Source organism: Sphingobacterium sp. FBM7-1, from assembly GCF_020687765.1.
Classification (GTDB): Bacteria; Bacteroidota; Bacteroidia; order Sphingobacteriales; family Sphingobacteriaceae; genus Sphingobacterium.
On record NZ_JAJEWJ010000004.1, the window covers coordinates 230,687 to 288,301 of the forward strand.

Annotated in this window: 54 protein-coding genes and 3 tRNA genes (1 of these 57 running past the window's edge); 11 read left to right on the forward strand and 46 right to left on the reverse strand. The window is 42.4% G+C overall.

Features of this window, described 5'->3' with window-relative positions:
- Positions 1–339 carry the 3' portion of an EVE domain-containing protein gene (locus LKO28_RS09550; protein WP_227694574.1) on the forward strand. The gene continues 69 nt to the left of window position 1, outside the view, so 339 of the gene's 408 nt are visible here — the last part of the coding sequence; its start codon lies off the left edge, out of view; the stop codon is at positions 337–339.
- A gap of 28 nt (positions 340–367) precedes the next feature.
- Here LKO28_RS09550 and LKO28_RS09555 read toward each other — a convergent pair whose 3' ends face one another.
- The 5 genes from LKO28_RS09555 to LKO28_RS09575 form a co-directional block, all read right to left on the reverse strand.
- Positions 368–892, reverse strand: a complete 525-nt coding sequence (locus LKO28_RS09555; protein WP_227694575.1) for an acyl-CoA thioesterase — start codon at positions 890–892, stop codon at positions 368–370.
- Between the two features lie 17 nt (positions 893–909).
- The gene (locus LKO28_RS09560; RefSeq protein WP_227694576.1) at positions 910–1,560 is read right to left on the reverse strand and encodes a lipoprotein signal peptidase; all 651 of its coding nucleotides are present in this window, start codon (positions 1,558–1,560) and stop codon (positions 910–912) included.
- A gap of 65 nt (positions 1,561–1,625) precedes the next feature.
- A complete protein-coding gene (locus tag LKO28_RS09565) occupies positions 1,626–2,006 on the reverse strand; it encodes a TraR/DksA family transcriptional regulator (RefSeq protein ID WP_227694577.1) in 381 nt (126 codons plus the stop codon).
- 8 nt (positions 2,007–2,014) lie between these two features.
- Positions 2,015–5,431, reverse strand: coding sequence for an isoleucine--tRNA ligase (gene ileS, locus LKO28_RS09570; RefSeq protein ID WP_227694578.1), 3,417 nt, complete (start codon positions 5,429–5,431; stop codon positions 2,015–2,017).
- A gap of 90 nt (positions 5,432–5,521) precedes the next feature.
- Entirely contained in the window at positions 5,522–5,875 is a 354-nt protein-coding gene (locus tag LKO28_RS09575) for a HesB/IscA family protein (RefSeq protein WP_227694579.1), read from the reverse strand.
- 266 nt (positions 5,876–6,141) lie between these two features.
- Here LKO28_RS09575 and glyA point away from each other — a divergent pair, with 266 nt between their 5' ends.
- Both glyA and LKO28_RS09585 read left to right on the forward strand, forming a co-directional pair.
- Positions 6,142–7,413, forward strand: coding sequence for a serine hydroxymethyltransferase (glyA, locus tag LKO28_RS09580; protein WP_227694580.1), 1,272 nt, complete (start codon positions 6,142–6,144; stop codon positions 7,411–7,413).
- A 266-nt stretch (positions 7,414–7,679) separates the two neighbouring features.
- Complete coding sequence (locus tag LKO28_RS09585) at positions 7,680–8,270, forward strand: RNA polymerase sigma factor (protein WP_227694581.1); 591 nt, start codon at positions 7,680–7,682, stop codon at positions 8,268–8,270.
- Here the strand turns inward: LKO28_RS09585 and purE are convergent.
- The 10 genes from purE to LKO28_RS09635 all read right to left on the reverse strand — a co-directional run bounded on the left by purE (position 8,267) and on the right by LKO28_RS09635 (position 17,297).
- A complete protein-coding gene (gene purE / locus LKO28_RS09590) occupies positions 8,267–8,776 on the reverse strand; it encodes a 5-(carboxyamino)imidazole ribonucleotide mutase (protein ID WP_227694582.1) in 510 nt (169 codons plus the stop codon). The genes LKO28_RS09585 and purE overlap by 4 nt on opposite strands.
- Positions 8,777–8,778: 2 nt before the next feature.
- Entirely contained in the window at positions 8,779–9,921 is a 1,143-nt protein-coding gene (locus tag LKO28_RS09595) for a 5-(carboxyamino)imidazole ribonucleotide synthase (RefSeq protein ID WP_227694583.1), read from the reverse strand.
- Between the two features lie 17 nt (positions 9,922–9,938).
- Positions 9,939–10,445: an NADH-quinone oxidoreductase subunit B gene (locus tag LKO28_RS09600; RefSeq protein ID WP_227694584.1), complete on the reverse strand. Its 507-nt coding sequence runs from the start codon at positions 10,443–10,445 to the stop codon at positions 9,939–9,941.
- A gap of 6 nt (positions 10,446–10,451) precedes the next feature.
- Positions 10,452–11,036, reverse strand: a complete 585-nt coding sequence (locus LKO28_RS09605) for an NADH-quinone oxidoreductase subunit A (RefSeq protein WP_227694585.1) — start codon at positions 11,034–11,036, stop codon at positions 10,452–10,454.
- A 23-nt stretch (positions 11,037–11,059) separates the two neighbouring features.
- On the reverse strand, positions 11,060–12,403 hold the full coding sequence (gene ffh, locus LKO28_RS09610) for a signal recognition particle protein (RefSeq protein ID WP_227694586.1): 1,344 nt from the start codon (positions 12,401–12,403) through the stop codon (positions 11,060–11,062).
- 155 nt (positions 12,404–12,558) lie between these two features.
- Positions 12,559–13,245 carry a zinc metallopeptidase gene (locus tag LKO28_RS09615; protein WP_227694587.1) on the reverse strand — a complete coding sequence of 229 codons (687 nt, stop codon included), beginning with the start codon at positions 13,243–13,245 and terminating at the stop codon, positions 12,559–12,561.
- A 331-nt stretch (positions 13,246–13,576) separates the two neighbouring features.
- The gene (locus tag LKO28_RS09620; protein WP_227694588.1) at positions 13,577–14,641 is read right to left on the reverse strand and encodes a hypothetical protein; all 1,065 of its coding nucleotides are present in this window, start codon (positions 14,639–14,641) and stop codon (positions 13,577–13,579) included.
- A 114-nt stretch (positions 14,642–14,755) separates the two neighbouring features.
- Complete coding sequence (locus LKO28_RS09625; protein WP_227694589.1) at positions 14,756–15,592, reverse strand: glycosyltransferase family 2 protein; 837 nt, start codon at positions 15,590–15,592, stop codon at positions 14,756–14,758.
- Positions 15,593–15,606: 14 nt separating this feature from the next.
- Positions 15,607–16,461 (reverse strand): alpha-1,2-fucosyltransferase, encoded by an 855-nt coding sequence (locus tag LKO28_RS09630; protein ID WP_227694590.1) that lies wholly within the window; start codon positions 16,459–16,461, stop codon positions 15,607–15,609.
- A complete protein-coding gene (locus tag LKO28_RS09635; protein WP_227694591.1) occupies positions 16,458–17,297 on the reverse strand; it encodes a family 6 glucosyltransferase in 840 nt (279 codons plus the stop codon). The genes LKO28_RS09630 and LKO28_RS09635 overlap by 4 nt, the downstream gene beginning before the upstream one ends.
- A gap of 223 nt (positions 17,298–17,520) precedes the next feature.
- On the opposite strand from LKO28_RS09635, the gene LKO28_RS09640 reads away from it, so the two are divergent.
- Positions 17,521–18,348 (forward strand): glycosyltransferase family 2 protein, encoded by an 828-nt coding sequence (locus LKO28_RS09640; RefSeq protein WP_227694592.1) that lies wholly within the window; start codon positions 17,521–17,523, stop codon positions 18,346–18,348.
- Positions 18,349–18,394: 46 nt separating this feature from the next.
- Here the strand turns inward: LKO28_RS09640 and LKO28_RS09645 are convergent, their stop codons facing one another.
- The 4 genes from LKO28_RS09645 to LKO28_RS09660 form a co-directional block, all read right to left on the reverse strand.
- Positions 18,395–19,342: a glycosyltransferase gene (locus LKO28_RS09645; RefSeq protein WP_227694593.1), complete on the reverse strand. Its 948-nt coding sequence runs from the start codon at positions 19,340–19,342 to the stop codon at positions 18,395–18,397.
- Between the two features lie 48 nt (positions 19,343–19,390).
- Positions 19,391–20,413 (reverse strand): hypothetical protein, encoded by a 1,023-nt coding sequence (locus LKO28_RS09650; RefSeq protein WP_227694594.1) that lies wholly within the window; start codon positions 20,411–20,413, stop codon positions 19,391–19,393.
- A gap of 6 nt (positions 20,414–20,419) precedes the next feature.
- Positions 20,420–21,511, reverse strand: coding sequence for a glycosyltransferase family 8 protein (locus tag LKO28_RS09655; RefSeq protein WP_227694595.1), 1,092 nt, complete (start codon positions 21,509–21,511; stop codon positions 20,420–20,422).
- 70 nt (positions 21,512–21,581) lie between these two features.
- A complete protein-coding gene (locus tag LKO28_RS09660; protein WP_227694596.1) occupies positions 21,582–22,334 on the reverse strand; it encodes a glycosyltransferase family 2 protein in 753 nt (250 codons plus the stop codon).
- 122 nt (positions 22,335–22,456) lie between these two features.
- Between LKO28_RS09660 and LKO28_RS09665 the strand changes: the two genes are divergently transcribed.
- On the forward strand, positions 22,457–23,221 hold the full coding sequence (locus LKO28_RS09665; protein ID WP_227694597.1) for a glycosyltransferase family 32 protein: 765 nt from the start codon (positions 22,457–22,459) through the stop codon (positions 23,219–23,221).
- Between the two features lie 28 nt (positions 23,222–23,249).
- On the opposite strand, the gene LKO28_RS09670 is transcribed toward LKO28_RS09665, so the two are convergent.
- From LKO28_RS09670 to nuoH, 9 genes are all read right to left on the reverse strand, one after another.
- Entirely contained in the window at positions 23,250–24,287 is a 1,038-nt protein-coding gene (locus LKO28_RS09670; protein ID WP_227694598.1) for a glycosyltransferase family 9 protein, read from the reverse strand.
- A gap of 5 nt (positions 24,288–24,292) precedes the next feature.
- The gene (locus LKO28_RS09675; protein ID WP_227694599.1) at positions 24,293–24,898 is read right to left on the reverse strand and encodes a DUF4254 domain-containing protein; all 606 of its coding nucleotides are present in this window, start codon (positions 24,896–24,898) and stop codon (positions 24,293–24,295) included.
- A gap of 512 nt (positions 24,899–25,410) precedes the next feature.
- Positions 25,411–26,883, reverse strand: a complete 1,473-nt coding sequence (locus LKO28_RS09680) for an NADH-quinone oxidoreductase subunit N (RefSeq protein ID WP_227694600.1) — start codon at positions 26,881–26,883, stop codon at positions 25,411–25,413.
- A 13-nt stretch (positions 26,884–26,896) separates the two neighbouring features.
- Positions 26,897–28,501 carry a NuoM family protein gene (locus LKO28_RS09685; protein ID WP_227694601.1) on the reverse strand — a complete coding sequence of 535 codons (1,605 nt, stop codon included), beginning with the start codon at positions 28,499–28,501 and terminating at the stop codon, positions 26,897–26,899.
- Between the two features lie 3 nt (positions 28,502–28,504).
- The gene (gene nuoL / locus LKO28_RS09690; protein ID WP_227694602.1) at positions 28,505–30,514 is read right to left on the reverse strand and encodes an NADH-quinone oxidoreductase subunit L; all 2,010 of its coding nucleotides are present in this window, start codon (positions 30,512–30,514) and stop codon (positions 28,505–28,507) included.
- A gap of 2 nt (positions 30,515–30,516) precedes the next feature.
- Positions 30,517–30,822, reverse strand: a complete 306-nt coding sequence (gene nuoK, locus LKO28_RS09695) for an NADH-quinone oxidoreductase subunit NuoK (RefSeq protein ID WP_227694603.1) — start codon at positions 30,820–30,822, stop codon at positions 30,517–30,519.
- Positions 30,819–31,367 (reverse strand): NADH-quinone oxidoreductase subunit J, encoded by a 549-nt coding sequence (locus tag LKO28_RS09700; protein WP_227694604.1) that lies wholly within the window; start codon positions 31,365–31,367, stop codon positions 30,819–30,821. The genes nuoK and LKO28_RS09700 overlap by 4 nt, the downstream gene beginning before the upstream one ends.
- Complete coding sequence (locus tag LKO28_RS09705; RefSeq protein WP_411028041.1) at positions 31,364–31,927, reverse strand: NuoI/complex I 23 kDa subunit family protein; 564 nt, start codon at positions 31,925–31,927, stop codon at positions 31,364–31,366. Before LKO28_RS09705 ends, LKO28_RS09700 begins: the two co-directional genes overlap by 4 nt.
- Before the next feature lie 13 nt (positions 31,928–31,940).
- On the reverse strand, positions 31,941–33,014 hold the full coding sequence (gene nuoH, locus LKO28_RS09710) for an NADH-quinone oxidoreductase subunit NuoH (protein WP_227694605.1): 1,074 nt from the start codon (positions 33,012–33,014) through the stop codon (positions 31,941–31,943).
- Between the two features lie 190 nt (positions 33,015–33,204).
- Between nuoH and LKO28_RS09715 the strand changes: the two genes are divergently transcribed.
- The gene (locus LKO28_RS09715; protein WP_227694606.1) at positions 33,205–33,981 is read left to right on the forward strand and encodes an META domain-containing protein; all 777 of its coding nucleotides are present in this window, start codon (positions 33,205–33,207) and stop codon (positions 33,979–33,981) included.
- Positions 33,982–34,037: 56 nt separating this feature from the next.
- On the opposite strand, the gene LKO28_RS09720 is transcribed toward LKO28_RS09715, so the two are convergent.
- The 3 genes from LKO28_RS09720 to LKO28_RS09730 form a co-directional block, all read right to left on the reverse strand.
- A complete protein-coding gene (locus LKO28_RS09720) occupies positions 34,038–35,324 on the reverse strand; it encodes a citrate synthase (RefSeq protein ID WP_227694607.1) in 1,287 nt (428 codons plus the stop codon).
- A 140-nt stretch (positions 35,325–35,464) separates the two neighbouring features.
- Positions 35,465–36,028: an aminoacyl-tRNA hydrolase gene (pth, locus tag LKO28_RS09725; protein WP_227694608.1), complete on the reverse strand. Its 564-nt coding sequence runs from the start codon at positions 36,026–36,028 to the stop codon at positions 35,465–35,467.
- An 89-nt stretch (positions 36,029–36,117) separates the two neighbouring features.
- Entirely contained in the window at positions 36,118–36,714 is a 597-nt protein-coding gene (locus LKO28_RS09730) for a 50S ribosomal protein L25/general stress protein Ctc (RefSeq protein WP_227694609.1), read from the reverse strand.
- Between the two features lie 384 nt (positions 36,715–37,098).
- Between LKO28_RS09730 and LKO28_RS09735 the strand changes: the two genes are divergently transcribed.
- Positions 37,099–38,055, forward strand: coding sequence for a ribose-phosphate pyrophosphokinase (locus LKO28_RS09735; protein WP_227694610.1), 957 nt, complete (start codon positions 37,099–37,101; stop codon positions 38,053–38,055).
- Between the two features lie 113 nt (positions 38,056–38,168).
- On the opposite strand, the gene LKO28_RS09740 is transcribed toward LKO28_RS09735, so the two are convergent.
- Both LKO28_RS09740 and LKO28_RS09745 read right to left on the reverse strand, forming a co-directional pair.
- Positions 38,169–38,241: transfer RNA gene (locus LKO28_RS09740), tRNA-Met, on the reverse strand.
- Positions 38,242–38,292: 51 nt separating this feature from the next.
- A tRNA-Met gene (locus LKO28_RS09745) sits at positions 38,293–38,365 on the reverse strand.
- 341 nt (positions 38,366–38,706) lie between these two features.
- Here LKO28_RS09745 and LKO28_RS09750 point away from each other — a divergent pair.
- Genes LKO28_RS09750 through LKO28_RS09760 form a run of 3 tightly spaced genes read left to right on the forward strand, consistent with a single transcriptional unit; the run spans position 38,707 to position 44,749 of the window.
- Entirely contained in the window at positions 38,707–40,764 is a 2,058-nt protein-coding gene (locus LKO28_RS09750) for a ComEA family DNA-binding protein (RefSeq protein WP_227694611.1), read from the forward strand.
- The gene (locus LKO28_RS09755; RefSeq protein WP_227694612.1) at positions 40,758–42,848 is read left to right on the forward strand and encodes a ComEC/Rec2 family competence protein; all 2,091 of its coding nucleotides are present in this window, start codon (positions 40,758–40,760) and stop codon (positions 42,846–42,848) included. Before LKO28_RS09750 ends, LKO28_RS09755 begins: the two co-directional genes overlap by 7 nt.
- Positions 42,848–44,749 carry an ATP-dependent DNA helicase RecQ gene (locus LKO28_RS09760; protein WP_227694613.1) on the forward strand — a complete coding sequence of 634 codons (1,902 nt, stop codon included), beginning with the start codon at positions 42,848–42,850 and terminating at the stop codon, positions 44,747–44,749. Before LKO28_RS09755 ends, LKO28_RS09760 begins: the two co-directional genes overlap by 1 nt.
- Positions 44,750–44,777: 28 nt before the next feature.
- Here the strand turns inward: LKO28_RS09760 and LKO28_RS09765 are convergent, their stop codons facing one another.
- From LKO28_RS09765 to rplS, 13 genes are all read right to left on the reverse strand, one after another.
- Positions 44,778–45,530, reverse strand: coding sequence for an SGNH/GDSL hydrolase family protein (locus tag LKO28_RS09765; protein WP_227694614.1), 753 nt, complete (start codon positions 45,528–45,530; stop codon positions 44,778–44,780).
- Between the two features lie 34 nt (positions 45,531–45,564).
- On the reverse strand, positions 45,565–46,752 hold the full coding sequence (locus LKO28_RS09770; RefSeq protein WP_227694615.1) for an aspartate aminotransferase family protein: 1,188 nt from the start codon (positions 46,750–46,752) through the stop codon (positions 45,565–45,567).
- A 63-nt stretch (positions 46,753–46,815) separates the two neighbouring features.
- Positions 46,816–47,238: a hypothetical protein gene (locus LKO28_RS09775; protein WP_227694616.1), complete on the reverse strand. Its 423-nt coding sequence runs from the start codon at positions 47,236–47,238 to the stop codon at positions 46,816–46,818.
- 26 nt (positions 47,239–47,264) lie between these two features.
- The gene (locus LKO28_RS09780) at positions 47,265–47,990 is read right to left on the reverse strand and encodes a hypothetical protein (protein WP_227694617.1); all 726 of its coding nucleotides are present in this window, start codon (positions 47,988–47,990) and stop codon (positions 47,265–47,267) included.
- 35 nt (positions 47,991–48,025) lie between these two features.
- A complete protein-coding gene (locus tag LKO28_RS09785) occupies positions 48,026–48,571 on the reverse strand; it encodes an RNA polymerase sigma factor (protein WP_227694618.1) in 546 nt (181 codons plus the stop codon).
- 13 nt (positions 48,572–48,584) lie between these two features.
- Entirely contained in the window at positions 48,585–49,538 is a 954-nt protein-coding gene (locus LKO28_RS09790) for a transketolase family protein (protein WP_227694619.1), read from the reverse strand.
- A 27-nt stretch (positions 49,539–49,565) separates the two neighbouring features.
- Positions 49,566–50,414: a transketolase gene (locus LKO28_RS09795; RefSeq protein ID WP_227694620.1), complete on the reverse strand. Its 849-nt coding sequence runs from the start codon at positions 50,412–50,414 to the stop codon at positions 49,566–49,568.
- A gap of 127 nt (positions 50,415–50,541) precedes the next feature.
- The gene (locus LKO28_RS09800) at positions 50,542–51,096 is read right to left on the reverse strand and encodes a NifU family protein (protein WP_227694621.1); all 555 of its coding nucleotides are present in this window, start codon (positions 51,094–51,096) and stop codon (positions 50,542–50,544) included.
- A gap of 73 nt (positions 51,097–51,169) precedes the next feature.
- Positions 51,170–52,519: an adenylosuccinate lyase gene (gene purB / locus LKO28_RS09805; protein ID WP_227694632.1), complete on the reverse strand. Its 1,350-nt coding sequence runs from the start codon at positions 52,517–52,519 to the stop codon at positions 51,170–51,172.
- Between the two features lie 148 nt (positions 52,520–52,667).
- Positions 52,668–52,886 (reverse strand): hypothetical protein, encoded by a 219-nt coding sequence (locus tag LKO28_RS09810; RefSeq protein ID WP_227694622.1) that lies wholly within the window; start codon positions 52,884–52,886, stop codon positions 52,668–52,670.
- 233 nt (positions 52,887–53,119) lie between these two features.
- Positions 53,120–54,940 carry a membrane protein insertase YidC gene (gene yidC, locus LKO28_RS09815; RefSeq protein WP_227694623.1) on the reverse strand — a complete coding sequence of 607 codons (1,821 nt, stop codon included), beginning with the start codon at positions 54,938–54,940 and terminating at the stop codon, positions 53,120–53,122.
- A gap of 44 nt (positions 54,941–54,984) precedes the next feature.
- Entirely contained in the window at positions 54,985–56,592 is a 1,608-nt protein-coding gene (locus tag LKO28_RS09820; RefSeq protein ID WP_227694624.1) for a CTP synthase, read from the reverse strand.
- 164 nt (positions 56,593–56,756) lie between these two features.
- Positions 56,757–57,104: a 50S ribosomal protein L19 gene (gene rplS, locus LKO28_RS09825; RefSeq protein ID WP_227694625.1), complete on the reverse strand. Its 348-nt coding sequence runs from the start codon at positions 57,102–57,104 to the stop codon at positions 56,757–56,759.
- A 330-nt stretch (positions 57,105–57,434) separates the two neighbouring features.
- Here rplS and LKO28_RS09830 point away from each other — a divergent pair.
- Positions 57,435–57,508 (forward strand) — tRNA-Pro (locus LKO28_RS09830).
- Positions 57,509–57,615: the final 107 nt, after the last annotated feature.

The window sequence follows — 57,615 nt, forward strand, 5'->3', positions numbered from 1 at the left end:
ACGTTTTGGGACGGGGTACGCAATTACCAAGCCCGGAACAATCTGAAAGCCATGAAAAAAGGTGACCTCGTCTTGTTCTACCATAGTAATGAGGGTAAAGAAGTGGTGGGGATAGCGAAGGTGGTTAAGGAATTTTATCAAGACCCTACTACGGATGACGAACGCTGGGTAGTAGTGGATTTAGCTCCGGTCGAAACGCTTAAAAAGCCGGTCACGTTGGAAGAGGTGAAAGCGGATCATCTTTTGCAAGATATTGCGTTAGTACGCCAAGGACGCTTGTCGGTTATGCCTTTAAAAGCGGAAGAATTTGATCGTATCGTAGAACTTGGAAATGGGTAATTTGTCACGCTAGCCGGTGATAAAAAAATCAATAAGATGCGGCGGAATTAATCAACTGCTTCAGGCTAGTCGCATCTTTGATTTTCATCTTTCCTCCGAGGATTAGTCGCAATTCACGACGCTGTAACGCCTCATCAAATAATCGTATTTCTTCTTCTGTTTCTGGAAGTAATTCTGCTACTTTTCTTGGCTTAGTCTGTTCGTCGATCGCCACAAAAGTGTAATAAGCTTCATTGGTTTTTACTCGTGTTCCCTTCGGTAAATTTTGTGCGAAAATCTCCATACGGACTTCCATCGACGAATTAAATGCACGCGTTACTTTTGCCTGTATGGTCACTACCTCACCCAATTTAATCGAGCGTTTGAAAGAAACATTATCGACCGACACCGTCACTACCGGGCTGTTGGAATGTTTTTGTGCAGCCATGGCGGAGCAAATATCCATCCAGTATAACAATCGTCCACCCATCAGATTACCGAAAGTATTCGTATCGTTAGGCAGTACGAGTTCATTCATTTCCGTATAGGATTCTTTTGGGAGTTTTTTGTTCATGGCCGCCGTTTAGAGTTTCAGTCTTCCAATACCTCGCTATGGATACTCTCTTTTTCTATGTGTTCTTCTTTGAAATAACGTTTTTGAAAAATCAGGATAAGGAAAACACCGACTGAAATGGCGGAGTCAGCAATATTAAATACGGGACGGAAAAATAAAAAATGTTCTCCTCCCCAAATAGGTAACCAATCGGGGAAATTACCCTCGATTAAAGGAAAGTAAAGCATATCTACAACTTTTCCGTGAAATAAAGACGAATAGCCTCCGCTCTCCGGAAACAAGACCGCTTTGTCATAAAAAGTACTCTCGCTAAAGATCACTCCATAGAAAGTAGAATCGATTATATTTCCCATGGCGCCGGCAAATATCAGGGCCACATTTAGGATAAAGCCCCGATGATATTTGTTTTTAACCATGTAATGTAATCCGTAACCTATACCGATTACTGCCACGATCCGAAACAATGTGAGAAAGAGTTTTCCGAACTCTCCACCAAATTCCATTCCGTAGGCCATGCCATTGTTTTCAATAAAATGGATGAGAAACTTGTTCCCTATAATATTAAAATCTTGGCCGATCGTCATGTTGAGTTTTACCCAAAACTTAGATACTTGATCGATGAACAAGATAACGGCAATCAGTAAGAGGGGTCGGTTATAGCCTTTCATAAGCATATAAAAATGGAGACACGGCAAATTGCTTTTGCGCATCTCCATTTTCTCTTATATTAATGTTAATACTGTTTGTTTTTTGCTTCGATGCTCAGCGTTGTGTGTGGAACAGCCTTTAAGCGCTCTTTCTGGATCAACTTACCCGTTTCGCGACAGATACCGTATGTTTTGTTTTCAATACGGACCAAAGCCGCTTCTAAATTGTCAATAAACTTTTTCTGACGAGCTGCAAGCTGGTTCGTTTGTTCCTTTTCCAAGGTGGCTGAACCATCTTCCAATGTTTTATATGTTCCTGCTGTATCGTCGGTTCCGTTTGCATTGCTACTGCTCAGTGAAGAAGTCAAAGCGGCGAGTTCTTCTTTGGCAATACGAAGCTTTTCAAGAATAATTTCTTTGAATTCTTGAAGTTCAGCATCATTGTAGCGTGTTTTTTCTGTACTCATTCTAATAGTTAATTTTTTTCAACAATTATTCCTAACTCCTTACCATCGATCTCGATAGTATCTCCCGACTCCAATGATACGGTTTTAAAATCAATAGAGTTTGCCAGAATTTCGGTGCAAATATACGATAAATTATTTTCTACAGCTTCTTGTATCTCAGTATTTTGTGTTATCGTAACGTTAATTCTATCCGTAACCTCAAAGCCCTTATCTTTACGTAGGTTCTGGATACGATTAATAAGTTCTCTGGACAAGCCCTCTTTTTTTAGTTCCGGCGTGATCTGAATGTCTAACGCTACCGTCAATTTTCCGAGGTTTGCAACTTGCCATCCGGCCACATCTTCTGCAATAATCTCTACATCCTCGGGTGTGATACGGTAGGGTGTTCCCTCCAATTGCAAGGATCCTTCTCTTTCCAGCAGGCTAATTTGTTCACTGCTGAGCGTTTGGATGACAGCCACCACCATTTTCATGTCTTTCCCTACTTTGGCACCTAGCGCTTTAAAATTAGGTTTAATTTTCTTTTTAATGATGCCGGTCGTATCCGTAATAAAGGAAACTTCCTTGATATTCGTTTCTGATAAGATTAATTCTTTTACTTTTTCGACTTTTTCTTGAAAAGCTTGATCGAGTACTGGAATAAGGATTTTATTTAAAGGTTGGCGCACATTAATACCCGTTTTCTTTCGCAGTGATAGGGTCAACGAGGAAATGTCCTGTGCCAATGCCATACGCTCTTCTAAATCTTTATCGACAAGTTCTACACGATAGCTTGGGAAATCGGCCAAGTGTACCGATTCGTGCATTTCCTTTTGAGCCCCGGCGTTTAAATCCAGGTATAAATGATCTGCAAAAAATGGAGAGATAGGGGCCATCAGCTTGGCAACACTATCCAAACAAGTATAAAGTGTTTGATAAGCGGAAATTTTATCTTCTGTATAATCCCCTTTCCAGAAACGACGACGACATAAACGTACATACCAATTGCTTAAATGCTCGTCCACAAAGTTTTGGATCGCACGTGCTGCCTTGGTCGGCTCAAAGTCTGCATAATATTCGTCTACCTCTTTGATTAAGCTATTTAGCAAAGAGATAATCCAGCGGTCAATTTCAGGACGCTTTTCCAACATTATATCCGCTTCACTATAACGGAAATTATCGATATTAGCATATAAAGCAAAGAAGGCGTAGGTATTGTATAGGGTGCCGAAAAATTTACGACGTACCTCATCCAATCCCTCTTCATTAAATTTTAGGTTATCCCACGGAGCAGCATTACTGATCATGTACCATCTGGTAGCATCAGCACTGTATTTTTCAATCGTAGCAAAGGGATCAACGCCATTACCCAGGCGCTTAGACATTTTGTTGCCATTTTTGTCAAGCACCAACCCGTTTGATACAACGTTTTTAAAAGCGACTGAACCCCGGATCATGGTCGAGATGGCGTGTAAGGTAAAGAACCAGCCACGAGTTTGGTCTACCCCCTCTGCGATGAAATCTGCCGGGAAAGCATCTTCGTACCCCTCTTTAAAGGGGTTTTCTTCTCCCCGGGCAAGTTTCTCGTGATCAAGCCCCCATTGTGCATAAGGCATGGCGCCGGAGTCAAACCATACATCGATAAGATCAGGTTCGCGAAACATTTTTTGTCCGTTTTCAGAAACTAAAACGATATCGTCAACATAGGGACGATGGAGATCCAATGCATCCGTTTCAAACTTATCCAGGTAGGATTGATTGATCGCTTTTTCTTCTGCAGAGAGTGCATCTGATTGTATCGCTGCCTGTAGTAAGGATTTTAATTCTGGTAGTGAACCGATACAGATTTCTTCATTTTCATCGGCGGAACGCCATATCGGAAGTGGGGTTCCCCAATAACGGGAACGAGAAAGATTCCAGTCAACGAGGTTCTCTAACCAGTTACCAAAACGACCCGAACCAGTAGCTTCCGGTTTCCAGTTAATGGTCTGGTTTAAAGCAACCAATTTATCTTTAACCGCAGTAGTGCGAATAAACCAACTATCTAGGGGGTAGTACAATACGGGTTTGTCCGTTCGCCAGCAATGCGGGTAGGAGTGTTCGTATTTCTTAACATCAAAAGCTTTATTTTCCTCCTTTAGCTTGATAGCGATCAAGACGTCCGTCGGTTTAAAGTCATTTGCTGCGCGCTCCTCATTGCTGTAATATTCTTCTTTTACGAAGCGTCCTGCAAAGTCTGTTATCTCTTCTACGAAACGCCCGGTACGATCAACGGTAGGGGCATCCTTTCCATTTTCGTCGCGGACTAAAATAGCAGGAACGCCATGCTCCTTGCATACACGAAAATCGTCCGCGCCATACGTCGGAGCCGCGTGTACGATACCGGTGCCATCTTCCGTCGTCACAAAATCACCAGGAATGACACGAAAAGCTTTTTCGAGCAGTTCTTCGCTGGTTACATAGGGGAGCAGCTGATGATAGCGTAATCCCACCAAAGCTTCGCCCTTACATTCCGCTACGATTTCCCAAGGAATTACTTTGTCGCCCAATTTATAGTCTTGAAAGGAAGCTTGCTGACCCTCCGCTTTAAAATGTTTTGCAATTAGGTTTTTTGCTAGGATAACAGATACGGGAAGTCCTGTATATTGATTAAAGGTCTTGATTTTGACATAGTCAATGTTTTTTCCCACAACCAAGGCTGCGTTGCCGGGTAAGGTCCAGGGAGTAGTGGTCCAGGCTATAAAAGCAACGTCTTCCTCTTCCGACTCTAGTAGCGTAGTCATCAAGGGGTGTACCTGTGCTTTATCCAGACGGAATTCCGCCACAATAGTGGTGTCTTTGACGTCTTTGTATGTGCCGGGTTGATTCAGCTCATGTGAACTCAGACCAGTTCCCGCTGCCGGTGAATACGGTTGGATGGTATAGCCTTTATATAGCAGGCCCTTTTTGTATAATTCTTTCAGTAAATACCATAACGTTTCGATGTAATCGTTCTGGTAGGTAATGTAAGGATGTTCCAGATCAACCCAATAACCCATTTTCTGGGTAAGGTCGTTCCATACATCCGTATATTTCATCACTTCTTTGCGACAGGCATCGTTATAAGCTTCAACACTGATCTTTTTTCCGATGTCTTCCTTTGTAATGCCTAAGGTTTTTTCGACGGCCAGTTCAATCGGTAACCCGTGCGTATCCCAGCCGCCTTTACGTTTTACCTGAAAGCCTTTTAATGTTTTATAACGGCAGAATATATCTTTTATCGAACGCGCCATTACGTGATGGATACCCGGCATACCATTGGCGGATGGGGGACCCTCATAAAACGTATAGGGTTTATGGGCAGGACGATTTGTTATGCTTTTCTCAAAGATATTATTCGATTCCCACCGTTCTAGTATTTCTCTACCTATCTCAGGCAAGTTTAACTGCTTATATTCCTTGTACATCCGAAATTGCGATTGTTTTTTAAAGGTCGCTAATTTAGTGATTTTAAATGGAAAAAAGTAGTTTGTGCGTATATTGGAGAATAAGAAAAATTATGCCGAAAACGAACTGCCGCAACCGCAGGTACTCGAAGCATTTGGGTTATTGAAAGTGAACCCGCGCGCATCCAAACCGCTTTTGTAATCTACTTCCATGCCGGCTAAGTAGAGCCCGTGGGCTTTATTCATAAAAACCCGGATGCCGGCGATCATGTACTCGTTATCGCCGTCTTTCTTCTGGTCAAAGCCCAAAATGTAACTCATGCCGGAGCAACCACCGCCTTCAACACCAATGCGTAAGCCGAAATCTGCGCCGATTTCCTGTTGGTCGATCAACTTTTTCAGTTCCGAAACTGCTCCTTCAGTTAGGGTTACGGGAGCAGCATTTGTTATAGTTTCTGTACTCATTACGCGTCGTTTAATTTGTTTCGTTGTTACAAATTTACATCTTTCTTTTAAAGAAGCTTTTGAAAGGGAACTATTTTTGACACTAATAAAACATTCCGTATTTTTACAGATACAGAATGTATACTCGCTCCATTAATCTATCCGTTGGAAGGAGGCGAGTACGAAATGAAAATTCATGATGATATGCTGTAGAATTATATTGCATATAATCACGATTTTATTTAGGTTTGCAGCAAATTTTTATCATACTCCTTATCAATAACAGAATGGAAAGAGATCAGGTCATTTTTAACCTCATAGCCGATGAGCTAAAGCGTCAAGAAGAAGGAATTGAATTGATCGCTTCAGAAAACTTTGTAAGTAAACAAGTAATGGAAGCCGCTGGATCAGTCCTAACGAATAAATACGCGGAAGGCTTGCCTGGAAAACGTTACTACGGAGGTTGTGAAGTGGTTGACGAAATCGAAACGATTGCTATCGACCGTGCAAAAAAATTGTTTGGTGCGACGTGGGTAAACGTGCAGCCACACTCAGGAGCACAGGCCAATGCGGCGGTTTTTTTGGCAACAATTCAACCCGGAGATAAGATTTTAGGGCTTGACCTCTCTCATGGAGGCCATTTGACACACGGTTCGCCGGCAAATCTTTCTGGTAAAATCTACCAACCGTTATTTTATGGAGTAAAAGAAGATACAGGACTAATTGACTATGAGCAATTAGAAGAAACAGCATTACGCGAAAAGCCTAAAATGATTATATGTGGTGCTTCCGCTTATTCTCGTGATTGGGATTATGCCCGCATTCGTAAGGTTGCTGATGAAATTGGTGCACTTGTATTGGCGGACATATCACATCCGGCAGGATTAATAGCAAAAGGATTATTGAATGATCCGCTTCCACATTGTCACATCGTAACCACTACGACACACAAAACGTTGCGTGGACCTAGAGGAGGGATGATTATGGTAGGCCAAGATTTTGAGAATACTTGGGGAGCTAAAACGCCAAAGGGAGAAACACGTACAATTACCCAGTTATTGGATTTGGCTGTATTCCCTGGTACACAAGGCGGTCCCTTGGAACATACGATTGCAGCTAAAGCTATTGCCTACGGTGAAGCATTAAGCGATGAATATTTGACGTATGCACAACAAGTACGCAAAAACGCGCAAGCATTGGCACAATTCTTTGTGGACCGGGATTACAAGATTATTTCGGGAGGTACAGATAACCATTTGATGTTGGTTGATCTACGTAATAAAGATATTTCGGGTAAAGAAGCTGAAGCGGTATTAGGCAAAGCTGGAATTACGACGAACAAGAACATGGTTCCCTTTGACACACGGTCGCCATTCGTTACATCGGGTGTTCGTTTCGGAACAGCTGCGATTACAACACGTGGCCTGGGCGAGAACGAAATTATACAAGTTGGTGAGTTAATCGATGAAGCATTGACTAACCGTGCAAACGAAGCCGCTTTAAATGCTATCCACGAAAAAGTGAAAGCGTTAATGGCACAGTTTCCATTGTACAAGTAAACACGATATTCTTTGATTTTATATAAAGGTGAGCATCAGTAGCTCACCTTTTTTTATGCACTCGCTTATAGTAGGAAAACCATTTCGAGCTTTGATTTGTTATATTCAGAAATACGCCAATGTGTGAAGAAATGTTAAAAGATAATCGTTGAATTTGATAATTCGTTATTTTTCATTTGATTTGAAGTATAATCTACAAACGGAAGGACGCCTATAAAACACTTTACTCTTTAAAATAAATTCAAACATAAGTCTGGGGATTTACTATGAAAACGTTAAAAGAAAAGAGTGACCTTGAGTTAATTCAAACCTACGTGGCAGGGGATGAATCGGGGATAGAGGCATTACTGAATAGATATAAATCAAAAATATATACATCCATCTATCTACAGGTGAGAGACGAATATCTAGCGGAAGATATTTTTCAGGAAACCTTCATAAAGGTAATCAAGACATTGAAATCGGGACGTTATAATGAGGAGGGAAAGTTTCTTCCTTGGGTAGTCCGTATTGCACAAAACATGGTTATCGACCATTTCCGAAAAGAAAAAAGAAGCCCTACGGTCATAAGCAGTGAAGGTTATGATATCTTCGAGGTATTGGAGTTTTCAGACGATAATGTGGAATCTAAATTGATGACTAATCAGCGCGATGTGGATCTAAGAAAAATTATCCAGAAATTGCCAGATGATCAAAAAGAGGTATTGATCATGCGTCACTTTTGTGATATGAGCTTTAAGGAAATCGCAGAAATCACCGATGTGAGTATTAATACCGCGCTTGGTAGGATGCGTTATGCCCTTAATAATTTACGAAAGATGATCGAAGAACACAATATGTTATTGAATATGGGTTAAAAACCCATATTCTCAACTTCTTGCGCTGTTTCTTCCACCTTAGCTTTCAGATCTGCTTTAAAAGCTAATAACGATTTAGTGAGTTCATCGGAAGACGTTGCTAAAATCTGTGCGGCTAATATGCCCGCGTTTTTAGCTGCATTTAATGCAACTGTCGCTACCGGAATCCCGTTAGGCATTTGTAATATAGAAAGTACCGAATCCCACCCGTCAATAGAGTTGGAAGATTTCACAGGAACACCAATTACCGGCAAATGGGTGATAGAAGCAACCATACCGGGTAAATGAGCCGCTCCTCCAGCTCCCGCGATAATAACTTTTAATCCACGCGCAGCAGCTGATTTCGCATATTCATACATACGTTCGGGTGTACGGTGTGCCGAGACAATAGTGACTTCGAAGGTTACGCCCAAACTCTTTAATACCTCGATGGCATCCTGCATAATGGGGAGGTCAGACTTGCTCCCCATGATAATGCCTACTTTTGTGTTATTTTCTGGATTCATTCTTACGCTTTTACCTTTAATGTTTCTTGTACCCAACGGGCATTTTTTATAGCCAACTCACGATCATCGTTAACAATACAAACATGCCCCATTTTACGGAAAGGTTTGGTGTATTTTTTGCCGTATAGGTGGACGAAAATACCCTCGATTGCTAAAACTTCTTCTACCCCTTCATATTTAGCCAAACCCTCATATCGTGGTTCGCCTAAAAGGTTGATCATCACCGCATTTGATCTTGTTGTCGTCGCACCTAAGGGCAAATTGAAAATAGCACGCAGGTGCTGGGCGAATTGGGAGGTTATATTACCTTCAATGGTGTGATGCCCGCTATTGTGGGGGCGTGGGGCAAGCTCATTGACTAAAATCTCGCCTTCTTTCGTAAGGAACATTTCAACGGCAAGAAGGCCGACGATCTGTAGATCTTCCGCGATCTTCTTCGCAATTTCATCGGCTTGCGTTTGTACCTCAAAAGGTAAGGTGGACGGAGCTATCAGGAACTCTACCAAATTAGCCTCTGGATTAAATTCCATTTCCACCAATGGGAAGGTCGCGATCTCTCCTTTATCATTTCGTGCTACGATGACAGCAATTTCTTTTTCGAAATCGACCAACGCTTCCACTAAAGAAGGTTCTTCGAAAGCCTGTTCTATTTCCGATGTGCTATTGATTTTCTTTACGCCTTTACCATCATAGCCATCCTTACGGAGTTTCTGTATGTAAGGCAACGGGATCGACGTTTCATATAAGTTTTCCTTTGTTGAGATAAGCTGGAAAGGAGCTGTAGGGATATCATTTTGTTTAAAAAACTGCTTTTGCAGACCTTTATCCTGTATCAAACGAATGATTCGGGACTGTGGATATACCAAAACCCCTTCGTTTTCGAGTTTCTCGAGGGCGTCCACATTTACCTTTTCGATTTCGATCGTGATCATGTCCAAATCTTTACCAAAGTTATAGACTGTTTCGAAATCGCTTAATGAACCGCACTCAAAGCGGTTGCATAATTTACGGCATGGTGCATTTTTATCGGGATCCAATATATGCACGTTTACGTTGTAATTGATGGCTTCTTGAATAAGCATACGGCCTAACTGGCCACCGCCAAGAATACCTAATTGCAACTCGCCATAAAAATCTTTTGCCATAGTGTTAATAAAATATATTAAGCTTGTTCAGAAAAATATTGATCTTGTAATATATGTTCTGTTTCTATTTTCTTTTGAAGTTCTAAAAATGCCCCAATCAGTGCTTCTGGTCGAGGTGGGCATCCTTGAACATAGACGTCTACCGGGATAATTTTGTCTACGCCTTTTACCACATGATAACCGTGTTGCCAATAAGGGCCGCCACAGTTCGAACAGGATCCCATCGATATAACGTATTTGGGATCGGGCATCTGCTCATAAAGTTTCTTTATCCGGTCGGCCATTTTAAAGGTTACCGTGCCGGCAATAATCATCACATCCGACTGTCTGGGAGAAGGGCGAGGGAATACGCCCAAACGATCCAAGTCATAGGTAGAAGCCATAGCGCCCATCATTTCTATCGCACAGCAGGCGATACCGAAACTAACCGGCCACATAGATGACAGTCGTGCCCAATTGAGCAAATCGTCCATCTTTGCAATAATTACACCCCCACTTTGTTCTTGATTTTGTATGGCACCCATGTTTTATCAATTTGGCTTCTTAAACTTTGGACGAAACCCTACACCAGTGCTTTGCGCCACTTTTGTGCTGCTGTCAGAAGCTGCTGGAGAAATCGTTTCTTTATAGTCGCGGATGGGATATGTTTTGCTGTTCAATTGCTCGTAGGCTTTAACGGGAATACCTACGGCCACACGAGGCTGTACATGGGTGGGTTTAATCCAGGAGATATCTCCCCGCTTCCATACATACACCAATCCGACAATCAGGATGCCTAAAAACATAGCCATCTCGATTAACGTAAACCACCCCCAACGCCCATCTGCAGCAATAAATTCTCGGTTGCCAAAAACGGTCGCCCAAGGAAATACGAAAATCAATTCCACATCAAACAGCAAAAAAACCAAAGCAATGACGTAAAACCGCGGGTTTATCTGCACCCACGCGCTACCTGTAGTTTCTTCACCACATTCGTATGTACTTAGTTTTTGTGGATTAGGGTTCTTAGGGGAGAGTACTTTGGCCAAGAAAATGGTTACGCACACCAACAGGATACCTACTATTGCGATCAATAGTATTTTTCCATATTCTGATAGTTGCGCGGGATCATCCATAATACAAAATTACGAAATATTATTTAAAAAGGTTTGCCTGGCATCTTAGGCATATTACGCATCATTTTCGCTGCCATACCCGGATTAGACATTTGTTTCATCACTTTGCGCATATCGGCAAATTGTTTCATCAGTTTGTTAACCTCATTGATATCCGTTCCCGAACCTTTGGCGATACGCGTACGTCTTTTCGTGTCAATTGCATCTGGATTTTCGCGTTCAAATGGCGTCATCGAATCGATAATCGCTTCAATTGGTTTGAAAGCGTCATCATCTATTTCAACGTCTTTTATGGCTTTTCCGACACCTGGAATCATCCCCATCAAGTCCTTCATGTTTCCCATTTTCTTGATTTGTTGAATCTGGGATTTGAAGTCATTGAAGTCGAATTTATTTTTTCGAATTTTCTTTTGTAATTCCGCTGCTTCCTTTTCGTCAAACTGTTGCTGAGCACGCTCTACCAATGAAACAACGTCACCCATGCCCAAGATACGCGAAGCCATACGATCCGGGTGGAAGACATCAAGCGCTTCCATTTTCTCGCCGGTCCCGATAAACTTGATCGGTTTATTTACTACGGATTTAATAGACAACGCTGCCCCCCCTCGGGTATCACCATCTAATTTAGTAAGAACAACTCCCGTAAAATCTAAACGATCATTAAAGGCTTTCGCTGTATTAACGGCATCCTGTCCCGTCATCGAATCGACGACGAATAGAATTTCGTGCGGTTGCGTTGCTTCTTTTACAGCCGTAATTTCCGTCATCAACGCCTCGTCAATCGCCAATCGTCCGGCGGTATCAATGATGACGATGTTGTTTCCGTTACGTTTAGCTTCCGCTACACCCTCTTTTGCAATGGCAATAGGGTCCGTAGATTCGCGGTTAACGTAAACCGGTACTTTTACTTGTTCGCCCAGTACCTGTAATTGATCTATTGCAGCCGGACGGTAAACGTCGCCTGCAACCAATAGCGGTTTTTTACCTTTTTTATCGCGAAGGTAATTTGCCAGCTTGCCGGAGAACGTGGTTTTACCCGCACCGTTTAAACCAGCTATTAAAATAACCGTCGGATTAGCAGCTATATCGAGATCGGTGACTGTTCCACCCATAAGGGAGGTCAGTTCATCGTTCATGATTTTAGTCAGCAATTGTCCCGGAGAGATACTGCTCAGTACATTCTGGCCGAGTGCTTTCTGCTTTACTTCGTCCGTGAATGTTTTCGCTGTTTTATAATTCACATCGGCATCTAACAATGCCTTGCGAATTTCTTTCATCGTCTCTGCGACGTTTATTTCAGTAATATTTCCTTGTCCTTTTAATACCTTAAAGGCTCTATCCAGTTTATCCTGTAAATTCTGAAACATGTTTATCTCTCGTCTAAAATGTGCTAAGTGCCAAAGTTACAAAATAGTGTCGAATTTTATTTAATTAAAAGCGGGGGAATCCGCTATCAAACAGAAAAAGCGGCTATACAACCGCTCTTTCTGTTTTTCGATAGGGTGAAAAACACCTGTCGTATTTAATCTCTTCTTCCGAAAAGAATATAAGCATAATATAGTAATGTCACTAACGCTGATAATGCAGCTACCACATAAGTCATTGCGGCCCATTTTAATGCATCTTTGGCGCCATCATGCTCATCTCGGCTATGCGTTACATTCGCTGACTCTAACCATTTCAGTGCTCTGCCCGATGCGTCAAACTCTACCGGCAACGTAATAAAAGAAAATAACGTTGTCAAGAAAAGTGCACCTACACCTACCGCTAGTATCAAGGGGTTACCACTAAAAGCCATCATCAGCACACCCGCCAATAACACCCAAGATGTTAATCGCGAAGCCACGCTCACGACTGGTACCATAGCTGAACGGAACTGCAACCACGAGTAGGCAGTAGCATGTTGCACAGCGTGACCACATTCGTGTGCGGCTACAGCGGCAGCTGCAACGCTGCGGCCATAATACACCTCGTTACTTAAGTTGACTGTTTTATTCGCAGGGTTGTAATGGTCGGAAAGGCCACCCTCGTTCGCTACTAAAACTTTCACGTCGTATATACCATTTTCATGGAGCATTTTCTGTGCAATTTCAGCCCCCGAAAGCCCTGAGCTTAGTGGAAACTCTGAATATTTCTTAAACTTGTTCTTAAACCTCGATTGCACGATCCAACTGATAACTGCAATCCCAATAAATATAATCCAATACATAGTCTTTATTTCTTTTTTTTTGTCTCTTGTTCTCGCTATCACAATTACAAACCCTATTCCAGTCTGCATTAGATGCCTTGAAGATAATAAAAAGCATTCATTTTGACAGAGAAAAAGTTGAAAACTGATAATAGGCTGTCATAATTGCTGATCTCGCCCTTTTTAATCTTATTCCAAACGGTTCTAACGGACTTCCGTATCATTTCGTCTGGGTTCCGAAGGTTTTGTTGTTCGCTACAAATCTGACCTCATGGCGGCGGCGTACTTCGATCTTTCGACGGAGTACATCAACACAACGGCAAGGTACTCGGTGTTTATGTTGGGCAGCAAATTACTTAATTTTCACCACGTTTCTTTTTAGATAATCATCTATGTAATCTTTCACTTCCTCTTTTTTCTGCGTATCAGATATAAGGTTGTAAATGGGAAGTAATCCGTTCATGTCGTGTAAGTAAACGAACCGGGCGGTTTCTTCATTGATGCTTTCTATCCATTCAGTCATATTTATCACCGGATTATTAGCTGAACGCTCATCTACCGAAATCGCGGATGGGTCGCCTCCGATTGCTTCAAATGTTATTCTCGGCTGAGCTATATCCTCGAAAGTGCTTCGATCGAGCGGATCGACGAAGCCAGAAATTAGTCCGAAGCAATCACTTAATCCTAGCCGGAAGCTGTTTTCCACCGCTTTTCGCCTATCCGACCCCGTATATTCGGCCTGATAATCTAAACTTAGCTTCGCACCTGTAAATAGCGTAAGTAAGGTATGCGTCCCGTATTTTTCGATCAGTTTCTCCGCAGTCAGGGATTGACAGTCAGATTTGAAATCGTCGGTTATATAGAATTCCAATAGCGGACTGACCGCATTCAGAGAAAGCTTTCTGTATTTAACTTGCAGATCGTAAAGGCCATATAAGTACTTACTTGAGTTGATCTGGGTCTCCGGGAATGGTTGGCTAATATTACCCCTGAAATAGGCGAAATCACGCGTTTTATGGTCACTTAAAAAGAAAGAGGTCAGATCTCTGGTGAATTGTTCTCCATCTGGAGCGTATATGGATACGAAAGTGGAGCTCAAAACACGGATAGCCGTAAAACGGCCAGCGTGATCTTTCACAAAATTCGCGGTATTGATTACCGGTTCTTTTACTGAGGTAATGTGAGCATATTTACCCATTATGTCATAACCGTAACCCAAAAAGTTATAGTCTTTGTGCCCTTCCTTATTTCTATAATTCTCTCCATTATGAAGGTTCTTTACAGAAAACTTGAGCTCGTTGGTTTCTTCTGGTTGTGGATCTTTTGCGACCGGATTATCCAATGCGAATTTTTCACAGGAGACTGACATGATAGCGACGACAAGCGCACTTAGAACTGTAAGTTTAGTTTTTAGCATTTTATATATGTGTATCTGAAAGTATTTTTTGCTTTCCGGACGCAAAGTAGTGTTTCGTTAAGACTATTGCACTACGTTTATAACGTAATTTGTCATAGCTTGAGGTTTCTCAATTTACAAATTGCGATAAGCTTTAAATAGTCCGAGTGTTGCGCCGAGCCGGGCCCATTTCGATTTTTTTATACGTTCCAGTTTACTTTCAGTGACTTCCCTAGATACATAGGTCTCGACAAATAAATCTTCTATGTTAATGTTTCTTCTTTCGGCCATTTTGATTAGCGCTACCCAATGCCAGAATTGGGCTTTTTCTTTGTTTTCACCCGCGGATATTCCCTTCTCGTGCACTCGGTAGAGGTACAGATTTTCGTCTATGTATTTCACGGGAGCGATTTCACACATTTTCATGTAGATATCTTTGTCTTCTGCTCTCTTTATATAAGGATCGATACCACTTGTGAGCGTATAGATCTCCCTTTTGAAGCTAGCAAAATGTGATATCTCCCCACTAAAATTCAGGTAGGCGTTATCAAGTTCGTTGATCTGTTTTCCTTGGTGTATTTCTATCGGTTCCAACGCCGCGTTGCAAAATACAAAATTGGAATATACTAATCCAGCGTGTGGGTAATCCGTGTGTATCTTTAGCGACACTTCGATAGCTGTGGACGTCAGCGCATCGTCTGGATCTAACCGAGCAAATAGGGGGGCTTCTGACAATTGAATACCCTTTTGGAGGGTTCGTTGATATCCGATATTCTTGTCGTTGCGATGGAAATGGAATCTAGAATCATTTTTTATCAGCGATAGGATAAGTTGGGCAGAATTGTCAGTAGAACAATCATCTAAAACAAAAGCCTCCCATTCATTCGATGTTTGGTTAACAAGACTGTTATAACAATCCTTAAAAAAAATGCCGTTGTTATAATTGGCGATGATAATACTGATTTTGGCCATTTCCGTATGTCTAATTAGATTATTACCCAATTCTTGGGAATGATGTTGTTAATATCGAATGTGACGACTTTCGGATTGAACCAATCCCGCGGGGCGATATGGATCCCATTTTGTTGAGCCAGCCAAGCGCCCCACCAGCTGAAAGAACTATTTGCGATGATATGGTGTTGGCACATCGACATAAGCGCCATATCTTTCCAGGCTTCGCGTTCATTTCCATTCACTAATGTGACGTGGCAGAGGTGTCCGAAATTTTCCTGCGCAAAAACCGGATCGTCTGAAAAAATATATAATTCGATGTCGTCTAACTTGTTTTGTATTAGTTCGATGGCTTGCGAATAATAACTAAGCGGTAATACACCATGATATTTGGCAACCTCGGGCTTAAGATAGTCACCACGTCGAATATGTAAGGATACGCTGTTTTTTGCATTCGCTATGCTAGCCGCTAACCCTTGGTTTTTATCGTCTAAGGGAGGGAAATGAAAGGTGCGTAAAATCGCATTCCGGGCGTGTACAAAATAACGTTCGGATTGAAAATACCCGTCTAGGTATAGGTGCCTATTCGGTTCAAAATTTATCATTTCGTTCCCCTGTTGTTTGACAACGGCTGAACGGATAAACTTTCTCACCGATCGATAGAAAATGTTGCTCGAAGTGAAGAGTTTTTTTCGATATATTCCTGCTTCCTTAAATCTTATGTTTGAGAAAATAGATAACTCATAGGGCCGGGGTGTAAATGTTTCGTTTGATTCGCTATGGTGATTCAGGAAATCCAGATCTAGGTATACATCTGTAGATGTTGCATAAGCTGCGGCGAACTGAAACATTTGGTTCCCTAAGCCGCCTTGTAACTTCGTCACAATCATAGATGAAGGGGCTTTTTAAACTTAGACATGAACGCTGTCAATTTGGATCCCATTTTGCGAAGCGATCCCCTTCTTTCCAACGGGGAGGGAAGCACGAACGGGTTAGCATACTCTTTTACAAAATAATCACCATAGTGCTTAGCCTTATTAAGTATGATGACTTTCTGAGCATAAGGGGTGTCAAGGTCTTCCGGGAAGCCGTACTCGGGAGAAAGAATAAGGATCTCGCGCTTGAGAAAATACGCGTTGATGTGTGATTCATCGTGAAAGCACGCGACGATGTTTTTCTCCGTATCTTCCCGAATGTTACTGTCACAAACTTCGCACATGGCCAAGAATTGCTCCGTTTTCCCACCGTTAAAGCCTCCCATGAAATATCGGTAAGTATGTCCTTCTATGTATGGAATAAATGCGGTGGAGTTTGGGTTTCTTTCGTAAGGGAGCTCCTCTTTGGGTGAATGGGCATAGCCAGGGTGCAACACGCCCATTAATCCGGATGGAGAAGTGAAGGGCAAAATTTCCTTCCCTACATACTGCACAAAATTCATATTTGCATTCAAAAAAAACACAAAGTCCATTTTTTTTAAATCTTCTTTAATAGCAAGGAACATTCGAAAGCGCTTGATAGAGTCAGAGGGAAACCCTTCTGGCTTTTTGAAATACTTGTGTATATTAGATTCATTTTCTAGCACATCCGCATCGGTAAATATAAAGTAGTGCTTCTCAATATCCGGCTCCGTCAGTAAAAATTTCTCAGCAGAGCGATAAAATCTCTCCCAAAAGACGGCATATCGGCCGGTGCAGATGTATAAGATACCTACTTTTGTTTTTTTCATTCTTGACTGGATACTTTCAGTATATACGAGCCGTTTCCGTCGCACGCTACATAAGTCTTTGAGAAAATGTCCAGAACGTGGCCTGGCGGGTTTTCCTCAGCAGATAGATGTGTCATCAAAAGGTGGCGAGGATCTACTGGCAGCAAAAGTATAAATATATTAGCCAATCAGGAGTATGAGTTGCGAAGTATAAAATCATCATTCTTTTTGTGCATTTTTGTATATGGTTAACGTAGAAAAGCCACTAATAAGTATTGTGATTCCCTGCTATAATGGGGGAGCGACCATTCTTGAAGCAGTTCAGTCAGCTTTAGATCAGACATATGAAAATCTGGAGATTATAATAGTAGATGACGGGTCTACGGACAATTCAGGTACAATTGTACGCGAATTGATGAGCACAGAACCACGATTATCTTTATATACTCAGGAAAATAAAGGGCTTTCAGCAGCTCGAAATACTGGACTTTCTTACGCTAAGGGCCAATACATAGTTTTTTTGGATGCGGACGACAAACTCAAGGAAACGTACATTGAACTTGCCCTGACTTATCACCAAAAGGACGGTGAGACGACAATCGTGTACAGTAATATGGAGCTATTTGAGCGGGAAACGGGGTTGTTTCCATTAGCACCGTTTGAAATCCGCTTATTTTTGCGTCACAATTGTATTCCAGCCTTCGCGATGGTGCGCACAGATCAGATTAAAAGTATCGGCGGCTTTGATGAATCGGTGATCTTGTGTGAAGATTGGGAGTGCTGGGTTCATTTGTTAAAGGTTTACGGAGGAAATGTTTATCGCATAGAAGAACCTCAATATTTTTACCGAAAACGACTTTCTGAGGATTCTATTTTAGATAAAAATAAAGAAAACACGGAGAGGTTGAAGAAAGTGAAGTTATATGTTTTTCATAAACATCAAGAGTTTTACGAAACCAACGCAATGGGTTTGGATAATTTTTACCGCTGTGAGGATGAACTTGTAAAGCTTAGAAAAAAATACTATAATATATGGTATAGGAAGTATTTTTATAAATGGTTTAAATCGTAAAACATCCACGACAGGTCTTCATTCACGACAATTATCTTATGGCTTCCTATTTTACTAGTTGACGCTTTGTGGTTATTTTATCCATAACGATTGTTAACCTACCTTTGAAAGGGTAGTTCGCTATAAGCATCTTTTTGAGTTGATAATGCTTGTGTCTTAGCGCGCTTAGTACCGCTTGCATTAATTGGTGATCTCCGCCTTTAGAGAAGAAATTATGTTTTTGCGATATCTTTTTCATTTTCCTTTTTATCGTTTTGAAATTCGGAACGTCGATAGACGAAAAGTTTCTGTACAACTCGTCCCGGGAGGCCATTGTATTAGGATATGGAATGATACCAACTTGTTGCTGAGGGTGTATTCGATAATAAAACAACTTTTTATTTATGCTTTTGAAACACTTATCGAAGCTGGCGATCAGCGCTATCCATTCGTCATGGTGAACACCTAGGAGTGGGATGGGTAGTATACGTCGAATATAATTTTTTCGTATAGCCATTGAAGCTCCTGTAGCAATATTTCCTCCATAACATATGCTATCAAAATAATGAACCATTTCACCTCTATTTTCTAGAATTTCGGGTACATCCCATACGGTTAAAGCATCAATTACATGGTCGTTCTCATTTATAATATAGCCATTGGAACATATAACATTGGTGTCTGGCGACTTTTCGAAACAAGTAATATATTCTTCCACCTTCTCCGGGACCCAAATATCGTCGTGATCACTTAGAAATATCAGGTCGCCGTGACAGGCATACAATACCTGTTCAAAATTTTTGATACTTCCTAAGTTTGTGGGATTTTGTCGGATCTGAAATAGACCGGGGTAATTGAGTTGATAAGTCTCTAAAATCAGCCACGTGTTGTCGGACGAACCGTCATCATATACTACGATTTCATTAACTTTTCTAGTCTGCGCAAGGATAGAGTCGAGCTGTTTACGAAGATGAGTTTCTCCATTATATGTACATAATCCGACAGATACTTTCATTTAACCACCTTTATTTGATGCCTTGTCACAAAGATACGAACCAATCATCTAACGAGGTAATGTGATGGGTGTATGGTGTGGCAGATCTAAAGCATACGAAATCCAGTTTGTGAAGCTATATTTTTCTCTTATCTTACTGGGGATCGGAGAATAGGGAACCTCTAGGAATTGACGGAGTTCTTCGACACTCTGTCCCTTCCAAATTAATATATTCTCGGAGCGATAAAAGTCGTAGTGTATAACCTGTTCATTCGTTGTGATTACTTTTTTCATATAGCCGAGGCCTTCGAAAATGCGGAATGATAGCCCATTATGTATTGGGTTCTGAATATCAAGGAGGATATCAGCTTTAGAGGCGTGCTGCATGTTTTCCTCGTAAGATATTAACTCCGGCGTAGACGTTAGTCCTTTCGTTGCAATTATCTGGCCTATTTTATCGTTATTCGTAACTATCTTGATATTCCTATGCCTATTTAAGATCTTAAATTTTGTGTCGATGTCCTTTATCAGATCTGTTCGGCCGTCTACATAACTTCCAATATAGTATAGCGTCTGGTTTGCCGAATCGAGAGATCGTGGCAAAGCAAAATCAAAATCAAAATAAAAATTGGTGGTTCCTAAAATCTTATCTGAAATTAAGTCCGAGCCGTCGAAAACGAAAAACCTATCCATCATGGCTATATAATGGTGAACGGCAGGATAACGGTCAAGTCCATCCCATTGATATCCCACAAGCATGGAGCACTTTTCTTTTACCAAACGCACAATCTCAACTGGAAACAAGTCTGGCCGGATAAACAAAGCATATTCAGCATACTCAAAGGAACGTAGCTGTTCCAATAATCTTTCGACGTTGTTCTTCAGAAAAAGTTTCGCTTTGAAAGCTTTGTCTCTTAAAAATACTTTCCTAAACAAATTATGCAATCGTTGTAAGAGACTTCTGTACTTAAACTTTTCGGCGGCGGGGACGGTAATAAGTGAGACCTCGAAACCAACATATTCAAGGTTCTTTTTTAAAACTGCAGGAAAGCCGACATGTTCAGGGACGGCAAGAAGTATAGTTTTTTTCATAAATACCTAAACCCTCGATCCACCCATTTCACATTCATAAATCGACGTATCGATTGTGTTTCTGAAGCGCGATAAAATCCGCCTGATTTTGGGGTTATTCATCACGTGGTCAGGTGAGTCCCCGTCAAAAAAAGAAAGTATTTGTTTCCACTTTTCCTTACCAACAAATACCCCTAAAGACAACTGTTCGCGAACTGGGTTTTTATATTTTCGCTTTTTCTTCCGGCTCTCATATTTCAATTCAAATTCTGTTTTGGCATGCATCTGGTACGCGGGGAAATTTTGTCCGATGAATAGCTCGTATGCTGCATGAAATGAACCGATGAAACCTTCTTCGGTATTCCATGGTTTTAGTTCCCCTACAAAATGTAGAATTTTAGGCTGAAATTCTTCTAATAAAGGTATAGTTGTATCGATAAGCTGATAATTATATAAGAATGATAATGATCCAATTTCGTCGTGTAGTACGGTATTGATTAATGTTTGATCGTGCCGTACCAATTTATGCTTATTTTTTTTCGCATAGTCCATCATTTGCGTTAGATAGTCTATTGCTAGTAAACGCTTCGTGTTGAACAGAATAACGCCGGCGTTTCGGTATTGATGTTTCAAGGCGATATAGCGGTTGAGATAAGCATTATGGAAATTGAAACCTGATTTGCGTTCAATTTCTGATATATCAATGGCCATCATTAAGCCTTTTTCTTCTTGATGGTTATTCAGAATTTGTGAAATACAGGGTGTGTTGATGTATACGTCGGCATCCAAATACAAGATGTGTTCGTATTCGTCTTTAAAAACGCTCGGTAAAAATATTTTATGATACGTGGCTGAAGAGAGCCGCCCTACAGGGAGTCCGAGGATAGCCGAAAAATCGACCGTACAATAGCGGATGTCTTCGTGAATGGGTGCCGGAAGGTTCTCCGTGTCAGGTAGACAAATCACGATGTCGAAATCACGTTCCGGCTCTTTTTTTAGTATTTGACTCGCAACAAAAGAAGCATAGGGGAGATAAGCGTTATCGACACATAAGGCGACAGCTTTTCTATTTTTTGCGGGTTTCGTACTTTGTTTAATCGTGGGTAAAGAATATGTCATCTAGTAATGTTTAGTCCCTATCTTATCGAATACTCAAAAATGAAGTTTCATTATGCAAAACATATGCCATCTATATTTTGCGGGTACGCTGCACTTCCAGCATTTTTGCATACTTCATATAAGAGAAAAACGATTGAATTAACGAAAACGTTACACCGTCGATACCATGAAATATACCTTTTTTTAAAAAATATGCTTTAAAGAATGCCGTAATCCCATGTATAACAGGTGAGAAGACATTTACCTTTTTTTCTTTTTTTATAAATTCCTCCACTTGCCAATCCGTGTATTGGTTCTTTTTCGCAATTAACTGATGAAAACTATCCCACGCGTAATGCAGCAAATGCATATCACTTTTGTAGAGATTGGAGGCAATTACACGTTGATGTACTTGGTGGGGCGAAGGATGAGCCGTGGTTTTATTGAAGAAACGGCAAGCATAATCGGGGTACCAATCGGCAAAATTGATTTCTTTATCTTTTAAAAAGTTCCTTCTCTTAAAGCTATAGGCATCATAGGGGAGTTGGAGGTAGTCTTTTTGAGCGAAAAAAGCGTAACAGTCCTCGTCTAAAAACTCGTCTGTATCTACATTCAGTATCCAGTCGTGGTTACAGAATTGTAGCCCAAACGTCCGTTGCGGACCGTCGCCCAAAAAAGCTTGACTAATAACGGTGGCACCCAGTGACCGAGCGATTTCCGCCGTGTTGTCCTGACTATTAGAATCGATAATGATGACTTCGTCACAAACCTTTTTTAGGCCTTCGATACACCGTTTGATATACTTTTCTTCGTTAAAAGTGATAACCAGTCCGCTTATCCCCATTATTTTGGCCTAAATAGTTTTGAAATGTGTTTAGGTACGCTATTTTTTTCTTTTCGCCTTTCGTTAATGCTGCGCATTTTATCTAAGTTTGGGCAAAGATAAATAAATAAAAAAGCAAAACGATGATTCCTAAAATAATTCACTTTTGTTGGTACGGGGGAGGGGCATATAGTGAGACGATCCAAAAGTGTATTCAATCATGGAAAGCACATCTGCCTGACTACGAGATCCGTCGGTGGGATGAATCTAATACGCCCTTCGATAGCATGCCATTTTTGAAGATCTTATATAGGCAAAAGCGCTGGGCGTTTATCGCAGATTACATGCGGTTATACGCCCTATTTAAGCAAGGTGGAATTTACTTCGACACGGATGTGGAAGTGATCAAGAGCTTTGACGGTCTGCTCGGCGAAAAAGCATTCATCGGATTTCAGACCGAAATTGGCGTATCAAAGTTTCCTTTTAATACCGCCGTTATCGGTTGCGAACCCAAAAATAGCTTTATCGAGTTATGTCTGCAAGAAACCGAAAAGCTACAGCGTATGAAGTATCATCCGATGGCAGCACCGGTTGTATCTACAGAAGTGCTGATGAAAAAATATGGTGTGGATACCTATCAAAACCAACGATTGGCAGATGTAATGGTCCTGACGAAAGACTATTTTTATCCGTTTTCGTGGATGGAACCTTTCCATGAAAGTTGTCTCACCCCCAATACATTGGCTATTCATTGGTGGGAAGATTCCTGGGGTAACAAAAAGAAAAATATGGCTTACTACTGGCGCTCTTTTTCTAGAAAGGTAGCACGCACCCCCTTAATTTGGCAATCTCGACTAGCATATCTTTTCGGTAATAAAAAAGCTTTCTTTCAATATAACCGCGATTGATAAAGGTCACGCACCTTTTTTAAACAGTTTATGCTTTCTCGGTGGGAGGGAATAGCTTATAAATCTTCTCGACGATCATAGGCGTTGTGACCAACTCAATAGCTTCTATACCATTGCAAATACAAGACTTGTTTCCATATACCGAACTGGGGCGGTTGCTATGTGCTACCTGTATACAATCCTCCATCGATTGTCCATAACCCAGGAAGCCAGCATATGGATGTGTAGCTCCCCATATGGATAAGCAACGTGTACCGACTAAGGAGGCCATGTGCATACCCGACGAGTCCATGCTGACCATCAGGTCGAGGTGGCTGATGAGATCGAGTTCGCCCGTTAAACCTAGCTGCCCAATCGTATTATGGACGTGTGGGTATTGGGCGCTCCAAGCTGCTGCGGTTTCCAGTTCTTGCTTGCCGCCACCAAATATAAAAAAGGTGTAAGCCGAAGCGGGGAAGGTTTGAAATATCGTGTCCCAGTGGCTAAGATCCCATACTTTATAGGGATGCTGTGCAAATGGCGCGATACCGATTTTAATCGTTTCACTACTTAATGGCCGATGATAAATCGCTGGAGTAGGACGCTCTTCTTTTTGAAGACTATGGCTTAACTTAAGCGGAAATCCCAATGTCCGGAATACATCGGCATAACGTTCTACGGTAGCCCGTAACGGCTTTAAAATCTTATGTTTTTTGCGGGTTAATTCTTTTTTTCGGTGACGTGCTTTGTCCAGGATCGCGAGATGATAACCGGCAGTCTTAAAAAATAGCGTCAGCACACGTGAACGGATGTTGTTATGCAGATCGGCTACGTAATCAATGTTGTATTTCTTAAGTTCATGATACAGCCGCCATAATCCCTTCGGGCCTTTATGCTGCTGGTCCGGAAAGATAGGGTGGAAGATAAGGTTGGGAATATCCTCAAAAAAAGCGGCAAACTGGGGCCGAGTTACCATTACGAGTTCGATCTGCTTATGTTGAGCGCTGAGTTCCCGTAGGACAGAAGCCACCATCGCCACATCTCCCATTGCCGAGAAACGTATAACCAATACCCGGACTTTCTTCATTTTCCCTAAGGTGTTTTATTGTAAAGTACTGGATTCAACGATGGGTCGTTGTACATTTTCATTTGCTTGTAGACTTTCATGTATTTATTCCCAGCCGCGATATCAGTAAGCAACTCGTCGATACTCTGCGATAAATCTTTACGCTGTTCTAACAGGATGTCTAGCTTTGACTGGCAAGCCGTGATGTGGGCCTGGTCCACGTCAGTGCGTTTGGTCTCCTGATCCATATGGTAAATCTTTAGCGCTAAAATGGATAGCCTGTCAATTGCCCAAGCGGGGCTTTCCGTATTAATACGAGCATCTTCTTTTGCTTGAACATGGCCAAATTGCTGCAGATAATAACTATCTATATATTCAACCGTATCCGTACGTACCTGGTTTTGTTTGTCGATGCGACGCTTCCAGTACAGCCCTTCCTGCGGTGCTATTTCCGGATTACGGACGACGTCTTCCATATGCCATTGCGCCGTATCTATCCAGCACTTTAAATAGAGTAGGTGTTCTAAAGACTGGTTGTCGTAAGGATTCTCGATAGGTTGGTCGATATCATCATAACGATGATAATGCTCGATAGCAAGTTGAAATACCGTGTTGGCGATTGCGCTGATCATAACTGCAAAGATAATGTTTTCTTTTGTTCTTTTTTTCCTCAAAAAAGAACCAAAAAAATCGTCGCTTCGAATGTTTTACATTAGGGGTAGTGCTAAGGACGTGTTTGTACAGTTGTAAAACATTCGGATGCGACATGAAAAGTTAAAGGAGGGATCGTGCATGTCGTAATTCAAAGCAACCAAAAACTTCTAGCGGAGAGGTGGATGAAAATGACATCGTCTTTTTTTGCGGACATTTTTATGAAGACTTTCCGTTAAAAACAGCAGAGCGAGTTTATTTTGTTTAGGAATCGACAAATATAATGTGATATTAGACATTACGGATGGGGTAATACCATTGCACAAACCAACTCTTAATATTCAATGTCGCATCCAGATGTTTGAGACTTGCAGAAACTCATCTTAGCATTATCCACTCTCTCAAATATCTGAAGCGACGATTTTTTTGCTTCCTTTTTTAAGGTAAAAAAGGAAGAGCCACGTCGCGGCTTGAGCGACAAAAATCGTCTTTTTTAAGACACCATCTCCATTAACCAATTTGGGAAGATCCCAAACAAAATAACCAATATCGTCAGGAGATAGGCGATAAAAAGCATTACGCTCACTTGTTTTCTATTAACGACGGACGGGATGGGATTATCATTACCGCGTAAAAAAGCATATAACGGAATTTTGAAATAGAAAAATAGCGAGATAACCGATGTAAGTGCCCCTACAATCAGTAAAAGTAAGGAGCCGGTTCCTCCCGAGGATTGAAAGATCGAAAATGTAGAGGTAAACACCATTAGCTTGGCGACAAAACCTATGGTTGGTGGTATGCCAATTAGGGAGACCGCGACCAGCGTAAATGCCGTAAACAAAAGCGGCATTTTTTTTCCTAAACCTGCGTAGGATGAAAGCGATGTGGAGCCCGTTTGTTGTTCAATTTCGTCTATAAAGATAAAAGTAGCTAGGTTCATCAAAACATAAGCTACAATATAGAAAAGCAGGTAGCTGAATATATCTTGATAGGCGAATACGGCCATAAGCAGTAACCCTGTATGCCCGATAGAGGAATAAGCCATCATCCGCTTAACGTCTTGTTGACGAAGTGCGGCTAGGTTGCCCACTAACATCGTTACCAGCGCCACGATAATAATAAACCAACTGCTTAATTCCGAAAAATAAAATGCTGTAGACGACCACGATTGATAGAGACGCGCGAACAAAATGATCGCACCTACTTTGGGAATGGTGGATAGAAAAGCGGTGATTGCCGTGGGAGCGCCTTGATAGACATCTGGGCTCCATACATGAAAAGGCACGAAACTCAGTTTAAATCCGATTCCGGCGAACACAAAAAGCAAGCCGAGGGTGATGATAGCTTGGGGTGCATCGATAAGTCCTTTTAAATGAGCTGCGGAGGTGAAATCTAAATTGCCCGTTAATCCATAGACCAGCGAAAGTCCGTAGAGCATAACCGCCGCACATACAGAACCGAAAAGCACATACTTCATCGCGGCTTCCGATTGCGCTTTGTTTCGGGAAAAATAGCCGACCATGACATAAGAACCAATAGAAACCATCTCGATGCCGATGAAAGCCATCAGCCAATTGCTCGTAGCGCTCAAGACATGGATACCCAGTGTGGTAGCGAGCAGTACAGCGTATATATCTCCGTTGTTTTTTGGATGCCGTTGTTGTAAGAAAATAGCAATAATACCTGTACTAGCTAATACCACCAGGCGCGCGTAGATACTCCAGGGGTCTATCAACCACATGCCCGAGAAGCCTGTTCCGGTAGTTGATAACTGCGCAAGGAGATGGTATAAAGCGACGCCTAGGGTCAACATACAAGCTATGAACGTACTGTTTTTCCAACGTTTCTCCAGAAACAATGCGGTGAAAATACAAACGATAAAACCAATAATTAAAGATAACTCCGGCTTGAAAAGGGGAATTGAAGCAATAATTTGGTCGAGTATGTTGGAGATGGATACGTTCACGTTATGCCTAATTTTACAAATATGGTTTTATTAAATCAATAAGTTGTAATACCGAAGCGTTAAGGTTGCCAAATATAAGCGATGGCATGATACCCAACAGCAGCGCTAACGCAAGTACCGGGAACAAGATCACCTGCTCACGTGTGTTCAGATCGGTCAATGCTTCTTGCCAAGCTACTCCACCTTGAAGCCGCGTTTGTCCAAAAAACATACGTTGCAATGTCCATAAGAAATATATAGCGCTCAATAATATACCAATAGATCCACCTATAGCCATCCAACGTGGTACGCCAGTCGACATACTTTCGGCGTTAAATGCACCAATGATCACGAAAGCTTCACCAATGAAAGCCGAGAAGCCCGGTAAGCCTAAGGAGGCAAAAAAGGCAATTGCTACATAAGCGGTGTATTTAGGCATAAGCGACGCCAACCCACGGAAATGGTAGATATAACGGTCGTGTACGCGGTCGTAGATAACACCTACTAAAAAGAACAGTGCCGCGCTGAGGAAACCGTGTGAAACCATTTGGAATATGGCGCCTGATACGCCTTCGGCAGTTAGCGATGCTATACCGAGCAGCACAAAACCCATATGAGATACGGAAGAGTAGGCGATCATTCGTTTTAGATCTTTTTGTGCTAAAGCGTTGAATGCTCCATACAAGATGGATAAAACCCCAATTAAAGCGATCCACCAATTGGTGTCGGCTGCGATATCTGGAAAAATGCTATAACACACGCGTATAATCCCGTATCCTCCAATTTTTAGTAAGATACCGGCCAATATGATGGATACCGGAGTGGGCGCTTCCACGTGTGCATCGGGTAGCCAAGTATGCAACGGGACAATCGGCACTTTAATAGCAAAAGCAAAAAATAGCACGATAAAGCCCACAAGACGGGCGGGTATACCGAATACATCATGGTAGTTTGCGATATGCGCAAAGAAGGAACCGTCTACATAGTTCGCAGGGTTCATCATGTGCAGCATATTGAATGTATGCGCGCCCGTAGCGGGGTTGATGACCGAGAAATAGAGGCCTACAATAACCAGTAACATGAGTACCGAACCCAGTAAAGTATAGATAAAAAACTTGATTGCAGCGTATTCCCGGCGCTCGCCACCCCAAATTCCAATAAGGAAATAAAGCGGAAGCAACATCACTTCGTAAAACACGTAGAATAGGAAAAAGTCCAATGCAGAGAAAATACCTATAACGGCCGTGTTCAGGATCATCAGTAGCGCGAAGTAACCTTTCGGACTTTTATTTATGTTCCACGACGCCCCAACGCCCATCAGCATGACCAGCGTACTCAGTACGATCAGCGGAAGCGAAATTCCGTCTACCCCGACCAGATAATCTATCTCTAGTTTTCCAATCGTTCCGAGATCCAAGCGTATCCATGCAAGCTGCTCTACAAATTGATAAGCATCTAGCTGCTGGATACCGCCTAGTGACGCGTTGAAATTCCCGTAAAGATAAAGGGAAAGTCCAAGCTGTACGAAGGTGAAACCTAAAGCGATGTATTTATAAGCCGCTTTGGCTGATGCTGGTAAAGCCAAAATCAACAAGGTGGCGACTAATGGTAAAAATATCAGTATGGATAACAAGCCCATTTTCTATTTAATTAGCAGATAAAGTATTCCCAAAACAACAATGGTCAATGCAAAACCCAGATAGTTTTGTAATTGGCCATTTTGAACATGTCGGACGAGGTGGCCGATGTAATACGTGGTGCCGGCGACCAGGTTGACCAGTCCGTCCACGATATATTTGTCTATCCAATAGACCACCACGGCCAGTTGACGCACGAACCACGCAAAAAATGTAGTCATTCCGTCTACCACACGGCGATCGAATGCATAAAGATGGCGACTAAGGCCTACGGTTCCTTTTACAAAAACACGATCGTTAAACTCATCTAAATAGCCTTGTTTATAGGCAAACCGCACGAGCGGATTGTTCGCCGATAGTGGATATTTTTCTTTTACATACCACTGCCAGCCGATAAACCAGGCTAAAACGGCCCCTCCTGTTAAAATAACCGGTATAAATATATGGGCTGATGCAAGGGCAGGGTAGGTTGTAGTTGTTTCCAAAGCATGTATAATCCAAGCGCTATGGTAATCCGTTAAGGATGTTCCAAAGAGCGGAAACAAGCTTCCGGCTGCAAGGAAAAACATCGGTATGAGCATCGCTTTAGGCGCCTCATGGAAAGGGGTACCTGCTTCGAACACGGTATGATATTTGAAAGAACCGAAAAATGTTTTAAAAATAAGTCGTCCGATATAAAAAGCAGTAAATAGGCTCACGACAATCAGCAGTATAGGAATCAAGAGGTAAACGCCCCCCAGTTGGCTTGCCCATTCATAGGCGCTGATGACGATACTGTCCTTCGAAAGATAACCTGAAGTTAGGGGGAATCCGGCCAACGACAGGGATGCGATGACCATACATATAAAGGTCTTCGGCATAATCTGGCGTAGACCACCCATGTTACGCATATCCTGCGGATCGATATCGAGTTGTGTCTTAGCTTTAAAATGAGCTAACTCGTGGATAACTGCCCCTGCACATAAAAAAAGCAGACATTTAAAAAAAGCATGTGTGGCAAGATGGAACATAGCGGCATCCCACGCTCCGATACCCACACCTACCATCATAAATCCCAATTGAGAAACGGTCGAAAAGGCGAGTACTTTTTTAATATCATATTGCCCCAAAGCAAATACTGCCGCAGAGAGGGCTGTCAATGTACCGATAAGCGTGATAACGAGCAAAACGGTCGAATTGAACAAAGGGAAAACGGTACAAAGTAGAAATACACCCGCAGCAACCATCGTAGCGGCATGGATAAGAGAAGACACGGAAGTAGGTCCTTCCATCGCGTCAGCTAACCATACATGTAATGGAAACTGCGCCGATTTTGCCATAGCTCCCAAAAAAAAGGCCAAACCAGCAAAGGTTAACCAACCGGTGTTTTTGTCACTGGGTAGCAGGGCTTCGGCCGGATTAAACAATACCGATAGGTCTAAGGTTCCACAGTTAGCATAAACCAATCCTATCCCCACGAGGAAACCAATGTCACCGATTCTATTAATCAGGAATGCTTTTTTATTCGCTTGTACAGCAGACTCTTTCGTAAACCAAAAGCCGATCAGTAAGTAGGATGCAAAACCCACTAATTCCCAAAAAATGTAAAGTTGCAGCAGATTGAGGGACACGGTGAGTCCTAACATCGCGAAACAGAACAAACTGAGGTACATCCAATAACGGTGTATACCAGGGTCTCCTTTCATATAGGACCGAGAATAAATATGTACTGGCAATGCGATGATACAAACGATCAGTTGCATTAAAGCCGTGAGGTTATTGAGAAGAATGCCGATGTGAAGGCTATGTTCGCCAATGGTGAACCATGTCCATTTTTGCAGCAAGGTCGTTTCGTTCCAGATCGGTAAAAATACGCCGAACAGGCTAATTATGGTGCTCGCGATAATAGCTGTTAAAGCGATATTGCCCGAGATAGACTTTTTGCCTAATGCCGCTTGTAGGACGAAGGCCAACAGCGGTAACAGCATAACAAGGATGCTGGCAATAATGGGCGATATAGAGAGTGCCGTATTCACGCTTAATCTTTTAATTCGTGGATATGCTCCGGGTTAATGGTTTTAAAGTGTCGGTAGACATTGAGGATAAGCGCAAGCCCTACCGCTACGGCTGCTGCAGCTAAAACGATGGCAAATAGCGCAAAGACCTGGCCGCCATAATTTAATTTATCGTATTTTCCGAACGCCACAAAATTCAATATTGCGGCATTAATCATCAGTTCGATACCTACGAGGATCATAATTGCATTGCGCTTCGCTAAGACAGCATATAGCCCTATGCAGAAAATGCACGCGCTGACGACTAAGAAGTGCGTAAGTGTAATCATTTGTTGCTCTCCTTTCGGGATAAGTGCGCCGCTCCAATAAGGGTCATCATCAGAAAAACGGATATGATTTCAAACGGTAACACGTACTGAGTCATAAATTTAAAACCCAGGACTTTGATGTTGTTGTCTGTCGGTAAGATCATTTTGCCTTTGGCTTCAGATTGCGCGATCCATTGAGGCATCTGTTGTGACCAGCTAAGATAGCTGTACACCATCAAGCTTAGGAAGGCAATAACCAAGACCAGTGCCTGCCAGTTCGGTAAGGATATGAAACGTCCGGAAGTGGATTGCAGATCGGCCAATAATTCCTTATTAGATAGCATAAAGGCAAATATCAATAGGATAAGCACCCCACCCACATATATTAAAATCTGGGTGATAGCGATAAAGTCTGCCAGCGCGAACAGATAAAGTCCGGCCATCGCGAAAAGAACTACGAAAAGTAAAAACAACGCTCGAGCAGTGTTACGTATATGAACCAATAAAAGAGCAGATAGGATCGCGACACCAGCAAAAGCATAGAATAGGAAAGACTCTATCATCATTGTTTTTTCTTCGCCGCCTCCTTGTCGGCTTGAAAGCGTGTCCACTCTTCTTTTCGTTGCGCGATCTCTTCGTCCGTCATATCCGAGAAACCGTAAATCAAATCCGTTAGTTTCGTAGTGGTTCGGTCGTATTGATCGGTCATGGTAATACATTCCGTAGGGCATACTACTGTACACAGCCCGCAGTACATACATTTGGCCATGTCAATATCAAACTTTTCCGGATACAGGCGTTTGACACTGCCGTCCGATGTTTTCCCGATGACGCCTACGGATTTGATGGATTGAATATCAATACAATCTACCGGACAAGCTTTTGCACATAAGTCACAGACGATACAATCGTCGATATCGACCTGCAGCTGATAGCGCCCGACTTCTGGAATGGGCATCTTCTCCTTGGGATATTGTACGGTAGCAACGCCCTCTTGTTGTTTGAAATAATTTTCGTTGCGGATATCGCGTATTTCACGTGACTTACGGGCACCAAACAAGTGTCTGACCGTAAGGTATAAACCTTTAACAGCAGTCATAAATCCTTGTATGGTTGTTTTTAGTATCAAATTTTCTCCTCTATAATATAACCAATATTCGCCATAAACCCGATATAGCCATACAAACAAATGCTAGTGGGATTAAGACTTTCCAACATAGCGTCAATAGCTGGTCGGCTCGAAAACGAGGTAGGGTCCATCGGATCCACATCTGTACACCGACAATAGCCAACGATTTCAACAAAGTCCAAGCGATACCCCAGCCCAATCCCGTGGTCCAGTCTGCTAGGCGTAAACTTCCGATGTTGGGTAGTGGGCTGTTCCATCCGCCTAAGAAAATAACAACACCCAAGATAGCAACAAGAAACATCATCGCATATTCAGCGAGAAACAAAAAAGCAAATTTAATTCCGCCGTACTCGGTATGGAAACCTCCGATAAGCTCCGATTCAGCTTCGGGAATATCAAAGGGTGCACGATTACATTCTGCCAATGAGGCGATGAAGAAAATGGCATACACGATCAGCAGGTGTGGGGCTTGGAAAATGTGCCAAGCAAATATACCACCCACGTCAGTCACATCCCAAAATCCCATAAAATAAATCTGCTCCGGCGAAGCGATCCCTTGCAGGTAAGCGATGTCGTTCAGATTCAGCGTCTGCGTAATCATCACGGCAGCGATAAGCGATAGTCCCACCGGTAATTCGTAGGAGACCATCTGCGAGATAGCTCGGATGGATCCTAATAACGAATACTTATTATTTGATCCCCAGCCAGCCATTAAAATGCCAATAGCATCAATAGATACCACGGCCATAATAAAAAAGAGTCCGGTGTTGGTGTTGGCCGGGATAAAGTCGGGCGCCCAAGGTACCACGCTAAACCCTATAAAGACCGCTGCAAAAATAACGACAGGAGCTATCGCAAACAAAATCCTATCGGCTGCGGATGGAGTAATAAATTCCTTCTGTAATAGCTTTAATATATCTGCCAAGGTTTGGATCAGACCATATTTCCCCGTTTCCATCGGGCCCAGGCGATCTTGCACAAAACCTGCTATTTTACGCTCAGCATAGACGGCAAACAGCGTAAATCCAGCAATAAATGAAAAGATTGCTAGTGGTACAAGGATATGGATAATAAGATCGGCCAATTCGTCTTTTTAGAATAGTTCTTAATTGATGCAAACATACGGAAAACGCAGCAAAACCCCATAATATTTAAAGAAAATATACTAGAATAGTAGATTTTATTTTAGATCCTTTAAAATATTCTTGTAGCTTAGGCTTTAAACCTTTCGTTTAATAGGGTATTCTAATATTGGAAAACTATTTAATTAGCATATGAAGAACCATAACTTTATTTATTTAGCGGTCGTTGTCCTGTTGCTTGTGGGATGTGCCGTGCGGAAGCCTGCCGGTGATAGCGCAATCATTTTATCTGGAAAACAATGGCGCTTAGTGGAGCTTAACGGCGAAGCCGTTGCGGCGGAAATAAACGGTAAGATGCCGTTTCTGACGTTCGATGAAAAGAGCGGTCGTTACAGCGCTAGCGGCGGGTGTAATGGCCTGGGAGGGGAGTACACCTTGCAGAAAAATAATCGTATTTCCTTTGCTCGCGGTATGTCTACGATGATGGCATGTGAAGATATGCATATCGAAAATGGTTTTCGTAAGTTGTTTGATGAAGTGGATACCTATACGATAACCGGAGATACCTTGCATTTATCAAAAGGAAAGAATGGAGCAGCACTCGCGAAGTTCGTCTCGGTGCTTAATCAATCGGATAAGTTGGCGGGTACTTGGGAGTTGGATTATATCTTGGACCCCGCAATAGATTTTGAAGAATTGTATGCAAATAGGAAGCCTACGATTACCTTTGATGTGCCAGAAAAGAAGGTGAATGGCAACAGTAGCTGTAATAACTTTTCCGGGAATGTAAAGATCGATGGGCATGCGATTTCATTTGGTCCGCTGATGTCGACCAAAATGGCCTGTCCGGGTAATGGTGAGCAAGTGTTCTTCAAAAACATAGAACGCGTTACCAGTTTTGATGTGCAAGATAGCGTGCTGACGATGATCATGGATGATATCGTTGTGATGCGGTGGCAGAAAAAATAGATTATAAAAAAAACGCGATGAGTTCAGTTTTCATCGCGTTTTTTATAGTTAATAGCTTATCGCTTATCAAAATCTACGTAATCGCGTTTTGTCGCGCCCACATATACTTGACGCGGACGTCCGATAGGCTCTTTATTGTCGCGCATTTCTTTCCACTGCGCAATCCACCCCGGTAAACGGCCTAAAGCAAACAATACCGTAAACATATCCGATTCAAATCCTAATGCACGGTAAATGATACCGGAATAGAAATCGACATTTGGATATAATTTTCTATCTACAAAATATTGATCGTTTAACGCTGCTTCTTCCAGTTTTTTGGCGATGTCTAATACAGGATCTTCCACCCCTAATTTTTCCAAAATGTCATCACATGCTTTTTTGATGATTTTCGCTCGCGGATCAAAGTTTTTGTATACCCGATGTCCGAAGCCCATCAGGCGGAACGGATCATTTTTATCTTTTGCTTTTGCAAGGTACTTATCCGCGTCGCCACCGTCATTTTTGATAGCTTCCAACATTTCAATTACCGCTTGGTTAGCGCCGCCATGTAACGGACCCCATAAAGCATTGATACCTGCCGATATGGAAGCATATAAATTCGCGTTAGATGATCCTACAATACGCACAGTAGATGTCGAGCAGTTTTGTTCGTGATCTGCATGTAGAATCAATAATTTGTGCATCGCGCTGATCACAACCGGATCAAAGGTTGTTTCGCCGGTAACTTCTCCAAAAATCATATTGAGGAAATTCTCAATATAACCGAAGTTATTTTTAGGATAGACCACCGGTTGGCCTAATGATTTTTTTTGAATCCAAGACACGATCGTCGGCATTTTTGCCAATAGGTTGATAATTGTTTTGTTATCTTCCTCTTCAGATGCGTTTGGATTTAAGGATTCCGGATAGAATGCAGATAAAGCGCCTACCAAACAAGACAATTGCCCCATAGGGTGCGATTTGGAAGGGAAACCTACGAAGAAATTCTTCATGTCTTCGTGGATCATCATTTGCTTTCTAATTGCAGAACGGAACTCCTCTAACACCTCTTTTGTCGGAAGCTCACCGTATATTAGGAGATAAGCGACCTCTAGAAAAGTTGATTTTTCGGCTAACTGTTCAATAGGATAGCCTCTGTAATGCAAAATTCCCTCTTCGCCATCGAGAAAAGTAATGGCGCTCTCCGTAGAGCCGGTATTTTTAAATCCTGGATCGAGTGTAATATATCCCGACTCACCTCTTAATTTGGAGATGTTAATCGCTTTTTCGTTTTCAGTACCAATAACAACTGGCAATTCATATGATTTTCCGCCTAAATTTATTGTTGCTTTATCCGACATATGTTAATAATCTAAATAATCTCTATTTTACAAATGTTAAAAAAATCGGTGATAATTCCTAACAGTGATAGCGTTTAAATAGTAAAGAATTGTTAGTTGATATAGTTTCGTGTGTATCTTACGGAAGATCGGATGGTTGTTTACTTTGTATTTAAATTCGTCATCGTTAATTCGATGCCGATATGGACAAAGCTTTGTACCATCTTCACGGCGCGATCTATGAGTGCAGGTAATTCCTTTTGCTCATCGCGCTCGAAAGGGCTCAATACATAATCTACTTGACGTCCTTTTGGGAAATTATCGCCTATGCCGAAACGTAAACGAGGGTAGTTTTGTCCGCCACAAGTAGCCTCTATAGAGCGTAGTCCGTTATGGCCTGCAGCGGAACCTTTCGGTTTGATTCGCAGCGAACCAAATGGAATAGCAAGATCGTCTACCACAACTAGTACATTTTGTATCGGAACTTTTAGCTCCTGCATCCAATAGTTGACGGCCTTGCCACTTAAATTCATAAATGTCGTAGGCTTAATCATGTATACGTTTCTGCCTTTAAGTTTAAATTCCGTGTAGTAGGCAAGCTTCATCAATGACCAGGTCGCCCCAGCTTGGTTTGCAGCTTCGTCTGCTACCATAAAACCGATGTTATGGCGCGTATCCGCATATTCTTTGCCAATGTTGCCTAGTCCGACGATTAAGTAATTCATGAATGCAAAGATAGGAATTAGATGTTAGACAAATAAAAAAGCATCGCAACATGTTGCGATGCTTTTTTATTTGTCTAAATACCTCGGTATTATTTCTTGCCGCCTTTTGCTGCTTTCGCTGCTTCTTGCTCTGCTTGACGCAATGCACGAGACATGATAACAGATACGATTGTATCATCTGCGTTGTTAAGGATTTTAGCGTTTGCCAACTCCACTTGTTCAACACGGTAAGATTTACCAACTTCCAAAGATTCCATAGGAACAAGGATTTCTTGAGGAAGGTCATTAGGTAACGCTTTTACACGTAAGCTACGTAATTTCTGAACGAGTTTACCCCCCATTTTAACACCCGGAGAATCTCCAGTCAATTTGATAGGGATGTTTACAGAAACTTGTTTGTCGTCAAACAATTCTAAAAAGTCCACGTGTGTTACTAAATCAGTAAGTGGGTGGAATTGTGCATCCTGAACAATAGCACGTGTTTTTTTGCCGTCGATATCCAATTCTACGAATACTACATCTGCAGTATAAAGAACAGATTTCAAATCAGCTGCGGATACAGCAAGGTGGGTTTGTTCTTTACCACCATAAAGAACTGCAGGAATCTTTCCTTCGTAACGCAATTCTTTTGCATCTCTTTTCCCTACGTTCTGTCTAACAGAACCGCTAATAGCAATTGATTTCATCTAATTTGTTTTAAATTATCTAAATTGACGGGCAAAAATACGGTATTTTTTTGATTAAGCAAATTAATTTAACGTCTTGTTGCTGTTCTTTATCACCTTGCAAATCACTCCTCTGAAAAGATAGCTAGACTTGTTGGCATGATGTGTGTCCGCGTTAACGGGTATATAATGCGATCAGTTACTTTAACTTTTTGTTTTAGAAAACATTTGGCTAACTTTGTGGCAAAATTAAGTTAATCTTAGAGATTGTCCGATAGTATAAGGGTAGTACAAGTGATTTTGGTTCATTTAGTCTTGGTTCGAATCCAGGTCGGACAACTTTTTTTGATGACTTCTTCTAATTGGAAATATTTAAATAACTCCAACATAAAAAACGCATAAGAAATGCCTTTGCAATTTAACACGGTGAAGCTGTTCGCAGGCTCAGGAACAGTGGAATTAGCGGAAAAAATCTCCTCCTCTTATGGAAAGCCGCTCGGCGATATGACCTTATCCAAGTTTAGCGACGGGGAAATCCAGCCCTTTTACAATGAATCCATACGGGGGAGCGATGTATTTTTAATTCAATCCACAAACCAACCCACGGATAACCTTATCGAACTTCTGTTGATGATTGATGCCGCTAAGCGTGCTTCGGCTCATTATATTACGGTAGTTGTTCCTTATTTCGGCTATGCTCGTCAGGACAGAAAAGATAAACCACGGGTGGCGATCGGAGCAAAATTGATGGCAAATCTTATTATGGCTGCCGGGGCACATCGGATTATGACGATGGATTTGCATGCCGCACAGATACAGGCCTTTTTTGATATCCCTGTAGATCATCTGGACGGGTCGATTATATTTGTGCCTTACATCAAATCGTTGAACTTGCCAAATCTGACCATCGCTTCTCCAGATATGGGTGGTTCATATCGTGCGCGGACGTTCGCTAAATTCTTCAACGCAGAAGTGATTATCTGTGATAAACGTCGTAAACGGGCGAACGAAATCGAATCGATGTCTATTATTGGGGATGTAAAAGAGCAAGATGTGGTATTGATCGATGATATCTGCGATACAGCTGGAACACTATCAAAAGCAGCAGCGCTGATTATGGAACACGGTGCGCGTTCCGTACGGGCAGTATGTACCCATGCTGTTTTGTCGGGCAAGGCTTACGATACGATCGAGAACTCAGTGTTAACAGAAATGATCGTTACCGACACCATACAGCTGGATAAAGAAAGAGCGAAAAACTGTAGTAAAATTAAAGTGTTATCTACGGCTGATTTATTTGCCGGTGCCATTAAAAATGTAAATGAACACGGATCGATTTCCGATCTGTTTGAGATTAAATAACGATAACCATATCGGTTGAAACAAAAAATGGCGACAGTAATGTCGCTATTTTTGTTACTTCATTTTTTTTATGGCATAAAAAAAGCACCAAGTTTCCTTAGTGCTTTACGTAGTAGCGGGGACCAGACTCGAACTGATGACCTTCGGGTTATGAGCCCGACGAGCTACCAACTGCTCCACCCCGCAATGTTTCTTTTTTTTAGACGCAGCCTCGCGCGTTGTCTTTTATTCTTTTAGTAGCGGGGACCAGACTCGAACTGATGACCTTCGGGTTATGAGCCCGACGAGCTACCAACTGCTCCACCCCGCATTGTTTTTGGTGATACAAAGGTAGGTTTTTCTATGCGTAAATCAAAACGAAATATACTTTTCTAAAAGAGAATAACGAAAAAAATTGGATAATGTTCTAATATTCTGTACTTTCATCTTATCAATTATAATGAATTGTGATGAAAAGAAGATTACTACTAACCGTTGTAACGCTCGATTTATCCGTTCAGCATGTTTATTTGTCCTTCTCATATCGGAGGGGAAGTAGTACGTTGACGCGTAAAACGAGGGTTTTACTGCCGGATAGTCTGGCGGCAACACCACTTATTCAATCAAGGGAAGCTCATCTTCCCAACTGTTTATTTCAAATGCTCACTACGTATGCGTTTCGTCTTTGTCTTTAGCCTGACCGTTGTGGTATCGCTGGGGTATAGTACGTTAGCGAGGGGTCAGATTGGGGATGAAAGTTCCTTAGTAGAACAGTTGGTGGAAGAACTTGCGTCAGAATTGGATGAAGAGATCCATGTAGACGATTTTATCGAACTTCTTCGACACTATCGGACCCATCCTATAGATCTCAATAAGACCAATGAGCAAGAATTAGCCAAATTATTATTTTTATCGCCCTTACAGATCACGAGTTTGTTAGCACATCGCGAACAAACAGGGGATTTTCTTTCTGTGCTTGAACTGCAAAGCATAGCCCATTTTGATATGCAGACTGTAGAACGTTTAGCGTCCTTTGTTAGGGTGTCGCCGCCCTCCACATTAAGGGGCTTAACCTGGAGAAATTTCTTTCAAGATAGTGAGCAGCAAGTCATGGCCCGCTACGGGACTATCTTTCAAAAACAAAAAGGCTACCTGATTACAGACAGTAGCCGTTCGCGTTATTTAGGAGATGCAAATCGATATATGTTGCGTTACCGCTTCAACTTACATAACAAACTTCGCGTGGCGATTAACATGGAAAAAGATGCTGGAGAACCCTTTTTTCACGGGAAGCAACGTGGTGGGTTTGATCATTACGGCATTAGCTTGTACGCGAAAGACCTCGGTGTTTTTAAGGAAGTAGTGTTGGGCGACTACGCTTTGCAGGTCGGTCAAGGGCTGGTCATGTGGAATGGACTAAGTTTTGGAAAAGGAGCTATGATGACCAGTAGCGCCAAGCAAGGGACGGGTTTGCGAAGTTACAGTGCCATGAACGAACATAACTATCTTTCGGGCTTTGCTGCCCGATTAGCATTTGGCCCTCATTGGGAAATTACCCCCTTTGTTTCGTGGCGAAAACTATCGGGAAACCGCGAGACGACCGAAGAAGGATATCCCATTATTCGTTCCATTTCCACGTCCGGGCTACACCGAACGCCTAACGAACTCGCTAACCGTAACACCATAAGACAAGGTGCTGTTGGGGTGGATATAACTTATCGTTATAAGCGACTAAAGTTAGGTGCAGTAGCTGTCTATACACAATATAACGGCACCCTTGTGCACGACGGAACTCCTCGGCAGGCCTATGCTTTTGAAGGCGATCGGTTAACGAATATGGGGATTAACTACCAATACACATTTAAGAATGTATTTCTATATGGAGAAAGCGCGAAAGGATATGGCCGGGGCTGGTCTACCCTGAATGGTTTGATCGCAAGCCTCCATCCAAAAGTATCCGTATTTGCAAATTACCGGAATTACCAAGCAGATTATTACGCGGTATTTGCGCAGGCATTGGGCGAGGGGAGTAGCGTGGTGAACGAGGAAGGAATCTATATGGGTGGAATGTATCATCCTAACAGAAAAATCGAATGGATCAATTATGTCGATTTATTCCGTTTTCCGTGGCTGCGCTATCGCGTCGATCAGCCCAGTGAAGGGTTCGATGTACTTTCTCAGTTTACCTACAATTGGTACAAAATCGGACGCATCTCGCTGCGATACCGTCATCGCTTAAAGCAAGAAAACAATAGTGTGCCCTTACCCGATAGAACGGTGGTTGATGTCTTAAAAGATCAACTACGTGTCGCGTTTCAATACAAACTTTCTAAGCGCTGGGAAATTCGAACGCGGGCAGAGGGGCTACGGTATAGAAAGGATGGAAGGATCGATTATGGATGGTTGATGTATCAAGATTTATTCTGGAAGCCTATGCGATTGCCCTTGCAGTTAAATATGCGCCTGGCATTTTTTGCGACAGACTCCTATGATGCCCGGTTGTACGCGTACGAAAACGATGTGCTCTATGCAAGCGCGTTTCCCATGTATAATGGCCGGGGAGGACGTTCCTATATCAACCTGCGTTATCGTGCAGGCCGGAAAATTGATTTTTGGCTTCGCTATAGCCACAATCGTTATTTGGACGTAGCGACAGTAGGCTCTGGACTGGATCAAAGCGAAGGGGCGATACGGTCGGATATCAAAATCCAATTCCGATATAAATGGTGACGCCCGCGGTCTATCTAGCCATACGGAAAGTGCCGTTTGCGAGCGTGTTTTTATTTTTCGGTACAGGCATCGTAACGGGCTATTATCTGCCACTTACCCAATCGATTTTTCGTGGGCTTGGCTATAGTGCGATGCTGATGGTAGTGTTGTTATTGGGGATGGAAATTATAGGGCGAAGCTGGCGACGTGTAGTATTTCCCCTAATTTTTTACAGTTGGTTATTCTTGTTGGGTATACTATGGATAGCTCGGGAGCTTCCGGCACAGCAAGCCAATTATATTCAACCGGCTCAGGCGGAATACCTGATCGGCGTGATTGCCGACGAGCCGGTGTATGGAGACCTCCGTATTCGTTTTCCCGTGACGATCCGTAAGCGGGTTCAGGGAAACAAAGAGCGTGTAGCCGCTGGCCAAATCATGCTGCATATCGCCCGGTCAGATACGACTGCTGACTTAAGCCTGTCATATGGCGACAAACTGTTGTTTCCCAATACACTACGGGAGTTAGGCGAGCCGTATAATCCCAAACAGTTTAATTATAAACGGTACCTCGCCCATAAAAACATCTATTACCAAGCCTATCTACAGCCTGACGCTATTCGGTTGCTGGATGATAATCAAGGGAATATCGTTGTGGCATACGCATTGGCCATACGTCGTTATTTCGTAGAGAAATATGTTTATTATATAGCGGACAGCGACGCGCGGGATATTGTCGCGGCATTAATTTTAGGCTACCGGGCACATTTCCCGGTAGAAACGCTGACGGCTTTTGTTAACACCGGTACGGTACACGTGCTAAGCGTTTCGGGATTGCACGTGGGGCTAGTGTTTTTGCTATTGAATTTTATACTCGGTTTTCTGGATCGATTCCGGTATGGCAAATCTCTTCGATTCGTGCTTATTCTGAGCGCTATATGGGCCTATGTTTTACTGACGGGAATGGCTCCTTCTATTCTGCGTGCGGGTGTCATGATTTCTTTCTTGCTGGTCGCCGGGTGGAGCCGTCGGGCAAACCAAAATCTCAATTCGCTTTTTGCGTCGGCTTGTTGTCTGCTATTCCTCGATCCGTTCATGATTTTTGACATGGGTTTCCAATTGGCCTATGTGGCCGTGCTAGGCTTATTTACACTTTATCCCATGTTAAATAAGCTGTTCGAAATAAACAACAGGTGGTTGCGGGGCGTCTGGCAGGCCGTATTGGTTTCCCTCAGTGCGCAGCTGTTTACCACACCTTTGGCGTTATTTTACTTCCACCAGTTTCCTAATTATTTTTTGTTAGGCAATTTATTCGTCTCCTTGCCAGCTATGGCCGTCATGTATACCGGTATAGCATTAGCCGTTTCGCCGTTTCCCTGGTTAAACGAGTATTTGGCGATGGGATTGTCCTTCGTTTGCCGCTTGCTTTTAGGTGGATTGCAAGCTATCGAAGCATTGCCCTTTGCTGTGATCCAGGGCATCGACTTTTCGGGCGTGCAACTCGGCTGTTCCTTATTGGTTATCTTCTTTTTCCTATTAACATGGCGTAGTTTGCGTAAAAGCTTTTTGTGGGGCACACTTCTCTCGATCGGCATGCTGCTGTTGTCTGTCGTAATCACCTCTATGCATTATGCGTCCTATCAAGGATTAAAAGTGTACAATGTAGGGCGAGAGGTAGCTATTGCTGCTATTGATCGCGGAAAAGTTTCGCTTTTTTCTACACTGGATAGCCTCAAACATCCGCAATTGGCCAGGCAGGTGTTGCCCGATCTACATCATTATGTACGCACGGCAGCTATTGACTTTCATCCCTTGCAATTAAAAAGAGGTGTACAGGTAAATATTCGAACTTCGGTCGGTACGCTTGGTATTATTGGAGGCAAGCGGATAGCGCACGACGCTCCTGCACAAGATATCTTGTTGTGGCGTAATATGTCCTTTTACGATCAAATTCATAGTGAACAATTTGCAGGGACAGGTATGTTATTAATAGACGGTTCAAATCATGCCGATAGGCTAGCAGAGATGATAAAAAAGGCCGATTCGTTGGACATCGCCTATTACGTCTTGAAAAATAATTTTGCTTATGTTTGGGAGAAGAAGTGATGGAAAACAAAAATCTGGAGATATTAAAACAGTATTGGGGGTATGAAAGCTTTCGTCCGCTGCAAGAAGACATTATCAATAGCGTATTATTGGGGCGGGATACCTTAGCATTAATGCCTACCGGCGGAGGAAAGTCAATTTGTTTTCAAGTGCCGGCACTTCAGTTGGCGGGCATCTGTATTGTGGTTAGCCCACTCATTGCATTAATGAAAGATCAAGTGCAGAACCTGCGGAAAAAGGGGATAGAGGCAGTGGCTATTATTTCCGGTATGTCCCATCGAGAGGTCGATATCGCGTTGGATAACTGCGTATATGGAAAGGTTAAATTTCTATATATTGCTCCCGAGCGTCTCTATAATGATTTGGTGCTGGAGCGTATACGCTATATGAAAGTTGGCCTCTTTGCGATAGACGAAGCACACTGTATTTCGCAATGGGGGTATGACTTCCGTCCAGCCTATTTAGAACTGGCGAAGTTAAGAAGGATTCACCCCAACACACCCTTTCTGGCCTTAACGGCCACCGCCACGCCGCGGGTGGTCGACGATATCCAAGATAAACTAGGCTTCGTCGGTCGACAGGTTTTTCAACAAAGTTTTCGGAGGGATAATTTAGCCTATATCGTCCTAGCGGAAGAAGATAAAATGGGGCGTATGTTGCGCATGATTCATCGAATTGGTGGAGCGGGCGTGATCTATGTTCGCAATCGACGAGAAACGCAGGAAGTGTCTCAATTCCTTATTAATCACGGTGTACCCACCGATTTTTATCATGCCGGGCTCGATACGCAGACCCGTTCACAAAAGCAAGATAGCTGGATGGAAAACCGCATACGGGTGATTGTAGCCACCAACGCATTTGGCATGGGAATCGACAAGCCGGACGTGCGATTTGTGCTGCATCTCGATCTCCCCGACTCCTTAGAGGCATACTACCAAGAAGCGGGACGCGCGGGGCGTGACGGGAAGAAAGCGTTTCCGGTGTTAATGTTTCATCAAGCAGATCGGGAAAAACTATGGGCGAACTTTGAAAATAGCTTTCCGGCCATAAGCTTTATCCAACAAGTCTATCACCATTTAGGGAATTATTTTCAACTAGCGTATGGCGCAGGGCAGGGGTTATCTTTTGATTTTGACGTGGTTGATTTCTGTAAGCGCTATCAGGTGGATATCTTGCCGACGTTAAGCGCGTTAAAGTTTCTGGAGCGCGATGGTTGGATCTCCGTATCCGAAGCTGTTTTTATACCTGCTCGATTTAAGTTTGAGGTAGATTATCAAGAACTCTATAAATTTCAAGTACAGTCCGCTAAATATGATCCCCTAATTAAGCTTATTTTACGTACCACGGGAGGTGTATTTGATTTTTATGCGTCGGTGAATGAATATGAACTGGCGAAGAAACTAAAAATCGCTTACGAAAAGGTGATAGATATGTTGCAGGGGCTCCAGAAATTAGAACTGGCGTCCTATTTACCCAAAACAGATGCTCCTCAATTAACTTTCCGGCAGGCACGGGTGGATTATAAACATCTTTTTATTGACACGGCTTTTATAGCGGAAAGGAAGCGTATAAAAGAAGAGCAGATCAAGGCGATGTACACCTATTTGGATACAAAAGACTGCCGAAGCATTGCCTTACAAACCTATTTTGGCGAAAAAGTGGAGACTCCTTGTGGCGTCTGTGACTTATGCCTCACACGACAGCATCGTGTCGATCTACACGGAAAACTAACAGAAGAGATAAAGACCGCTTTGCTGGCCGGTGAAAAAGATGTGAAGGAGCTGGTTGATCTACTTACCCTCGGTGATGATGAAACCAAACTGCATGTCATTCGGTTGCTGTTGGATAAAGAACAAATTATCCTACGCGATGGTAAATATAGTTGGAATAGCCAATTTTAGGGCGGCGATACCGCCTGCCCTGAATAGATTATTTAATCAAATTTAGCCAGGCTTCCGCCATTAGATTCGCCCCGGCCATAGAGGTGTGCACCCCATCCGTTGTCCAATAGCCACCCGAACCACGGCTTGCCGCTTTGTCGAACACCGATTGAAAAGGAAGAAATGTGGCGTTATACTCTTTTGCTATTTCCTTAGCGGCCTCCTGATAGTCCGTAAAAGTTGGATACCAAGCATCCGTAACATGTTTCACATTTCTGACGCCGAATGGTTCGCCGATAATCAGTTTAACTTCTGGAAGTTGCTTTAACGTGGTATCCAGCAGTTGCTGATATTGTTGTTTATACTGTTGCGGTGTATTTTGAGCTCCTCGGTCTACCGTACGCCAAAAATCGTTTACACCGATAAGAATGCTTAATATGTTGGGTCGGAGCTGAAGCGCATCGACATCCCACCGCTTAATAAGATCTGGGACTCTATTCCCACTGATTCCCCGATTATAGACCTGGATATTTTTGTCTGCATATTTATTGAGTAGGGTGGCGGCCGCCATCATCGCATAACCATGTCCGAAAGCACCTGTGTCGTTTGGTTTCAAATTTTCCCGATTGCGTCCCGCATCGGTAATCGAATCCCCCTGAAATAAAATAACATCGTTTTGTTGTATACGTAGTTTGCCACTTTTTGCCAGATTGTCTTCCGTAGCAAATAGCGACTTAGTACCCATTGTCGCTGCTCCTAGCGTGAGGAGGCTTTTCGTTAAGAATTTTCTTCTAGTTTCCATATGATGAAGGTTTACAGAAACCAAGTTAACTTTTTCAGGCGAACTTTTCAAGACCTTCTCTTATTATTCCACAGGCATGTTTTATTTCGTCATCCGATATAGTCAGCGGCGGAGCCACGCGCAAAGCCGTTTCGCAGTGCAAGTACCAATCGATCATAACCCCTTTTTCCGCACAGAAAGTACTCACCTGATATACCTGATCAAACGTTTCGAGCTGCAAACACATCATCAACCCTTTTCCTCTGATTTCTTTTATCTTGGGGTGATCGAGTTCTTTTCGGAATAAGGCAGCTTTAGCATCCACCGTTTCCAGCAATTTTTCGTTTTGGATGACCCTTAACGATGCCAATGCAGCCGCACAACTTACGGGGTGCCCGCCAAAGGTGGTGATGTGCCCAAGCATCGGATTATCTTTAATCACGTCCATAATCTCTTTCCGAGCGACGAATGCACCAAGCGGCATGCCCCCACCGATACCTTTTGCCAACATCAATACGTCCGGTACGATTTCGAAATGCTCAAAAGCGAACATTTTACCCGTCCTTCCGAAGCCGGTCTGTATCTCGTCGAAAATCAAAATAGCGCCCGTCTCGTCACATTTGCGTCTAAGTGCCTGCATAAACTCTACGGTCGGAACCTGTACGCCCGCCTCTCCTTGAATGGTTTCAACGATCACCGCTGCGGTTTGCTCCGAGATAAGCGCTAAACTCGGTATATTATTGAACTCGATAAAATCTATTTCAGGAAGGAGTGGGGCATAGGCTTCGTGATACGCCGGGTTACCAATTAAACTTAAAGCCCCTTGGGTACTTCCATGATAGGCGTTTCGGGCAGCAATAATCTGTCTACGTCCGGTAAACTTCTTCGCGATTTTCATGGAACCCTCCACTGCTTCCGCTCCGCTGTTGGTCAGGTAAACAGACCCAAAAGAGGAGGGAAGCGTTTTTAGTAATTCAGTCGCAAACGCTACCTGCGGAGCTTGTATAAACTCGCCGTATACGGTCACGTGGAGATACTTCTCCAGTTGTTGTTGAATAGCCGCTATTACTTGCGGATGACGGTGTCCAATGTTGCTTACATTAAATCCCGAAACCAGGTCTAAATAACGTTCACCTTTTGGCCCATATAAATAAATCCCTTCCGCTTTAACAATTTCAAATAAACGAGGGGAAGAAGATGTTTGGGCAGTGTTTTTCAGAAAAAGCGCTCTATTGCTGATCATTTTTTAGTAATAAGAAGTCGGAAATGTATAAAACAAAAGTGACGCCGTTACGCGTCACAACTATTAGCGGTTTCTTCGCTGTAGTTCTTTATAGAGCAATTCCCGAAAGTTTTGTTCAACTTCGAAGAACTGAGATGCCCTGGCGGAGCCGATTACCTCCGCGAACTTTTTTCGATATTCCTTTTTGATATCCAATTCTTTGGCATCGTAAGAAAGTATATCTTTTTTTTCCGCGTTATTCGATCTGTTGAAAGTATTTACACCTCTTGGAGAGGCACTTGTACTTTCTCTTTTCTTAGACCGAATCGTCCATATTTCTTTGCTGTATAGATTATATATTGGGAAAAATCGCTGGGCTTCCGCAGGCGTTAAACTAAGCTCTTTCGTAATATAAGCAACCTTTTCGCTTTCAATTGCTGCAAATCGTTTAGAGTCCCGAGGTTGTGCACTCGCAGATACTATGCAGAGCATAACCATACTAATCATAACGAACAAATGTTTTAAACCTAACATTATAAAGCGTAATTTAAATAATCTTCAATATCATTTTCCTGAACGTGTGTACAGATACCATCTGTATGATGCGCGTGATCAATACAATCGATGACATATAGCATATCATCGCTATCGTTCAAGGCCGTTAGGTAATTGACAATTTCCTCATTCGGAATAGTTGCCAATTGCGATTCTGCAAAATGCACCTCAGTTGTATGGTCTTGCGTATAATAAGAACCTATCCCGATTCCTAAAGCGACACAAGCTGCTGCCGCGTAGGGCATCCATTTTTTGAAATTTATGCGGCGTACAGGTGTGCTCCGTTTTTCGCTGCCCACTGTTTGTGCAAGTATCTTATCGCGCAATACCTCCGTATGGCCCTCTGGCACATTAAAGCCGTCAGCAGGGACCCGTGCTTTGAGTTTTTCTTCAAATATCCGTTGTTGCACACGCTCGGATAAACCGTCAAAATAAGCTGCTGGTACGTTGAAAGCTTCACTTTTTTTCGCCTGATCTATTTTCGTCTGCGCTAAAATTTTATCCGAAAGCTTCTCAAAGTATCCCGGCGGAACCCTCCATGCCGCCGGTGCAGCATCTCTATATTTTTCAGTTTTGACGTGAAACGCAATGCGTTCCGTTAAATGAGAAAAGTAATCTTCAGGTACCACAAAAGGATTCACACGTAATGATCCCGGTAGGTTTAAACCATCCATTCCATCGTAATATGTGTTTTCTTCCTTCATAGTCACTTGTTTAGAGTCGAAAAGCCCCGTAGGGTTTAATCGTGTGTTGCAAAAAAGTGTTCTATTTTTTTAACCGCGAGATGATAAGAGGCTTTTAATGCCCCTACGCTTGTACCCACAATCTCCGATATTTCATCGTATTTAAGGTCTTCGAAATATTTCATGTTAAATACCAACCGTTGTTTATCGGGAAGCGTCAACAGCGCCTGTTGCAATTTCATCTGTGCCTGGTCACCATTAAAATAACTTCCGTCTGCCAACGTTTCTGCCAGATAAGCAGAGCTGTCGTCGTCCAACGACAGGCTCTGCTTTTGTTTTTTTCTGTTCAGAAAAGTGATGCATTCGTTTGTAGCTATGCGATAAAGCCAAGTATAAAGCTGGGAATCCTCGCGGAATTTTTCGAGGTTTCGCCATACTTTGATGAATATATCCTGCACGACATCATCTGCATCGTCATGGTCGATAACCATTCGCCGAACGTGCCAATATATTTTCTGTTGGTATTTTTTGAGCAAATCACCAAACGCCTCTTCGCGTGTGCGTTCATCCGCAAATTTTGATATAATTAAGGCGTCTTCCATTTGTTCCCGTTCCCTATTTTCTGGTAATTACTTTTCTTGCCGCTGCTACAATGGAAGCCGCATTAAGTCCATATTTTTCCATTAGTTCTGCCGGTTTGCCCGATTCGCCAAAGCTATCGTTAACAGCGACAAACTCCTGTGGTGTCGGCTTCTTTGTTGCCAAAAGTTGTGCGACGCTATCACCCAAACCACCCAAACGGTTATGCTCTTCCGCCGTGACCACGCATCCTGTTTTGTTGATAGATTTCAAAACAGCTTCCTCGTCCAACGGCTTAATCGTATGGATATTAATGATCTCCGCGTTGATGCCTAGTTTTTCTAATTCCTCTCCTGCTTGGATCGCTTCCCAAACCAAATGTCCGGTAGCAATAATGGTTACGTCTGTACCTTCGTTAAGCATCACTGCTTTCCCAATCTCAAATACTTGATCTGCCGGTGTAAAGTTAGGTACAACCGGACGGCCAAAACGTAGATAGACTGGACCTTCGTAATCCACCAAGGCTAAGGTAGCCGCTTTGGTCTGATTAAAATCGCAAGGATTAATAACGGTCATACCCGGAAGCATCTTCATCAGTCCGATATCTTCTAGAATCTGGTGTGTTGCACCATCTTCACCCAATGTCAATCCCGCATGTGAAGCACAAATTTTTACATTTTTGTTCGAGTAAGCGATAGATTGTCTGATTTGATCGTATACCCGGCCTGTCGAGAAGTTAGCAAACGTTCCTGTAAAAGGAATTTTGCCTCCAATAGTCAAACCCGCTGCAATCCCCATCATATTCGCTTCGGCAATTCCGATCTGGAAAAAGCGCTCGGGAAATTCTTTGATAAAATCGTTCATCTTTAACGATCCGATCAAATCGGCACAAAGTGCCACCACGTTTTCATTCCGTCTTCCTGCTTCTAGTAAACCAGCACCGAAGCCAGAACGCGTATCTTTTGATTCTGTATAAGTGTATTTCTTCATTTTTAGTGTCTCTCCTGTCTAAGATTATTAATAATCTCCCAAAGTTTCTGCATTTTGTGCCAACGCAGCTGCCAGTTGTTCGTCGTTAGGGGCGATACCGTGCCATTTATGTGAGCCCATCATAAAATCAACTCCGTTACCCATTTCGGTATGGAGCAGGATCATGACCGGTTTTCCTTTTCCGGAACGTGATTTCGCTTCGTCTAGTCCTTGGATGATGGAGGCTATATCATTTCCTTTTTCTATTTCCATTACATCCCAGCCAAAAGCTTCCCATTTCGCACGTAGGTTTCCGAGTGATAAAACATCTTCCGTAGCTCCATCAATCTGCGCACCGTTATAGTCGATAGCCGCGATGATGTTGTCCATCTTGTTATGTGGCGCATACATAGCCGCTTCCCATACCTGTCCTTCCTGCAACTCCCCATCACCCATTAACACGTATACCAAACTATTGTCTTTGTTTAACTTTTTCGCTTGTGCGGCACCGATAGCAACCGATAAACCCTGTCCTAAAGAACCCGAAGCAATACGAATACCTGGCAAGCCTTCGTGTGTAGTAGGGTGGCCTTGTAAGCGGGAATCGATTTTTCTAAAGGTCGCCAGCTCACTTACAGGAAAGTATCCCGCATGCGCTAAAGTACTGTAGAAAACGGGAGAAATGTGTCCGTTTGATAAGAAAAATAAATCTTCGCCGACGCCGTCCAAATTAAAAGAAGGGTCATGTTTCATCGCATGAAAATACAACGCTACAAAATAGTCCGTACAACCCAGCGAACCGCCCGGGTGACCCGATTGGCAAGCATGTACCATACGAACGATGTCACGCCTTACTTGTGAAGCGATCTGTTCTAACTTGTTGATATCTGCACTCATTTTTGAAATATAATGTTTCGGTTATTTTGGCTATAAAGTTAATGATTTTTAGCAGAGTAGCTAAAAAAAGCCCAACTAAAAAAGGGAAGATCATACAATCTTCCCTTTTCTGTTTTTTATTTTTGTACTACAGTGCTTCCGCAACGACTTCCTCTACTTCCGGCACCATTCTTTTCAACAAGCCTTCGATACCCGCTTTTAAAGTAATGGTCGACGACGGACAGCCACTACATGATCCGCGTAGTTCTACCGTTACCACACCGTCCTCAAATGAGCGGTATGCGATGGCGCCGCCATCCTGCTCCACAGCCGGACGAACATAGTCGTGCAACACTTGTTGGATTTTTATTTCCACTTCCGTTCCTTCGAAGTCGACATCCTCGGTGTGTTCAATCGGTTTTACCACCAATTCAGACTCCACAGCTCCTTTTACGAAATCTTTTAATAACGGTTCAATATCGGGCCATTCGACACCCTCACTTTTCGTGACGGTCACAAAATTACTCGCAAAAAAGACACCCTCAACAAAATTGAATTTAAACAGTTCTCGAGCAAATTCGGATTCCTGAGCTCTCTCCCGCGTAGGGTAGTCCAAACTACCGTTGATTAATAACTTGTTGACCAAAAACTTCATGGTTGAAGGATTGGGCGTCGTTTCTGTATATACGTTAATTGTTGCCATGTTTCGTGTAAACTATAATAAAAACAAATATACGCCAAAAATGTGCCAAGACCAGTCATCTAGACGTCAAAGCTTAGCGTACAATTCCGGTGTAATTACTTGGAGAAATAGTTTTGATTTCTTGCTTGATCTCTTCGGATACATTTAATCCATCGACGAAGGCCGCTATGGTCTCTTGGGTCACATGGGTGTTGGTTCGGGTTAGATCTTTCAAAGCCTCGTAGGGTTTAGGATAACCTTCTCTACGCAATATCGTTTGGATAGCTTCAGCAACGACCGCCCAGTTATTTTCTAGATCAGTTTGAAGCGCAGGCTCATTCAGAATAAGTTTCCGTAATCCCCTTAAGGTAGATTTAATAGCAATAGTCGTATGAGCAAACGGCACCCCAATATTACGGAGTACCGTCGAATCGGTTAAGTCACGTTGTAATCTCGATATCGGAAGCTTGGCCGCCAAGTGTTCAAACAACGCATTGGCAAGACCTAAATTACCCTCTGCGTTTTCGAAGTCAATCGGGTTAACCTTATGCGGCATGGCTGAGGAACCAATTTGTCCAGCTGTTATTTTCTGCTTGAAATACTCCATGGAAATATACGTCCACATATCGCGGCATAAGTCTATAAGAATATTATTAATACGTTTTAACGCATCGCAACTCGCTGCAAAATTATCATAGTGTTCAATCTGCGTCGTCGTCTGTGAACGGGAGAGGCCCAGGTTATCGTTTACAAATGCATTTCCAAAAGCAACCCAGTCGGTCTCCGGATACGCCACATGATGCGCGTTAAAGTTACCCGTAGCACCACCAAATTTAGCAGATAACGGTATCTGTTGCAACAATTCAAGCTGCTTTTCGATACGTTCAATAAATACCTTAATTTCTTTGCCTAAACGGGTAGGAGAGGCCGGTTGTCCGTGTGTTCTGGCGAGCAAAGGTATATCCTGCCATTCATCCGCAAGTGATTTTAACTCCGCGAGCAGCTCCTGCACATTTGGGAGGTATGAGGTCTCTAAGGCCGCTTTCCAGGAATAAGGAATAGCGGTATTGTTTATATCCTGTGAGGTCAGCCCGAAATGGATAAATTCCAGTGAATCGTGCAGCCCTAATTTTTCGAATTCATTTTTGAGGAAGTATTCTACCGCCTTCACATCATGATTCGTTACTTTTTCGGTATCCTTAATCCATTGCGCGTCTTCAAAAGAAAAGTTTTCATAAATCTGGCGAAGACGATCGTTGAGCGAACCGTCAAAGTGAGCTAACTGTGGAATCCCCGACCCACACAACGCGATAAAGTATTCTACTTCTACCAACACCCGGTATTTAATCAACGCAAATTCCGAGAAATAATTAGCGAGTTCTTTTGTGTTGTTATGGTAACGTCCGTCAATAGGTGATACGGCAGTTAAGGATGATAAGCTCATGGTCATGAAAAATAAAATTAAATTAAATACCTGCCACGCGCGGCAGGGTATCGACAAAAATAAGAAAAACTCGAAAAGAAGTACCCATATAAACAAGAAAACCCACACGATCGTGTGGGTTTTAACTTATTTTTTGATACTGTTCGGATTACTGAACGTTTTCCAAAGAATCAACGATAGAATCACCTTCAGCTCTAACTGAATCCGCTACGTTTTCTAAAGAATCAGCTACTTGCTCAGTTGCGTTTTCGATTCCTTCAGTTAAAGTTTCAGTAGCTTCTTCGTTTTGAGTTTGCTCACCGCCACAAGAAGCGAATGCGATAGTTAACGCTAGACCTAAAAATCCGAATTTGAATAAATTTTTCATTTTTTAATTTTCTATTTTAATTGAAACAAAGTTGTTTATTACATCTTAATACCTGCGTTTATAAAAGGTAACCCATTTTTTAGCAGGAATAGATAAAAAAAGCAATCCTATCCATCCACGGTCCTGTATAAAAGCAGGCGCAAATATAGTAGTGTTTTACTGAAAAACAATAATAAAAAAATATTTTTTCAGTAAAATCAAAAAGCCCGGATGATCGTCCGGGCTTTAGGTATTTATTTGTTTTTATTTCGCTGTTGAGCTTGCTGTTGGCGCATCATCTCTTCCATCTTTTGTTGGAAAGAAGACTTCTTTGCCGCTTTCGGGTTTTTCTTATGTTCTTCTATTTTCGCTAATATTTTATCATCATCGATAAACTGGCGAATGATGAACTGCGTAAGAAATGTCAACACGGCCGATAAGAAATAATAATAGTTCAATCCGGCAGGGAAGCTGTTCAATACGAAGAAGAAAATTAACGGCATAAAATAACCTATATACTTCATTTGGTTATTGGCAGCGGCTCCAGAAGTCGCATTGTTATACCAGGTCGTCAATAAAGTAGTCAGCGTCATGAGTACACACATAAAAGAAATGTGTCCGATTCCGAAAATCGGAGAAAACGTAATTGGCGCATCATATGTCGATAAATCCGTTACCCAAAGGAAGCTCTCTCCCCGTAACTCAAAAAGATTCGGGAAGAAGAAGAAAAACGCAAGCGTAAAAGGCATTTGTAATAAAAGCGGTAGACACCCACCGAGCGGATTTACGCCAGCTTGCTTATATAATTTCATGGTCTCCTGCTGAAGGAGCATCGGATTATCATCCCCCACTTTTTCCTTGATCTCGTCAATCTGCGGCTTCAATACCCGCATTTTTGCCATGGATTGGTAAGATTTGTAGGTCAATGGGAACAATACCCCTTTTAAGAAAAGGGTGAGGATGAGTATAATAATACCGTAGCCCAAATGAAGCCCATCAAGTACGTCAAAAATAGGAACCGTGATAAATTTATTAATCCAGCCCATCGGTCCCCAGCCCATTTTAATGATTTTCTCAAAATCATCACCATGATCTTTTAATACCTTATACTGGTTCGGACCGAAAAAGAAATTAAACGCGTAGTGATTATCTTTCTGCGCGGAGAAGTCTAGATCACCAACCGCTTTATAATGTTTAATTACCCCTTCGTTCGTGTCAAAAGAAACCCCAAGTTCAGCATTGCTAAGTGGTTGGCTTGATGTTATAACCGCAGAAAAGAAATGCTGTTTAAACGCAATCCAGCTAAGCTTCTCTTTGATTTTCTCTTGCTCATCGCTTGTTTCGGATAAGTTGTCCACATCGCCGCTAGTCTCTTTATAGAATATCGTAGACCGTTCTCTTTCTGATTTTGCATTCCGTTCTTTTCTGAGCAAAGTCGTTTCCCAGTTCAGGCCGATGGAACTCGTCTTGATGTCCATAAGATTCTGAATGCCCACGGCTTTCACGTCAAAACCTACATTATAGTCGTTGCCTTTGATCGTGTATGTGTATTCCAAATATTGCGTCTCGCTGTAAGATAACCTAAAGCTAACCGATTGAGCGGATTCGCCGGTCACCGACACATCACCACCTTCAGCTGTGAAGTTCAAATCACTGGTGTTGATGTTTTCTCCATTTGCTTTGAATACGAAACCCAACTTGTTTTGACCTTCGTCAATAATCATGAGCGGACTACCGTCGTAATTCGTTTCGTTCTTAAGCTGGACAGATTTTATTTGTCCACCTTTCGAGCTAATTTTAGCGATAATCAATTCGTTTTCTAACGTCACGATCTGCTCATCGCCCAAGCGCGCAAGCCCAAACGGCTTGTTGGAGATTTCGGCGGTGTCTATAGTCACCTGTGCATTAGTGCTTAGCGAATCAGCTAAAGGAGGAAGGCCTTCTCGCACTCTTTTTAATGAATCCTGGAGCATTTGTTCCTGCTTAAGCTCCTGTTCCGTAGGTTTCATTACATAAAAAGAGCCTGCTAGGATTCCGAAAATCAGCACTAATCCAATGAGGGTATTTCTATCCATTTTTTATTTTTTTATTATTTCAATTGCTCTATTATATCTCTTCCTTAACCTTTTTTGTGGGCAATAGCAGCAGCTACAAAGCTAACAAACAGCGGATGCGGATTAGCAACGGTTGATTTTAGTTCCGGGTGGAATTGCCCCGCAACAAAGAACGGGTGATTTTTTAACTCGACAATCTCCACTAGACCTGTTTCCGGGTTTTTGCCAGAAGCGATCATACCAGCTTCTTCGTATTGTTTTAAGTAAGCATTGTTGAACTCGTAGCGGTGTCTGTGCCGTTCGGATATTTTGCTTTTTCCATAAATGGAATATGCTTTTGTACCTTTCTTAAGTTCACAATTATAAGCTCCTAAACGCATCGTACCGCCCATGTTCGTAACGGATTTTTGTTCCTCCATTAAGTTGATTACCGGATGAGGTGTTTTTTCATCCATTTCAAAGCTATTCGCATTTTTCAGTCCAAGTACATTTCTGCCGAACTCAATGACCGAACATTGCATGCCCAAGCAAATACCAAAGAAGGGTATCTTGTTCTCCCGAACAAACTTAATAGCAGCCAATTTACCATCTAGACCTCGCTCGCCAAAGCCTGGTGCTACCAGTACACCTTCCAGATCTTTCAGCTTTTCTTCTACATTTTCATCGTTAAGACTTTCAGCTGCGATATATTTCACTTTTACTTTCGTTTCATTTATCGCACCAGCGTGGATAAAACCTTCCGTAATTGATTTATAAGCATCCGGAAGCTCGACGTATTTGCCCACTAAGCCTATACATACCTCACGGGTAGGGTTTTTGAGTTTACCCAAGAACGTTTTCCAGCTTTCTAGATCCGGCTCATTCTTATTGGATAATTTCAGTTTTGCTAAAGCCGTTTTATCCAATTGTTCCTTAAGCATATTCAAGGGTACATCATATATGGTAGGCGCATCGATCGATTCCACTACCGCATTGATGTTTACATTACAGAATTGAGCAAGTTTTTTTCGGATCTCCTGAGTAAGTTTATGTTCTGTACGGCACACCAGAATGTCCGGTTGTATACCATACTCCAGTAGCGTTTTGACCGAATGTTGCGTAGGTTTAGTTTTTAACTCCCCCGCAGCCGCTAAATAAGGTACAAGGGTAAGGTGTATCACCAAGGAATCATGGTTGCCCAGTTCCCAGCGCAATTGCCGTACAGCCTCAATAAATGGAAGGGATTCGATGTCACCTACAGTACCACCCAGCTCGGTAATCACGATGTCATACTCTCCGGTTTGCCCTAGGAGTTGCATTCTCCGTTTGATTTCATCCGTAATATGCGGTACAACCTGAACGGTTTTTCCCAGGTAGGCACCCGCACGCTCCTGATCAATCACGTGTTGGTATATTCTTCCAGTCGTAACGTTGTTGGCTTGGGAAGTAGGCACATTTAAGAATCTTTCGTAGTGGCCTAAATCCAGGTCGGTTTCTGCACCATCTTCAGTTACATAACATTCACCATGTTCGTAAGGATTCAATGTTCCCGGATCGATGTTAATGTAGGGATCGAATTTTTGGATGGTCACTTTAAACCCCCGAGCTTGTAGAAGTTTAGCAAGGGATGCTGCAATAATGCCTTTTCCTAACGACGAAGTTACGCCGCCCGTAACGAAGATGTATTTACTCATAGCAATAATGAAAAATTTCAGCTGTTTTTAAGACCTAAATCTGGCGTTAAATCTGCTTTATGTACGGGATACAAAGGTAAGTTTTTTTTAATACTAACCGAAATTAAAGCACAAAAAAAGCCTCATGGTTGTGAGGCTTTTGTATGTTTTTAAACGGAAGTGTGTTACACACGTTTTGCTTTGATACGTGCAGCTTTACCAGTACGGCTACGCAAATAGAATAATTTCGCGCGACGAACTTTACCAACGCTATTGACATCAATTTTTTGGATGTTTGGCGAATTTATAGGGAAAATACGTTCAACACCTACACCGTTAGAGATTTTGCGTACAGTAAAAGTAGCGTTAGAACCTACGCTGTTTAACTGAATAACCACGCCTTGGTACACCTGAACACGCTCTTTATTTCCCTCGCGAATTTTATAATGAACGCTGATGGTATCTCCGGCTTTGAAAGCGGGGACTTCATTTTTCACTACCGCTTGTTCTTCTACAAATTTTACTAAATCCATGATTTCGAGTAATTATTAAACGATTTTTTTATCCTGCAAAAATCGGAATGCAATATTACAGCTTTTATTTTGAATAAAAAAATACTTTTTTAAACCTTTTCGTGCTTTTTTATAATGGATGCAAAAGTAAGAAAAAGATTTTATAGAAAAGCAGACGAATCTATTTTATATAGATATTAATTTTTTGTGACCCCAGACACGGGCCGCAGGGTAGCACTGTAAATATTATTTTGCAATCAATGAGGAGCTTAGCTGATAAACGAAAATAAAGTCTTGACAGTAACAAAATATGCTGTATATTTGTGCCACACAAAAAAGGTGATACCTAATCGGGGTGTAGCGTAGCCCGGTATCGCGCCACATTTGGGATGTGGAGGTCGTAGGTTCGAATCCTGCCACCCCGACAAAAGCCACTGATAATCAGTGGCTTTTTCTTTTTTCGGACACATTTCGGACAAATTATATCTGAATATTGATTATTCAATAACCTAAGCAAAGTTAAGTTAAGCTA

What these genes read in the sequence shown, in the direction of transcription:
- LKO28_RS09555 (WP_227694575.1), bottom strand. Translation starts at nt 892, where the DNA reads ATGAACAAAAAACTCCCAAAAGAATCCTATACGGAAATGAATGAACTC.
- LKO28_RS09560 (WP_227694576.1), bottom strand. Translation starts at nt 1,560, where the DNA reads ATGAAAGGCTATAACCGACCCCTCTTACTGATTGCCGTTATCTTGTTC.
- LKO28_RS09565 (WP_227694577.1), bottom strand. Translation starts at nt 2,006, where the DNA reads ATGAGTACAGAAAAAACACGCTACAATGATGCTGAACTTCAAGAATTC.
- ileS (WP_227694578.1), bottom strand. Translation starts at nt 5,431, where the DNA reads ATGTACAAGGAATATAAGCAGTTAAACTTGCCTGAGATAGGTAGAGAA.
- LKO28_RS09575 (WP_227694579.1), bottom strand. Translation starts at nt 5,875, where the DNA reads ATGAGTACAGAAACTATAACAAATGCTGCTCCCGTAACCCTAACTGAA.
- glyA (WP_227694580.1), top strand. Translation starts at nt 6,142, where the DNA reads ATGGAAAGAGATCAGGTCATTTTTAACCTCATAGCCGATGAGCTAAAG.
- LKO28_RS09585 (WP_227694581.1), top strand. Translation starts at nt 7,680, where the DNA reads ATGAAAACGTTAAAAGAAAAGAGTGACCTTGAGTTAATTCAAACCTAC.
- purE (WP_227694582.1), bottom strand. Translation starts at nt 8,776, where the DNA reads ATGAATCCAGAAAATAACACAAAAGTAGGCATTATCATGGGGAGCAAG.
- LKO28_RS09595 (WP_227694583.1), bottom strand. Translation starts at nt 9,921, where the DNA reads ATGGCAAAAGATTTTTATGGCGAGTTGCAATTAGGTATTCTTGGCGGT.
- LKO28_RS09600 (WP_227694584.1), bottom strand. Translation starts at nt 10,445, where the DNA reads ATGGGTGCCATACAAAATCAAGAACAAAGTGGGGGTGTAATTATTGCA.
- LKO28_RS09605 (WP_227694585.1), bottom strand. Translation starts at nt 11,036, where the DNA reads ATGGATGATCCCGCGCAACTATCAGAATATGGAAAAATACTATTGATC.
- ffh (WP_227694586.1), bottom strand. Translation starts at nt 12,403, where the DNA reads ATGTTTCAGAATTTACAGGATAAACTGGATAGAGCCTTTAAGGTATTA.
- LKO28_RS09615 (WP_227694587.1), bottom strand. Translation starts at nt 13,245, where the DNA reads ATGTATTGGATTATATTTATTGGGATTGCAGTTATCAGTTGGATCGTG.
- LKO28_RS09620 (WP_227694588.1), bottom strand. Translation starts at nt 14,641, where the DNA reads ATGCTAAAAACTAAACTTACAGTTCTAAGTGCGCTTGTCGTCGCTATC.
- LKO28_RS09625 (WP_227694589.1), bottom strand. Translation starts at nt 15,592, where the DNA reads ATGGCCAAAATCAGTATTATCATCGCCAATTATAACAACGGCATTTTT.
- LKO28_RS09630 (WP_227694590.1), bottom strand. Translation starts at nt 16,461, where the DNA reads ATGATTGTGACGAAGTTACAAGGCGGCTTAGGGAACCAAATGTTTCAG.
- LKO28_RS09635 (WP_227694591.1), bottom strand. Translation starts at nt 17,297, where the DNA reads ATGAAAAAAACAAAAGTAGGTATCTTATACATCTGCACCGGCCGATAT.
- LKO28_RS09640 (WP_227694592.1), top strand. Translation starts at nt 17,521, where the DNA reads ATGGTTAACGTAGAAAAGCCACTAATAAGTATTGTGATTCCCTGCTAT.
- LKO28_RS09645 (WP_227694593.1), bottom strand. Translation starts at nt 19,342, where the DNA reads ATGAAAGTATCTGTCGGATTATGTACATATAATGGAGAAACTCATCTT.
- LKO28_RS09650 (WP_227694594.1), bottom strand. Translation starts at nt 20,413, where the DNA reads ATGAAAAAAACTATACTTCTTGCCGTCCCTGAACATGTCGGCTTTCCT.
- LKO28_RS09655 (WP_227694595.1), bottom strand. Translation starts at nt 21,511, where the DNA reads ATGACATATTCTTTACCCACGATTAAACAAAGTACGAAACCCGCAAAA.
- LKO28_RS09660 (WP_227694596.1), bottom strand. Translation starts at nt 22,334, where the DNA reads ATGGGGATAAGCGGACTGGTTATCACTTTTAACGAAGAAAAGTATATC.
- LKO28_RS09665 (WP_227694597.1), top strand. Translation starts at nt 22,457, where the DNA reads ATGATTCCTAAAATAATTCACTTTTGTTGGTACGGGGGAGGGGCATAT.
- LKO28_RS09670 (WP_227694598.1), bottom strand. Translation starts at nt 24,287, where the DNA reads ATGAAGAAAGTCCGGGTATTGGTTATACGTTTCTCGGCAATGGGAGAT.
- LKO28_RS09675 (WP_227694599.1), bottom strand. Translation starts at nt 24,898, where the DNA reads ATGATCAGCGCAATCGCCAACACGGTATTTCAACTTGCTATCGAGCAT.
- LKO28_RS09685 (WP_227694601.1), bottom strand. Translation starts at nt 28,501, where the DNA reads ATGGGCTTGTTATCCATACTGATATTTTTACCATTAGTCGCCACCTTG.
- nuoK (WP_227694603.1), bottom strand. Translation starts at nt 30,822, where the DNA reads ATGATTACACTTACGCACTTCTTAGTCGTCAGCGCGTGCATTTTCTGC.
- LKO28_RS09700 (WP_227694604.1), bottom strand. Translation starts at nt 31,367, where the DNA reads ATGATGATAGAGTCTTTCCTATTCTATGCTTTTGCTGGTGTCGCGATC.
- LKO28_RS09715 (WP_227694606.1), top strand. Translation starts at nt 33,205, where the DNA reads ATGAAGAACCATAACTTTATTTATTTAGCGGTCGTTGTCCTGTTGCTT.
- LKO28_RS09720 (WP_227694607.1), bottom strand. Translation starts at nt 35,324, where the DNA reads ATGTCGGATAAAGCAACAATAAATTTAGGCGGAAAATCATATGAATTG.
- pth (WP_227694608.1), bottom strand. Translation starts at nt 36,028, where the DNA reads ATGAATTACTTAATCGTCGGACTAGGCAACATTGGCAAAGAATATGCG.
- LKO28_RS09730 (WP_227694609.1), bottom strand. Translation starts at nt 36,714, where the DNA reads ATGAAATCAATTGCTATTAGCGGTTCTGTTAGACAGAACGTAGGGAAA.
- LKO28_RS09735 (WP_227694610.1), top strand. Translation starts at nt 37,099, where the DNA reads ATGCCTTTGCAATTTAACACGGTGAAGCTGTTCGCAGGCTCAGGAACA.
- LKO28_RS09750 (WP_227694611.1), top strand. Translation starts at nt 38,707, where the DNA reads ATGCGTTTCGTCTTTGTCTTTAGCCTGACCGTTGTGGTATCGCTGGGG.
- LKO28_RS09755 (WP_227694612.1), top strand. Translation starts at nt 40,758, where the DNA reads ATGGTGACGCCCGCGGTCTATCTAGCCATACGGAAAGTGCCGTTTGCG.
- LKO28_RS09760 (WP_227694613.1), top strand. Translation starts at nt 42,848, where the DNA reads ATGGAAAACAAAAATCTGGAGATATTAAAACAGTATTGGGGGTATGAA.
- LKO28_RS09765 (WP_227694614.1), bottom strand. Translation starts at nt 45,530, where the DNA reads ATGGAAACTAGAAGAAAATTCTTAACGAAAAGCCTCCTCACGCTAGGA.
- LKO28_RS09770 (WP_227694615.1), bottom strand. Translation starts at nt 46,752, where the DNA reads ATGATCAGCAATAGAGCGCTTTTTCTGAAAAACACTGCCCAAACATCT.
- LKO28_RS09775 (WP_227694616.1), bottom strand. Translation starts at nt 47,238, where the DNA reads ATGATTAGTATGGTTATGCTCTGCATAGTATCTGCGAGTGCACAACCT.
- LKO28_RS09780 (WP_227694617.1), bottom strand. Translation starts at nt 47,990, where the DNA reads ATGAAGGAAGAAAACACATATTACGATGGAATGGATGGTTTAAACCTA.
- LKO28_RS09785 (WP_227694618.1), bottom strand. Translation starts at nt 48,571, where the DNA reads ATGGAAGACGCCTTAATTATATCAAAATTTGCGGATGAACGCACACGC.
- LKO28_RS09790 (WP_227694619.1), bottom strand. Translation starts at nt 49,538, where the DNA reads ATGAAGAAATACACTTATACAGAATCAAAAGATACGCGTTCTGGCTTC.
- LKO28_RS09795 (WP_227694620.1), bottom strand. Translation starts at nt 50,414, where the DNA reads ATGAGTGCAGATATCAACAAGTTAGAACAGATCGCTTCACAAGTAAGG.
- LKO28_RS09800 (WP_227694621.1), bottom strand. Translation starts at nt 51,096, where the DNA reads ATGGCAACAATTAACGTATATACAGAAACGACGCCCAATCCTTCAACC.
- purB (WP_227694632.1), bottom strand. Translation starts at nt 52,519, where the DNA reads ATGAGCTTATCATCCTTAACTGCCGTATCACCTATTGACGGACGTTAC.
- LKO28_RS09810 (WP_227694622.1), bottom strand. Translation starts at nt 52,886, where the DNA reads ATGAAAAATTTATTCAAATTCGGATTTTTAGGTCTAGCGTTAACTATC.
- yidC (WP_227694623.1), bottom strand. Translation starts at nt 54,940, where the DNA reads ATGGATAGAAATACCCTCATTGGATTAGTGCTGATTTTCGGAATCCTA.
- LKO28_RS09820 (WP_227694624.1), bottom strand. Translation starts at nt 56,592, where the DNA reads ATGAGTAAATACATCTTCGTTACGGGCGGCGTAACTTCGTCGTTAGGA.
- rplS (WP_227694625.1), bottom strand. Translation starts at nt 57,104, where the DNA reads ATGGATTTAGTAAAATTTGTAGAAGAACAAGCGGTAGTGAAAAATGAA.